The organism is Pseudomonas sp., assembly GCF_035512415.1.
Lineage (GTDB): Bacteria > Pseudomonadota > Gammaproteobacteria > Pseudomonadales > Pseudomonadaceae > Aquipseudomonas.
The window spans coordinates 1-55904 of sequence record NZ_DATKDZ010000039.1 but is presented as its reverse complement, the minus strand read 5'-3'; the positions used below and the strand labels follow the sequence as shown (position 1 = coordinate 55904).

Annotated in this window: 53 protein-coding genes and 2 pseudogenes (1 of these 55 running past the window's edge); 19 read left to right on the top strand and 36 right to left on the bottom strand. The window is 63.5% G+C overall.

The genetic code is table 11. The features are described 5' to 3' along the window. Window positions 1–558: the 5' portion of an arylesterase gene (locus VMP31_RS20380; protein WP_325509533.1), read on the bottom strand. Its footprint begins 48 nt before the window's first position; the window shows 558 of its 606 coding nt (coding positions 1–558); it begins with the start codon at window positions 556–558; its stop codon lies beyond the left edge, outside the window. Window positions 559–568: 10 nt separating this feature from the next. On the opposite strand from VMP31_RS20380, the gene VMP31_RS20375 reads away from it, so the two are divergent. The 3 genes from VMP31_RS20375 to greB all read left to right on the top strand — a co-directional run bounded on the left by VMP31_RS20375 (window position 569) and on the right by greB (window position 4426). After that, entirely contained in the window at window positions 569–1252 is a 684-nt protein-coding gene (locus VMP31_RS20375; RefSeq protein WP_325509532.1) for an ABC transporter ATP-binding protein, read from the top strand. Further along, the gene (locus tag VMP31_RS20370; RefSeq protein ID WP_325509531.1) at window positions 1252–3756 is read left to right on the top strand and encodes an ABC transporter permease; all 2505 of its coding nucleotides are present in this window, start codon (window positions 1252–1254) and stop codon (window positions 3754–3756) included. Before VMP31_RS20375 ends, VMP31_RS20370 begins: the two co-directional genes overlap by 1 nt. Window positions 3757–3928: 172 nt before the next feature. Further along, on the top strand, window positions 3929–4426 hold the full coding sequence (gene greB / locus VMP31_RS20365) for a transcription elongation factor GreB (protein ID WP_325509530.1): 498 nt from the start codon (window positions 3929–3931) through the stop codon (window positions 4424–4426). Window position 4427: 1 nt separating this feature from the next. On the opposite strand, the gene VMP31_RS20360 is transcribed toward greB, so the two are convergent. After that, the gene (locus VMP31_RS20360) at window positions 4428–4736 is read right to left on the bottom strand and encodes a class I SAM-dependent methyltransferase (protein WP_325509529.1); all 309 of its coding nucleotides are present in this window, start codon (window positions 4734–4736) and stop codon (window positions 4428–4430) included. Between the two features lie 589 nt (window positions 4737–5325). Here VMP31_RS20360 and VMP31_RS20355 point away from each other — a divergent pair. Then, window positions 5326–6270, top strand: a complete 945-nt coding sequence (locus tag VMP31_RS20355; protein WP_325509528.1) for a triacylglycerol lipase — start codon at window positions 5326–5328, stop codon at window positions 6268–6270. A 58-nt stretch (window positions 6271–6328) separates the two neighbouring features. Then, window positions 6329–7354 (top strand): lipase secretion chaperone, encoded by a 1026-nt coding sequence (locus tag VMP31_RS20350; RefSeq protein WP_325509527.1) that lies wholly within the window; start codon window positions 6329–6331, stop codon window positions 7352–7354. Between the two features lie 123 nt (window positions 7355–7477). Here the strand turns inward: VMP31_RS20350 and VMP31_RS20345 are convergent, their stop codons facing one another. Then, window positions 7478–7912 carry a DoxX family protein gene (locus VMP31_RS20345; RefSeq protein WP_325509526.1) on the bottom strand — a complete coding sequence of 145 codons (435 nt, stop codon included), beginning with the start codon at window positions 7910–7912 and terminating at the stop codon, window positions 7478–7480. Between the two features lie 126 nt (window positions 7913–8038). Further along, window positions 8039–9427, bottom strand: coding sequence for a transglycosylase SLT domain-containing protein (locus VMP31_RS20340; protein WP_325509525.1), 1389 nt, complete (start codon window positions 9425–9427; stop codon window positions 8039–8041). A gap of 229 nt (window positions 9428–9656) precedes the next feature. Here VMP31_RS20340 and VMP31_RS20335 point away from each other — a divergent pair, with 229 nt between their 5' ends. The 3 genes and pseudogenes from VMP31_RS20335 (at window position 9657) to VMP31_RS23490 (ending at window position 12081) form a co-directional block, all read left to right on the top strand. Next, window positions 9657–10481 (top strand): TatD family hydrolase, encoded by an 825-nt coding sequence (locus VMP31_RS20335; RefSeq protein ID WP_325509524.1) that lies wholly within the window; start codon window positions 9657–9659, stop codon window positions 10479–10481. A 31-nt stretch (window positions 10482–10512) separates the two neighbouring features. After that, window positions 10513–11211 (top strand): annotated as a pseudogene (locus tag VMP31_RS23495) (HAMP domain-containing protein); the annotation flags it as partial. Beyond that, window positions 11197–12081 (top strand): methyl-accepting chemotaxis protein, encoded by an 885-nt coding sequence (locus VMP31_RS23490; RefSeq protein WP_414705482.1) that lies wholly within the window; start codon window positions 11197–11199, stop codon window positions 12079–12081. The pseudogene VMP31_RS23495 and the gene VMP31_RS23490, both read left to right, overlap by 15 nt. Window positions 12082–12162: 81 nt before the next feature. Here the strand turns inward: VMP31_RS23490 and VMP31_RS20325 are convergent, their stop codons facing one another. The 5 genes from VMP31_RS20325 to VMP31_RS20305 all read right to left on the bottom strand — a co-directional run bounded on the left by VMP31_RS20325 (window position 12163) and on the right by VMP31_RS20305 (window position 17755). Further along, window positions 12163–12960: an acyl-CoA thioesterase gene (locus VMP31_RS20325; RefSeq protein WP_325509522.1), complete on the bottom strand. Its 798-nt coding sequence runs from the start codon at window positions 12958–12960 to the stop codon at window positions 12163–12165. Window positions 12961–13057: 97 nt separating this feature from the next. Beyond that, window positions 13058–13828 carry a CHAD domain-containing protein gene (locus VMP31_RS20320; RefSeq protein WP_325509521.1) on the bottom strand — a complete coding sequence of 257 codons (771 nt, stop codon included), beginning with the start codon at window positions 13826–13828 and terminating at the stop codon, window positions 13058–13060. A 68-nt stretch (window positions 13829–13896) separates the two neighbouring features. After that, window positions 13897–15891 carry a DUF3488 and transglutaminase-like domain-containing protein gene (locus VMP31_RS20315; RefSeq protein WP_325509520.1) on the bottom strand — a complete coding sequence of 665 codons (1995 nt, stop codon included), beginning with the start codon at window positions 15889–15891 and terminating at the stop codon, window positions 13897–13899. After that, window positions 15888–16841 carry a DUF58 domain-containing protein gene (locus VMP31_RS20310; RefSeq protein ID WP_325509519.1) on the bottom strand — a complete coding sequence of 318 codons (954 nt, stop codon included), beginning with the start codon at window positions 16839–16841 and terminating at the stop codon, window positions 15888–15890. Before VMP31_RS20310 ends, VMP31_RS20315 begins: the two co-directional genes overlap by 4 nt. After that, on the bottom strand, window positions 16838–17755 hold the full coding sequence (locus tag VMP31_RS20305; protein WP_325509518.1) for an AAA family ATPase: 918 nt from the start codon (window positions 17753–17755) through the stop codon (window positions 16838–16840). The genes VMP31_RS20310 and VMP31_RS20305 overlap by 4 nt, the downstream gene beginning before the upstream one ends. 165 nt (window positions 17756–17920) lie before the next feature. Here VMP31_RS20305 and VMP31_RS20300 point away from each other — a divergent pair, with 165 nt between their 5' ends. Then, window positions 17921–20611 (top strand): cation-transporting P-type ATPase, encoded by a 2691-nt coding sequence (locus VMP31_RS20300; RefSeq protein ID WP_325509517.1) that lies wholly within the window; start codon window positions 17921–17923, stop codon window positions 20609–20611. A 37-nt stretch (window positions 20612–20648) separates the two neighbouring features. Here the strand turns inward: VMP31_RS20300 and VMP31_RS23485 are convergent, their stop codons facing one another. The 6 genes and pseudogenes from VMP31_RS23485 to selD form a co-directional block, all read right to left on the bottom strand. After that, on the bottom strand, window positions 20649–21362 hold the full coding sequence (locus VMP31_RS23485; RefSeq protein WP_414705481.1) for a methyl-accepting chemotaxis protein: 714 nt from the start codon (window positions 21360–21362) through the stop codon (window positions 20649–20651). A gap of 141 nt (window positions 21363–21503) precedes the next feature. Further along, window positions 21504–21920 (bottom strand): annotated as a pseudogene (locus VMP31_RS23480) (HAMP domain-containing protein); the annotation flags it as partial. Window positions 21921–22795: 875 nt separating this feature from the next. Further along, on the bottom strand, window positions 22796–23404 hold the full coding sequence (locus VMP31_RS20290; protein WP_325509515.1) for a flavin reductase family protein: 609 nt from the start codon (window positions 23402–23404) through the stop codon (window positions 22796–22798). Continuing rightward, window positions 23404–23682, bottom strand: a complete 279-nt coding sequence (locus VMP31_RS20285) for a hypothetical protein (RefSeq protein WP_325509514.1) — start codon at window positions 23680–23682, stop codon at window positions 23404–23406. Before VMP31_RS20285 ends, VMP31_RS20290 begins: the two co-directional genes overlap by 1 nt. Before the next feature lie 76 nt (window positions 23683–23758). Then, window positions 23759–24859, bottom strand: coding sequence for a tRNA 2-selenouridine(34) synthase MnmH (gene mnmH / locus VMP31_RS20280; RefSeq protein WP_325509513.1), 1101 nt, complete (start codon window positions 24857–24859; stop codon window positions 23759–23761). Then, window positions 24859–25893 (bottom strand): selenide, water dikinase SelD, encoded by a 1035-nt coding sequence (gene selD, locus VMP31_RS20275; RefSeq protein WP_325509512.1) that lies wholly within the window; start codon window positions 25891–25893, stop codon window positions 24859–24861. The genes mnmH and selD overlap by 1 nt, the downstream gene beginning before the upstream one ends. A 108-nt stretch (window positions 25894–26001) precedes the next feature. Between selD and VMP31_RS20270 the strand changes: the two genes are divergently transcribed. Next, a complete protein-coding gene (locus VMP31_RS20270) occupies window positions 26002–27024 on the top strand; it encodes a patatin-like phospholipase family protein (RefSeq protein ID WP_325509511.1) in 1023 nt (340 codons plus the stop codon). A 42-nt stretch (window positions 27025–27066) separates the two neighbouring features. On the opposite strand, the gene VMP31_RS20265 is transcribed toward VMP31_RS20270, so the two are convergent. The 10 genes from VMP31_RS20265 to VMP31_RS20220 form a co-directional block, all read right to left on the bottom strand. Then, complete coding sequence (locus tag VMP31_RS20265) at window positions 27067–28128, bottom strand: AI-2E family transporter (RefSeq protein ID WP_325509510.1); 1062 nt, start codon at window positions 28126–28128, stop codon at window positions 27067–27069. 91 nt (window positions 28129–28219) lie between these two features. Next, window positions 28220–29032 carry a DUF4892 domain-containing protein gene (locus VMP31_RS20260; protein WP_325509509.1) on the bottom strand — a complete coding sequence of 271 codons (813 nt, stop codon included), beginning with the start codon at window positions 29030–29032 and terminating at the stop codon, window positions 28220–28222. After that, complete coding sequence (locus tag VMP31_RS20255; RefSeq protein ID WP_325509508.1) at window positions 29029–29691, bottom strand: glutathione S-transferase family protein; 663 nt, start codon at window positions 29689–29691, stop codon at window positions 29029–29031. The genes VMP31_RS20260 and VMP31_RS20255 overlap by 4 nt, the downstream gene beginning before the upstream one ends. 51 nt (window positions 29692–29742) lie before the next feature. After that, complete coding sequence (locus VMP31_RS20250) at window positions 29743–30606, bottom strand: alpha/beta fold hydrolase (protein ID WP_325509507.1); 864 nt, start codon at window positions 30604–30606, stop codon at window positions 29743–29745. Continuing rightward, on the bottom strand, window positions 30603–31412 hold the full coding sequence (locus VMP31_RS20245) for an alpha/beta hydrolase (RefSeq protein ID WP_325509506.1): 810 nt from the start codon (window positions 31410–31412) through the stop codon (window positions 30603–30605). The genes VMP31_RS20250 and VMP31_RS20245 overlap by 4 nt, the downstream gene beginning before the upstream one ends. Before the next feature lie 147 nt (window positions 31413–31559). After that, complete coding sequence (locus VMP31_RS20240) at window positions 31560–32006, bottom strand: hotdog fold thioesterase (RefSeq protein ID WP_325509505.1); 447 nt, start codon at window positions 32004–32006, stop codon at window positions 31560–31562. A 55-nt stretch (window positions 32007–32061) separates the two neighbouring features. After that, window positions 32062–33687, bottom strand: coding sequence for an AMP-binding protein (locus VMP31_RS20235; protein WP_325509556.1), 1626 nt, complete (start codon window positions 33685–33687; stop codon window positions 32062–32064). A 221-nt stretch (window positions 33688–33908) separates the two neighbouring features. Beyond that, on the bottom strand, window positions 33909–34373 hold the full coding sequence (gene sixA, locus VMP31_RS20230) for a phosphohistidine phosphatase SixA (RefSeq protein ID WP_325509504.1): 465 nt from the start codon (window positions 34371–34373) through the stop codon (window positions 33909–33911). A gap of 10 nt (window positions 34374–34383) precedes the next feature. Continuing rightward, a complete protein-coding gene (locus VMP31_RS20225; protein WP_325509503.1) occupies window positions 34384–34731 on the bottom strand; it encodes a DUF4389 domain-containing protein in 348 nt (115 codons plus the stop codon). A gap of 35 nt (window positions 34732–34766) precedes the next feature. Next, window positions 34767–35789 carry an NAD(P)H-dependent glycerol-3-phosphate dehydrogenase gene (locus VMP31_RS20220; RefSeq protein ID WP_325509502.1) on the bottom strand — a complete coding sequence of 341 codons (1023 nt, stop codon included), beginning with the start codon at window positions 35787–35789 and terminating at the stop codon, window positions 34767–34769. 222 nt (window positions 35790–36011) lie between these two features. On the opposite strand from VMP31_RS20220, the gene VMP31_RS20215 reads away from it, so the two are divergent. The 3 genes from VMP31_RS20215 to fabB all read left to right on the top strand — a co-directional run bounded on the left by VMP31_RS20215 (window position 36012) and on the right by fabB (window position 39912). Continuing rightward, complete coding sequence (locus tag VMP31_RS20215; RefSeq protein WP_325509501.1) at window positions 36012–37958, top strand: ATP-binding protein; 1947 nt, start codon at window positions 36012–36014, stop codon at window positions 37956–37958. 206 nt (window positions 37959–38164) lie between these two features. After that, window positions 38165–38680: a 3-hydroxyacyl-[acyl-carrier-protein] dehydratase FabA gene (gene fabA, locus VMP31_RS20210; protein WP_296126063.1), complete on the top strand. Its 516-nt coding sequence runs from the start codon at window positions 38165–38167 to the stop codon at window positions 38678–38680. 11 nt (window positions 38681–38691) lie between these two features. Further along, window positions 38692–39912 carry a beta-ketoacyl-ACP synthase I gene (gene fabB, locus VMP31_RS20205; protein ID WP_325509500.1) on the top strand — a complete coding sequence of 407 codons (1221 nt, stop codon included), beginning with the start codon at window positions 38692–38694 and terminating at the stop codon, window positions 39910–39912. 66 nt (window positions 39913–39978) lie between these two features. Here fabB and VMP31_RS20200 read toward each other — a convergent pair whose 3' ends face one another. The 3 genes from VMP31_RS20200 to VMP31_RS20190 all read right to left on the bottom strand — a co-directional run bounded on the left by VMP31_RS20200 (window position 39979) and on the right by VMP31_RS20190 (window position 43312). Beyond that, window positions 39979–41604, bottom strand: a complete 1626-nt coding sequence (locus VMP31_RS20200) for a methyl-accepting chemotaxis protein (protein WP_325509499.1) — start codon at window positions 41602–41604, stop codon at window positions 39979–39981. A gap of 184 nt (window positions 41605–41788) precedes the next feature. Beyond that, complete coding sequence (locus tag VMP31_RS20195) at window positions 41789–42253, bottom strand: DUF3859 domain-containing protein (RefSeq protein WP_325509498.1); 465 nt, start codon at window positions 42251–42253, stop codon at window positions 41789–41791. A 63-nt stretch (window positions 42254–42316) separates the two neighbouring features. Then, window positions 42317–43312 carry an amidohydrolase family protein gene (locus VMP31_RS20190; RefSeq protein ID WP_325509497.1) on the bottom strand — a complete coding sequence of 332 codons (996 nt, stop codon included), beginning with the start codon at window positions 43310–43312 and terminating at the stop codon, window positions 42317–42319. Window positions 43313–43451: 139 nt separating this feature from the next. On the opposite strand from VMP31_RS20190, the gene VMP31_RS20185 reads away from it, so the two are divergent. The 5 genes from VMP31_RS20185 to VMP31_RS20165 all read left to right on the top strand — a co-directional run bounded on the left by VMP31_RS20185 (window position 43452) and on the right by VMP31_RS20165 (window position 47006). After that, window positions 43452–43850 carry an OsmC family protein gene (locus VMP31_RS20185; protein ID WP_325509496.1) on the top strand — a complete coding sequence of 133 codons (399 nt, stop codon included), beginning with the start codon at window positions 43452–43454 and terminating at the stop codon, window positions 43848–43850. Continuing rightward, window positions 43850–44710 carry a pirin family protein gene (locus VMP31_RS20180; RefSeq protein ID WP_325509495.1) on the top strand — a complete coding sequence of 287 codons (861 nt, stop codon included), beginning with the start codon at window positions 43850–43852 and terminating at the stop codon, window positions 44708–44710. Before VMP31_RS20185 ends, VMP31_RS20180 begins: the two co-directional genes overlap by 1 nt. A 90-nt stretch (window positions 44711–44800) precedes the next feature. Further along, on the top strand, window positions 44801–45349 hold the full coding sequence (locus VMP31_RS20175) for a sigma-70 family RNA polymerase sigma factor (RefSeq protein WP_325509494.1): 549 nt from the start codon (window positions 44801–44803) through the stop codon (window positions 45347–45349). Further along, entirely contained in the window at window positions 45346–46059 is a 714-nt protein-coding gene (locus VMP31_RS20170; protein WP_325509493.1) for an anti-sigma factor, read from the top strand. The genes VMP31_RS20175 and VMP31_RS20170 overlap by 4 nt, the downstream gene beginning before the upstream one ends. A 155-nt stretch (window positions 46060–46214) precedes the next feature. Next, window positions 46215–47006: a DUF4394 domain-containing protein gene (locus VMP31_RS20165; protein WP_325509492.1), complete on the top strand. Its 792-nt coding sequence runs from the start codon at window positions 46215–46217 to the stop codon at window positions 47004–47006. A gap of 182 nt (window positions 47007–47188) precedes the next feature. On the opposite strand, the gene VMP31_RS20160 is transcribed toward VMP31_RS20165, so the two are convergent. The 5 genes from VMP31_RS20160 to VMP31_RS20140 form a co-directional block, all read right to left on the bottom strand. Beyond that, complete coding sequence (locus tag VMP31_RS20160; RefSeq protein WP_325509491.1) at window positions 47189–47971, bottom strand: dienelactone hydrolase family protein; 783 nt, start codon at window positions 47969–47971, stop codon at window positions 47189–47191. Between the two features lie 104 nt (window positions 47972–48075). Then, the gene (gene htpG / locus VMP31_RS20155) at window positions 48076–49986 is read right to left on the bottom strand and encodes a molecular chaperone HtpG (RefSeq protein WP_325509490.1); all 1911 of its coding nucleotides are present in this window, start codon (window positions 49984–49986) and stop codon (window positions 48076–48078) included. A gap of 94 nt (window positions 49987–50080) precedes the next feature. Further along, window positions 50081–51331, bottom strand: a complete 1251-nt coding sequence (locus tag VMP31_RS20150) for an MFS transporter (RefSeq protein ID WP_325509489.1) — start codon at window positions 51329–51331, stop codon at window positions 50081–50083. A 49-nt stretch (window positions 51332–51380) separates the two neighbouring features. Further along, window positions 51381–51827, bottom strand: coding sequence for a PaaI family thioesterase (locus VMP31_RS20145; RefSeq protein ID WP_325509488.1), 447 nt, complete (start codon window positions 51825–51827; stop codon window positions 51381–51383). Then, complete coding sequence (locus VMP31_RS20140) at window positions 51824–52300, bottom strand: PaaI family thioesterase (RefSeq protein WP_325509487.1); 477 nt, start codon at window positions 52298–52300, stop codon at window positions 51824–51826. Before VMP31_RS20140 ends, VMP31_RS20145 begins: the two co-directional genes overlap by 4 nt. Window positions 52301–52482: 182 nt before the next feature. On the opposite strand from VMP31_RS20140, the gene VMP31_RS20135 reads away from it, so the two are divergent. Next, window positions 52483–52683 (top strand): hypothetical protein, encoded by a 201-nt coding sequence (locus VMP31_RS20135; RefSeq protein WP_325509486.1) that lies wholly within the window; start codon window positions 52483–52485, stop codon window positions 52681–52683. A 184-nt stretch (window positions 52684–52867) separates the two neighbouring features. Here VMP31_RS20135 and VMP31_RS20130 read toward each other — a convergent pair whose 3' ends face one another. The 3 genes from VMP31_RS20130 to brnQ form a co-directional block, all read right to left on the bottom strand. Continuing rightward, complete coding sequence (locus tag VMP31_RS20130) at window positions 52868–53260, bottom strand: MAPEG family protein (protein ID WP_325509485.1); 393 nt, start codon at window positions 53258–53260, stop codon at window positions 52868–52870. Then, window positions 53257–53991, bottom strand: a complete 735-nt coding sequence (locus tag VMP31_RS20125; RefSeq protein ID WP_325509484.1) for a DUF599 domain-containing protein — start codon at window positions 53989–53991, stop codon at window positions 53257–53259. The genes VMP31_RS20130 and VMP31_RS20125 overlap by 4 nt, the downstream gene beginning before the upstream one ends. Before the next feature lie 111 nt (window positions 53992–54102). Next, window positions 54103–55416, bottom strand: a complete 1314-nt coding sequence (brnQ, locus tag VMP31_RS20120) for a branched-chain amino acid transport system II carrier protein (RefSeq protein WP_325509483.1) — start codon at window positions 55414–55416, stop codon at window positions 54103–54105. Between the last annotated feature and the right edge of the window lie 488 nt (window positions 55417–55904).

The following is a 55904-nucleotide window of genomic DNA, read 5'->3' as shown; positions in this document are numbered from 1 at the left end:
CTGAGCCTGAGCGGTGGGATGAAGACCATCGGCCTGCATCATTCCCGGCACACCGCCGACCCCCTCAAGGAAGAACGGCACGAGAGGGATCTGCTGCTCTTCTGCCAGGCTGCTGAACACCTCGGCAAAGGCCGTGGTGTAACGCGCGCCGTAATTAGGTGGCAGCAACATGCCCAGCACCACCACCTGCGCACCACTGTCGCGGGACGCTTCGACCATCGCGGCAAGATTCTGTTGCAATTGCGCAGGGGGCAGACCGCGCAGCCCATCGTTGCCGCCCAGCTCGATAATCACCAGGTTTGGCTGGTGCTCGGCCAGTAGCCGAGGCAGCCGCGCGGCCCCGCCTGCACTGGTGTCGCCACTGATTGAGGCATTCACCACGCGGTACTCGAAGCCCTGCTCGGCGAGGCGTTTTTCCAGCAGACTGACCCAGCCCTGGCGGGTATCCAGGCCAAAAGCTGCGCTGATACTATCGCCCACCACCAGCACGGTATCTGCCAGGGCGGCCTGCCCCCATACCATCAGGCCGAAGGCAGCACTGATCAACCATGCACGCATTGGATTCTCCATGAGCTCAAGTATTCTCACCGCGCGAAACCTTAGCAAAGTGGTTGCCAGCGCGGAAGGCGAGTTAACCATACTCCACGATCTCTCGCTGACCCTGAATTCAGGCGACAGCCTGGCGATTGTCGGCAGCTCCGGCTCCGGCAAATCGACCCTACTGGGCCTGCTCGCTGGCCTCGACCTGCCGAGCCAGGGCAGCGTGCAGCTGGCCGGACACGACCTGGGCCAGCTCGACGAGGATCAACGCGCCCGGGTACGGGCCGAGCACGTGGGGTTCGTCTTTCAGTCCTTCCAGCTGCTCGACAGCCTCAATGCCCTGGAAAACGTCATGCTGCCGCTGGAACTGGAAGGCAAGGCCGATGCCCGCCAGCGTGCCCGCGCCCTGCTCGACCGGGTCGGCCTGGGACAGCGCCTGACCCACTACCCTCGCCAGCTTTCCGGTGGCGAACAGCAGCGCGTGGCCATCGCCCGGGCCTTTGCTGCCGAACCGGCGGTGCTGTTTGCCGACGAGCCCACCGGCAACCTCGACAGCCATACCGGCGAGCGCATCAGCGACCTGCTTTTCGAACTGAACAAGGAACGCGGCGCGACCCTGGTTCTGGTTAGCCATGACGAACGCCTGGCACACCGCTGCCGACGTCTGATTCGCCTGGAAGGCGGCCGTCTGGTCGACCACGTGGAACCCTGATGAAGCAGCTTCCTTTTACCCGCTTACTGGCGCTGGCCAGCCGTCAGTTGCTGCGCGATGCCCGCGCCGGCGAGTTGCGCGTGCTGTTCTTCGCCCTGCTGATCGCCGTGGCGGCCAGCACCGCCATCGGCTACTTCAGCGCCCGCCTGAACGACGGCATGCTGCTGCGCGCCACCGAATTCCTCGCCGCCGACCTGCGCCTGACCGGCAGCTCGCCACCGCCTCAGCAGCAGATCGACACAGGCAAACAACTGGGGCTCGATCATGCCCGGCTGGTCGAGTTTTCCAGCGTGGTGGCCAGCGACGCCGGCATTCAGCTGGCCAGCGTCAAGGCCGCCGATAGCGCCTATCCCCTGCGCGGCGAACTGAAGAGCGCCGCAGCCCTGTACGAAGCAGAACAGTCCGGGCTTGGCCCGCAACCGGGCGAAGCCTGGGCCGAGGCACGGCTGTTTGTCGCCCTCGACCTGAAACCCGGCGACGAGATCGACGTCGGCAGCAAAACCCTGCGCCTGACCCGGGTGCTGACCTTTCTCCCCGACGAGGCCGGCGATTTCTACAGCCTTACCCCTCATCTATTGATGCACCTCGACGACCTGGCCGCCACCGCCGTGGTGCAGCCCGGCAGCCGGGTGCGCTACCAGGAACTCTGGCGCGGTTCGGCCGAGGCACTGACCGACTACCGCCAGGCCATCAACCCGACGCTGGAAGCCAACCAGCGCCTGGAGGATGCCAAAGATGGCAATCGCCAGGTGGGCAACGCCCTGGGCCGCGCCGAACGCTACCTGAACCTGGCCAGCCTGGCCGCCGTGCTCCTGGCCGGGGTGGCCGTGGCACTGTCAGCGGCACGTTTCGCCGCCCGCCGTTTTGATGCCAGCGCCCTGTTGCGTTGCCTGGGGCTGTCGCGCAACCAGGCCCTGGGCCTGTTCAGCCTGCAACTGGCACTGCTTGGCATCAGCGCCAGCCTGGTCGGAGCCCTGCTCGGCTGGCTGGCCCAGCAGGCACTGTTCAGCCTGCTGCACGACCTATTACCGGCGCAGATTCCTCCCGGTGGCCTGTGGCCGGCCATCGCTGGCATGGCCACCGGCCTGGTAGCACTGGCCGGTTTTGCCCTGCCGCCGTTGGCCGCCCTGGGCCGCGTACCGCCGTTGCGGGTGCTGCGCCGCGATCTGCTGCCGGTGCCGGCCAGTTCCTGGCTGGTCTACGGTGCCGCCCTACTGGCTCTGGGTCTGATCATGTGGCGCTTGAGCCTGGACCTGCAGCTGACCCTGGCCCTGCTTGGCGGCGGCCTGATCACCGCGCTGCTGCTCGGTGGCCTGCTGTTGCTTGGCCTGCAAAGCCTGCGTCGGCTATTGGCCAGTGCCGCCCTGCCCTGGCGGCTAGGGCTGGGCCAACTGCTACGCCACCCCCTGGCCGCGGCCGGGCAATCCCTGGCCTTTGGCCTGATCATCCTGGCCATGGCCCTGATCGCCCTGCTGCGCGGCGAACTTCTGGACACCTGGCAGAACCAGCTCCCGGCGCAAGCCCCCAACCACTTCGCCCTGAATATCCTGCCGGCCGAGCAGGAAGCCTTCGCCGCTCGCCTGGCCGAGCTTTCGCCCCATCCAGCACCGCTGTTCCCGGTGGTGCCGGGGCGGCTGATCATGATCAACGACGAACCGGTGCGGCAGATCGTCAGCAAGGAATCCCAGGGCGAGCGCGCCATTCGCCGCGATCTCAGCCTGACCTGGGCAGCCGACTTGCCAGCGGACAACCAGCTGATCGCCGGCAGTTGGTGGAACAATGACAGTGCCAGCGAACTGCCCGGGGTTTCGGTGGAGTCCGAGCTGGCCGAGAGCCTCAAACTCAAGCTTGGCGACCGCTTGCGCTTCAGCATCGGTGGCCTCGAACGCGAGGCCCAGGTCAGCAGCCTGCGCGAGGTCGACTGGAACAACTTCCAGCCCAACTTCTATATGATTTTCCAGCCAGGCACCCTGCAGGACCTGCCGGTCACCTACCTGACCAGCTTCTATCTGCCGCCGCAATTCGAACGGCAGCTGGTCGAGCTGTCCCGCGCCTTTCCGGCAGTCACCCTGCTGCAGGTCGAAGCCTTGCTGGCCCAACTGCGCAGCATCCTCGCCCAGGTCACCCTGGCCATCGAGTTCGTCCTGCTGTTCGTCCTTGCCGCCGGTCTGGCCGTGCTGTTCGCCGGCTTGCAGGCCACCCTGGATGAACGCATTCGCCAGGGAGCCCTGCTGCGTGCACTGGGGGCCGAGCGCCGGTTGCTGGTCAAGGCCAGGCGCGCCGAGTTCGGCCTGCTTGGCGCATCCAGCGGCCTGCTGGCGGCATTCGGCTGCGAACTGATTAGCTTTCTGCTCTATCGCTACGCCTTCGACCTGGTCTGGCAACCGCATCCATGGCTGCTACTGCTGCCGCTGATCGGGGCCCTGCTGGTGGGCGCAGCCGGAGTACTCGGCACCCGCCGCGCCTTGAATATCAGCCCGCTGACGGTGCTGCGCGAGGGCTGATAGACTCGCCCATCCTTCGCCAGCCGTCTGAGAGCCTGTTCAATGTCTTGCGAGCTAGAGTCCTGCAAGGCAAAAACAGGCGAGGAAGCGGAGTGTACTTTTGTACATGAGCATTCCGAGCCTGTTTTTAACGCAGCAGGGCCGACGCGCAGCAGACGTTGAATAGGTTCTTATGAGTCGCTACCGCCCACCCCGCACCGCCGGCACACCACTAATCACGCCTGAGGGTGAGGCGCGCCTGCGCGCCGAGCTGCATGAACTCTGGCACGTGCGCCGGCCGCAGGTCACCCAGTCGGTCAGCGAAGCGGCCGCCCAGGGCGACCGCTCGGAGAACGCCGAGTACACCTATGGCAAGAAGATGCTGCGCGAGATCGACAGCCGCGTGCGCTTTCTGACCAAGCGCCTGGAGAGCCTCAAGGTGGTCAGCGCCCGCCCCAGCGATCCCGACAAGGTCTATTTCAGCGCCTGGGTCACCCTGGAGGATGAGGACGGAGTGGAGTCGCGCTACCGCATCGTCGGCCCGGACGAACTGGACCTGAAGCTCAACCTGATCAGCATCGACTCGCCCCTGGCCCGCGCCTTGGTCGGCAAACCGCTGGACGCCGAAGTGCGGGTGCAGACCCCAACCGGCGAGAAGACCTGGTATATCGTGGCCATCGACTATCCCTGAGCTAACGCCGGGTAATCAGCCCCTGCCTGGCCACCCGCGTCAGTTGTCGCACGCTTTCCTCCAGATGCTCAGCGCTGGGTGCCTGCAGCACGGCCAGGTCGAAACTGTCGCTGGCAAAGCGCGCCAGCGATTCGCCGTCATGCACGAAGTGGATCAGAAAGGTCCGCGGCCCGGCCCAGCGCCTGGGCCAGCCGTCGAGGTAGCGCAGCAAGGTGGGCTGATGGCTGCCGCCAAGTAGAATTTTCGGATTGCGCTGCAGCGGCCCTGAGGTGATCGGGGCCAGGCGTATCTGCGGTTGGGGCCTGTGCATCGGTGTGTCTCCGCCTCATTAATCCCGCTGGGCAGCGGTGAGAGGCGACACCGAACCAGCGCTTTAGCGGTATTTCGAAGCCTCCGTGGAGTACTTCTCAGGGCCTCGCGTGCAGCAAGTAACCCGGCGCCCCGCAAGTAGCTGTTTAAATCGGCGCATGGGTCGGCATCCTAGAGAAGCCCGCACAGAACTGTCAAGACAGCACCTCAGCCGCCTGGCCTGCTGCCGAACTGCACCGGACAGCCCACCCGCGTCACCCCATCCTTAGATTGGCAGACCTGGAAGGTTGCTCTGCTCACATCCAAAGTCGAGGCCTCCAGCCGCCATTATCGGCCCCTGCAGCGCTGCTCTTTGTGACGAAACGACTACAGCCACGGTGTCGCCACGTAACAGGCGGCGGCCGCGTACAGCGCCACCAGTTGCTCGCCTGAGCCCGCCAAGGTGCATGGCAGAGCGCCGCGCGGGTTAGTCGCGAAAACTGGCATGGTTCCTGCGCTATCGCTTGCGCCGCAGTACTCGCCACCGGATGGGCGTGACGGCTGCAAGGAATGCTTTTATCGCCTGACCCAATCCCCTTGCGAGAGCACCCATGAACAACAATAAGACCCTGCTCGCCCTTTGCCTCGGAGCCGGCCTGCTGGCCTCCGGCCAGACTCATGCCTTCTGGTTCGGCTCCTCGGGCTACACCCAGACCAAATACCCGGTCGTGCTGGCCCACGGCATGCTCGGTTTCGACAGCATTCTCGGCGTCGATTACTGGTATGGGATTCCCTCGGCGCTGCGCCGCGACGGTGCCAGTGTCTATGTCACCGAAGTCAGCCAGCTGGATACCTCGGAAGCTCGCGGCGAACAGCTGCTGGAACAGGTCGAGGAGATTGTCGCCATCAGCGGCAAAGCCAGGGTCAACCTGATCGGCCACAGCCATGGCGGCCCGACCATTCGCTATGTCGCCGCGGTCAGCCCCGAGCTGGTGGCCTCGGCAACCAGCGTCGGTGCCCCGCATAAGGGCTCGGCGACCGCCGACTTTATCCGCCAGGTGCCCCCGGGCTCTGCCGGCGAAACCCTGCTGGCCGGCATCGTCAACGGCCTCGGCACGCTGATCAACTTCCTCTCCGGCAGTTCCAGTACCTCGCCACAGAATGCCCTGGGCTCCCTGGAGTCGCTGAACAGCGAGGGCGCGGCGGTGTTCAATGCCAAGTTCCCCCAAGGCATCCCGACCACTGCCTGCGGCGAAGGGGCCTACCAGGTAGGCGGCGTGCGCTACTACTCCTGGAGCGGCACCAGCCCGGTGACCAATATCCTCGACCCCAGCGATCTGATGCTCGGGGCCAGCGCCCTGACCTTTAACGGCGAAGACAATGACGGCCTGGTGGGCCGCTGCAGCTCGCATATGGGCAAGGTGATCCGCGACAACTACCGGATGAACCACCTCGACGAGGTCAACCAGACCTTCGGCCTCACCAGCCTGTTCGAGACCGACCCGGTCACGGTCTACCGCCAACAGGCCAATCGCCTGAAGAACGACGGTCTGTAACCTCTGCATCGGGGGCCCAGGCCCCCTTTCCAGCCCCGCCCCTGGAGCCCTGTACCCCGTGAAAAAACTTCTGCTGCTTGCGCTATCGCTATTCGCTGTCTGCCTCGCCCTGCTGCTCTACTTGCAACCCCGCGAGCAGTTCGCCGACGCGGCTGCGCCAAGCCCCGCCACAGCGGCGCAGGCAAGTGCGCAGCAACCCATGGCCATTGCCAGCACCCAACCGAGCGCTTTGCCCGAACGGGTGCCGGCACTACCGGCGTCCTTTGCCGGCACCCAGGTCGACGGGGTGTTTCGCCTCGACAGCAATGGCAACCTGGTGATCAGCGAGGATATCCGGCGGATATTCGACTACTTTCTCGCCGCCGTTGGCGAAGAGCCGCTGCGCAGCAGCGTCGAACGCCTGCAGGCCTATATCGCCAGCCAGCTGCCGGCACCCGCCCGCGACCAGGCCCTGCTACTGCTCGAGCACTACCTCGACTACAAACGCCAGCTGGTTCTGCTCGAACGCGACCTGCCGCAGATGGCCGACCTGCAGGCCCTGCGCCAGCGGGAAGCGGCGGTACAGGCCTTGCGCGCGCGGATCTTCGACAGCCAGACTCACCAGGCCTTCTTTGCCCGCGAAGAAGCCTACAACCAGTTCAGCCTGCAGCGCCTGGCGATCGTCCACGACAGCAGTCTCGATGATGCCGCCAAGGCCGCCGCGGTCGACCAGTTGCGCAATAGCCTGCCGGCCGAGATGCAGGACAGCGTATTGCCGCAGCTGCAGAACCAGCTGCGCCAGCAAACCGTCCAGTTACAGGCCGCCGGAGCCAGCCCCGGACAGATCCGCCAGTTACGCCAGCAACTGGTTGGGGCCGAGGCCACCGAGCGCCTTGAGGCCCTCGATCAGCAACGCCTTGGCTGGAGCCAGCGGATCGAGCAGTACCGCCAGGCCAAAGCCGCCCTCCAGGCCAACCAGGGCCTGAGTGCCAGCGACCGCAGCGCAGCGATTGCCCAACTGGCCGCAGACAACTTCGATGAACGCGAACGCCTGCGCCTAGATGCCGCCGAGCAACTGGCAGCCAGCCGAAGCACCCGTCCATAGCGGCCCCTGCAAGCAGCGCCACTCTTCCCCAGACACCCCATGCAACACGCATTGGATACAAAGCAAAAAAAATGCCGCTCACCCGGCTTAGGTGAGCGGCATTGGCGCAGCTGCGGAGGTTGGTTAGCCAGCGATGCGCTTGTCCAGGGACAGCTTGCCCGCACCTTCAAGCATCACGGCCAGGCTGATCGCCAGCAGGGCCAGGGCAAACTCGTAGCCGTTGTTGCTCATAAAGAAGCCATTGGCCAGGTGCACGGTAAAGATCGCCACCAGCATGGTGACCGCCAACACCGCCGCTGCAGGGCGTGCGAGCAGCCCGACGATCAGCGCCAGGCCGCCGAAGAACTCGGCACTGCCTGCCATCAAGGCCATCAGGTAACCCGGAGCCAGGCCGATGCTTTCCATCCACTGGCCCACGCCTTCCAGGCCATAACCGCCAAACCAGCCGAACAGCTTCTGCGCGCCATGGGCGGCAAAGGTCAGGCCGGCAACAATGCGCAAAACGGTCAGGCCGTAGCCTGCTTGGGTGCTTACCAGGGATTTGATCAGGGCGTTCATATGCAGCGGTCCTTGTATGGGGGAAGTGATGGAGCAGATATTAAATTAATTAACAGATAATAAAAGCCGATTAAATCGCTAAAATACATCAAATTAATAAATCAATATTCCACCTGACCTGCCCCATCAGGGCTCCAGCAGATAGCGCTCTCGCTCATAAGCAAGGTAGTACTTGTTTACGCTATTCACATAACTGACCACCCCCATGCCCAGCTGCTCCATGGCCACGCGTTCGACCTGGAAGAACCACTGGTTGGGATTCAGGCCGCGCCGCCGGGCTTCGGCGCGCAGGCTTTGCACCCGCTGCGGCCCCAGGTTGTAGCCGGCCAGGACGAACGCCATGCGCTCGCGCTCGTTAAGCTGGGGGCTGCTGAAGAAGTTGCGGCGGATCGAGGCCAGGTACTTGCTGGCGGCCTGCACATTGTTATCCAGCACGCCGATATTGCCGACCCCCACGCTACGGGCCGCCGCCGGGGTGATCTGCATCAGCCCGGTGGCACCACCGGCACCCCGCGCCGCCGGGTTGAGGGTCGACTCCTTGAACGCCAGCGCCGCCAGCGCCAGCCAGTCGAAATCATGCTGCGCGGCATAGCGTTGCAACACCGGCCGGACCTTCTCCAGACGCTGGCGCTCGAGACGCCCCAACGGGTACTGCACCCGGTACAGGCGGCGATAGACCCGCTGAAAGGCGGCGTCCTGGTCCGACGAGTCGCGGTACCCCTTGAGAAAGGCATCGAGGCTGGCCCCCAGCATGGTGGCCTCGCGGCGCAGGTACCAGCGCATAGCGCCATCGTTGGCCAGGACCAGCTGGGTGTCCAGACGCAGCTTGGGCATCACCTTGGCCCAACGCTGGGCGATGGGCAGCTCCACCGCGGTCATGCTGAAGATTCCCGCCTGCACCATTTCCAGCACATCCTCGACGGCCAGACTGGGGTCGACCCACTCCACCGCCACCGGCGAGCGCTGGCTGGCGATCAGGCGCTGGTTGAGCTTGCGTATCGCCTCACCCGCCACGCTGCCGGCGGGTAACGCCAGGCTCCGCCCGGACATCTGCTCCAGGCTCTGGTAACGCCGGTCGCCCTGGCGGGACACGATAATCAGCGGCACCTTGCTGCGCAGCGCAACGCTGGCCCTGAGGCTGCCCCCGGGGGGCTTGTTAAGCAGTTCACCCGGAGCGACCAGATCGCCCTCGCCGCGTTGCAGCGCGCCCAGCAGCTGGTCCTTGGCCCGGGGAATCAGCTTGAGCCTGAGCGTCTTGCCATCCGCGGCATTGCGATTGAGGTATTGCTCGAAGGCGCGCAGGCGCTGATATTCGACGCCGATATTCTGACCCTTGACCGCTCCGGAACTGTTGCGGCTCTGGTTGACCAGCACCCTCAGCTCGCCGCTGCTGCGAATGCTCGCCAGGTCCCGGACCGCGCTGCTGGCCGGTGTGCTCTGCAGTGGGCCGGCCACGCGCGCCACTGCGGCCCAGGGCAGCAGCAACAGACAGAGCATAAGCACGGCTCGGGACATCGAAGCTCCAGGGCAAGGTCAGCCGATCGATAAAACGATCACTAAGAGTGCGGTGGTAGTGGTAGGTTCCCCACGCGCGGGGGCGCGGAGGTTGGCACAGACGCCCTGCCGATGCCAGCCCATGCTGGTCAAATGGATTAACTAACCATCTTAACTTGCTGTAATTTAAGGCTTTATTTTCAGTTAAAAAGCTCTGCTATGCTGCTCGATCAAAACCACAGGTAGCACCATGCAACTCATCGACATCGGCGTCAATCTGACTCACCCAAGCTTTGCCGAACAACGTGAAGCCCTGCTCGCCCGTGCCTACGCCGCTGGCGTCACCCAAATGCTGGTCACCGGCACCAGTCTGGAGGAAAGCCAACAGGCCCTGGAGCTCTGCCTGCAGCTCGATAGCGAGGGCCAGCAGCTGTTCAGCACCGCTGGCGTCCACCCCCACGATGCCAGCAGCTGGAACCACGACAGCCACAGCCAGCTCAAGGCCCTGTTGAGTGAGCCGCGGGTACGCGCGGTGGGCGAATGCGGCCTGGACTTCAATCGCGACTTCTCGCCCCGGCCGCAGCAGGAATACGCCCTCGAGCAGCAGCTGGCCCTGGCCGCGGAGCTGCGTCTGCCGGTGTTTCTCCACGAGCGCGATGCCGATGAGCGCCTGCTGGCGATTCTGCGCGATTACCGCGACCACCTGCCGGCTGCCGTGGTGCACTGCTTTACCGGGGAGAAACGGGCACTGTTCAACTACCTCGACCTGGATCTGCATATCGGCATCACCGGCTGGATCTGCGATGAACGCCGCGGCACCCACCTGCATGCCCTGGTCAGGGAAATCCCCGTGGGCCGCCTGATGCTGGAAAGCGACTCGCCCTTCCTGCTGCCACGCAGCCTGCGGCCCAAGCCCAAGAGCGGGCGCAACGAACCGGCGCTGCTGCTTGAAGTATTGCGCGAGGTAGCCCTGCATCGTGGTGAGAGCGAGGCCGAGCTGGCGGCGCACACCAGTGCCTGCGCCCGAGCCTTTTTCGGCCTGCCGCTGCTGGCGAGCCCTAAAGTCTTGGACTGAAGCGTCGCTATAGCGAGTGACGGTCTCGTTGATGGAGATCAACGGGCGCGCAACGGCCCGAACCGATAATGCGGCACTTTGCCATCCCCCACTCTCGCCACCGACAGAAGAAAACACCATGGGCAACTGGGTTAGCGATCTCTCCCTCAAATACAAATTCTGGGCCGTCAACGCGGTGGCCTTTTTCACCACCTTGCTGCTGGTGCTCTATGCCGTGCACGTGGAGCAGCAGGTGCACGCCGAGCAGGCCAAGCAGACGGCGCAGCAACAGGCCCAGCTCCTCAGCCAGTGGCCTGCGGAGCAGGCGTTGCCCAAGGCTGCCAACCTGCTGAGCTTTACCCAGGACGCGCCGCCCCGGTTGGCCAACAACCAGGGCGCGCTGCTGAGCCGAGCCCGCGGCTGGGTCGAGCTCGATGCCGCTTCTGTGACCAGCAGCGACGATCTGATCGGTGCCGAGGTGATCGAGCGCGCCGACGGCCAGCGCCTCGCCGTCCTGGCCCACGCTCCGAGCCTGATCCAACTGGTGTTCGAGCGAGCCCCCGGCTACGCCCTGGTGGTCGCCCTGCTGATGCTGATTCTGCTGGGCGCATCGCAGCTGCTGATCCGCTTTCTGCTGAGCCACCTCAACACCCTCAAGGACGTGATGCTGCGGGTGGAAAGCAGTGGCGACCTGAGCGCCCGCGTGCCTCTCGAGGGCCGCGACGAAGTCGGCCAAATGGCCAGTGCCTTCAACGCCATGCAGGCCGGCTATCAGCGGATTGTCGGCATCGTCGCGCAGTCCGCCGCGCGTCTGGATGAAGGCTCCGAGCGCCTCGCCGTGAGCATGCGCGAAGTGCGCCAGGGCATGCTCGCGCAGCAGAGCGAAACCGAGCAGGCGGCCACCGCGATCAATGAAATGTCGGCCACCGTGCACCACATTGCCGAGCACACCGCCGATACCCGCGACCAGTCGAAAACCGCCGAACAGCTGGCCCGCAGCGGCCAGCAGGTGGTCAACAAGGTCGCCCTGTCGATCGCCGGTTTGTCCAGCGGCGTGCAGCAGACCGCGCAGATGATCGAGCAGCTGGCCGCCGACAGCCAGAAGATCAGCGGCGTGGTCAGCGAGATTCACGGCATTGCCGAGCAGACCAACCTGCTCGCCCTCAACGCCGCCATCGAAGCCGCCCGGGCCGGGGAAATGGGCCGTGGCTTCGCCGTAGTGGCCGACGAGGTGCGCAACCTGGCCAAGCGCGTGCAGGATTCCACCGACGAGATCACCCAGATGATCAACACCCTGCAGAGCGGCACCCGCGATGCCGTGGAGTTTATGCAGGACAGCTCGATCAAGGCCGACGAATGCGTCAAGCAGGCCGATGAAGCCGGTCAGGCCCTGAGCGCCATCACCGGTTCGGTGGCACATATGCGTGAGAGCAATACCCAGATTGCCGTGGCTGCCGAACAGCAGAGCCAGGTTGCCGAGGAAATGAACCGCGCGGTGATCCGCATCCGCGACGTGACCGAGCTGACCGTGGGCCAGACCAGCCAGTCCGCCGCCACCAGCAGCGAACTGGCCGGGCTGGCGGGAGAACTGAACAAGGCGATCCGCCAACTCAAGCTCTAAGCCCGCCGCATCTGCACGCGCACCTGCCTCTAGAAGGCGTGGTGCGCCGTGCGCCCTAGGTCAATCCTTCGTTAAGACGGCCTAACCGAATACCGCCACGGTTTGCCGGCTGATCGCCAGCAACTCGCCCTCGGCGGTCCACAGCGCCGCCGCCACATGGCCGTAGCCGTCGCGGGCATGTTCGATCTGCGCCCGGTACAGGCACCAGTCGAGGGTGGTCAGGTCGGCCACCGGCTGGACGAACTCGATGGTCCAGGTCAACGAACTGCCCGGTGCCGGCGCACTCAGGTGTGGCAATACCGCCGGCGGCCAGGCATCCACCAGCGCCAGCAGGTGAGCCTCGCTGACCGCCTGCACCTCGCTCTCGCCGCGCAGGCGCACCCAACCGCCCATTTCCCGCGAACTGTTGTTGGTGAACGGCATACCGCCAAAGGCCCAGCGCATCGCCAGAAAGCGGGTGAACTCCGGGGTGACCTTGGCGATATAGGGCAGCTCCTGGCAATCCTCCACTGCGCGGGCCTGGGGTGCTGGTTCGGCCGCCACCTGGATACGCGAATCGCGGCCGCTGCCGAAACTGCCCTGGATCAGTGTCACCACCTGGCCATTCTGCACCGCGCGGCCCAGCACCTGGCTGACCGCCTTGCCTTCGCGCAGCACCTCGACCTCGAAACTCACCGGCACATCCGGCTCGGCCGGGCCGACAAAGGTAATTGCCAGGGAGCGCGGCGGCCGTCCAGGCGTAACTCGGGCACGCATGGCCTCATAGACCAGGGCCGCCATCAGCCCGCCAAAACTGGCCCGGCCCTGGCCCCAGGAAGCGGGGATCACCACGGCTTGCGGGCACTGGCGCACCGCCTGGAGTAACTCGGAAAAAACCATAACCACCTCGGTATCGAATACCCGGGTGATCTTAGGGCAAAGGCGACTAGGGATGACACGACATTTCGGTCAAACCAGGCGAAGGGATAACGACTTTTCAGTCAGAAGAAGCAAACCCCGCGGTCAACCCCAGCAAGGCACTGTCCGCCTGCTCCTCGGCGCGCTGCAGCGCCGCACGCCAGGCGGGCACGCACGGCTGCAAATCCGCCTCGGCTTCGGCGCGCAGCAGCCACTGCCAATGGTCGTGCCAATCGCCCAGCGCCGACTGCGCCTGTTTGAGCTGCAGGCGCACGCGCTTGGGCAACTCGGCCAGTTGCGGATAGGCCTCGGCCGCATAGCGCAGGCGCTTGGCCAGCAAGCGCAGGCGATGACGGTCATGGGCGGGATCAAGCAGGGCCTGCGCCAGACGTTTGCGATCCTTGCGCAGGCGCTTTCGAATCAGCTTGTCCAGACCATGTAGTTGCCCGCTACTGGCTGCCTCACGCCACTGTTGCGGCCACTCATCCAGCGCGCGCAGCAGCTGCGTCAGCGGCGCACTGGCGAGCAGCTCGGCATAGCCCTTCTCCAGCAGGGGCTGACGCAACTGCGCGGCGCTATGCAGTTCTTGCTGCTGCAGATAACGCTGCAACACTTCGAGATCGCGCAGTGGGCCGGTCAGGCGGCCCAGCTGCGCCGCGCGCTGCTGCAGATCCGCACAGGCGGCGATAGAGGAAAGCGGGCGCAGCAGACTGCGCAGCTGGCGCAAGGCGATGCGCAGATCATGCAACGCCTCGTCATCGGTTGCTGCCACGAGCCGTTCACGGCAGGCAAACAGCCTGACCTGTATGCGCAATACGTGCTGCGGTACCTCATCGATCAAGCCTTGCATCGCAACACTCCTGTGAAATCGCCACTAGCATATGCTCCCATTGGCCGACCGCAAGTGGCCAATGGTCGCTATGGCTGCACACGCGTCAAACGCCAGGGCAAGGCGCGCCGCAAGGTTTTCAGATGGCCACGCAGCTGCGCCAGTGAAGGTGCCTGGCCGGCATAGCGTTGCGCCTCGAAGGCCGCGGCAAATGCGCGTATGGCCGAGGCCTGGGCGGGTAAGGCCTGGGCCGCCCGCTCGGCGTACGCGCGCGGACCTTCCCCCGGCAGACGGCTGAGGCCGTGGCGCGCGAGCAATCGCTCGAAACGGCGGAACATACGCCGCTGCACATCCCGTTCACGCTGCCAGGGCTTGAATAGCCACAGCGCCAGCAGGCCGAGCAGCAGCGCACCGCCACCGACCAGGCTCAGCGCCAGGCTTTGCCCATCGATACGGCCCAGCCAGCGTTGCAGAAAGGCCAGCTGCTGCGCACTCTGATAGCCCAGTACCCAACGCTGCCAGCCGTAATTGAGGTTGTCCCAGCCCATGCGCAGCTGGTTCAGCCAGCTCAACTGGCGATAGCGCAGCGGCGACAACGGCGAGCCCTCGAGAAAGCTCTGCTCCCCGGCCAGGGCCTCTTCCAGGCCCAGCTCGATACGCTCGGGAGCCACCTGAAACGTGGGGTCGACGCTGACCCAGCCGCGCCCCGCCTGCCAGTACTCGACCCAGGCATGGGCATCGAACTGGCGCACCTGCACATAGTTGCCCGCCGGGTTGTACTCGCCGCCCTGATAACCGGCCACCACCCGCGCCGGAATCCCCGCAGCGCGCAACACAAAGGTCATGGCCCCGGCGTAATGGGCGCAGAAGCCGCTGCGCGTGTCGAACAGGAAGTCGTCGATATTGTTCTGCCCCAGCGGCGGCGGCCGCAGGGTGTAGTGAAACGGTTCGCGGTTGAAATGCTCGAGCAGAGCCTGTACCAGTTGCTCGGGCTGGGCATGCTGGCGCTTGAGCTCGGCCGCCCAGGCGCGGCTGCGCGGCTCGCCCTGCGCCGGCAGCTGCAGGGTGCGATTCAGACCGCCGGCCACCTGTTCGGGCTCACGCAGCGCCTCGGGCCAGGAACTCACCTGATAGATCAGCGAGCGCTCCACCGGCAGACGCCGCTGCAGGCGAAAATCACTCATCTGCCGGGTCTGCTCTAGGCTGGTTTCGGCCACGTCCAGGGCAAACAGCCAGCGCTGCGAGCTGGGTTGCATCACCACGCTGTAGCGCAGGGCCTCGCCGCGCTTGCTCCAGCTTGGCGCGGGAGCCTGCTGGGTAAAGCTGGACTGCGACCAGCGCCGACCGTCGAAATGCTCCAGGGTCAGGGCGCGCCAATAGAGCTCACTGCGCTCCGGGGTCGGGCCGGCGAAACTGGCGCGGAAGGCCAGCTCCGGCGAACGGCTCAACTCGGCAATATCCGCCGGGGTCATGCTGTCGGCCAGGCCGCTGACGCTCTTGTCGCTGGGCACCGGCAATGCCCACAGTGGACCCAGGCGCGGAAAGAACACGAACAGCAACAGCATCAGCGGCAGCGCCTGCAACAGCAAACCGCCGGCCAGGCGCAGAGTGGGCCAGGGCTGGGTGGCCAGGCTGCTCTGCTGCAGGCCGATCATCGCGGCCAGCAAGGCGGTGACCGGCAGCAGGCTGAACAGCGCCATCAGCATGCTGTCGTCGAACAGGTAGGCGGTAACCACGGTAAAGAAGCCGAGGAAGATCAGCACCAAGGCATCGCGCCGCGTGCGCATTTCCACCAGTTTGAGAACAAAGGCGGCAATCAGCAGCACCACCCCGGCGTCCAGGCCGATCAGGCTGCCGCGGGACAACAGTACCCCCAGCACCGCCGCCAGCATCAGGCCGGCCTTGGCCCAGCCATTGGGGTAGCCGGCGCGCATGCGGAAGATCTGGATGCGCCAGCCGGCGCAGCCCAGCCACAGGGCCACGATCCAGAGCGGCAGGTGGCCAAGATGGGGAAGGATGACCAGCACCTGGGCCACCAGCAACCAGGTCAGGCTGATCCGCGGAATACCGCCGCCCCGACTCATGCCGGCTCACCGAACAGCGCCAGGGCGCGCAGGCAGGCCTCGCGGTGCTGCTCGCCGCTGTCGGCGGCCAGCATGCAGCCCGGCAGGCTCAGGGCAAAGGGCTGCTGCCGCGCGGACAACTGCAGCACCCAATGGCAGAGTAGCGACAGGCGCGCTTCGACATCGCCACCCAGGGCGGTGAAATCCAGCAGCGGATCGCGGCCACTGAGGGAGGCGAAGTCCTTGACCAGCAGGCCCTGGCCACGGGAATAGGCCTTCCAGTGCAGGCGGCGTTTGGAATCGCCGGGCTGGTAAGTCTTCAGGCCCTGGTAGTCGTCCACGCCCTGGCCATGGGCGCGGCTGCCCTCCTCCTGATCCTCACTGGCTCCGGCCGCCAGCGGCAGATCGCCCTCGATAGGGCGCGGGTAGACCAATAACGCCAGGTCCAGATCGACCCAGCTCCAGGCCACCAGAATCCCCAGTGGAAAGCGGCTTTCCACCCGCAGTCGACCGGGGCGCAACCAGCCACGACGCAGCGCCGGCAGGCTCAACTGGCATTCGCTAAGGCCCTGGGCGGCGACATCCAGGGTCTGCAGCTCGGCCGGCGGCCAGCCCAGGCTGACCGCCTGATGGGCCCGCGCACTGCTCTCCAGGCGCACGCGGAAGCTGGCATGTTCGCCGACAAACACCGCCGGCGCGCTGCCCGCCTTGAGGATCAGGCCGGCCAGGTTGCGGTAGGTATGCAGAATCGCCACCACGAACACCGCGGCGAGCATAAAGGTCAGGCCATAGGCCAGACTGTTCTGGTAATTGATCGCGGCCAGCAGCATCAACACCAGCGCCAGGATAAAAGCGCCGCCGACCAGGCTGGGAATGATAAAGATGCGCCGCTGGTTCAGGCGTACGCTGGCGGCCGCCGGAATGCGCCGGGCCAGCCAGCGCTGCCAGTAGGGTTTGAGCCGACCGCTCAAAGCGCCGGCACCTCGCGCAGCAGCCACTGCACCAGGCTGCCGCCGCCATGACCCGCAGGGTCGGCGCGTTCACGCAAACGGTGACCGACCACCGAGGGCAGCACCGCCTGGACATCCTCGGGGATCACATAGTCGCGCCCAGCGAGGAAGGCCCAGGCCCGCGCCGCCGCCAACAGCGCCAGGCTGGCCCGCGGCGACAGGCCCCAGGCGAACTGCGGCTGGCTGCGGGTGGCCTCGACCAGACGCAGCACATAATCGACCAAAGCATCGCTGGCGCGCACCTTGGGCACCTCGGCCTGGATCAGGGCCAGCTCGCGGTGATCGAGAATCGGCTCCAGGCGCGGCAGCAGCGAGCGCCGCGAATCGCCCAGCAGCAACGCCTTCTCCGCCGCTTTGCCTGGGTAACCCAGAGACAGGCGCATCAGAAAGCGGTCCAGCTGCGACTCCGGCAAGGCGAAGGTGCCGCCCTGGCTCACTGGGTTCTGCGTGGCGATCACGAAAAAGGGTTCGGGCAACGGCCGGGTCGCGCCCTCGATGGTCACCTGGCCCTCCTCCATGGCTTCGAGCAGCGCACTCTGGCTTTTCGGTGTGGCCCGGTTGATCTCGTCGGCCAGCACCAGTTCGGCGAAGATCGGCCCCGGATGAAAGACAAACTGCCCGGTGTCCTTGTCGAACACCGAAGTGCCGAGAATATCCCCGGGGAGCAGGTCGGAGGTGAACTGGATACGCTGAAAACTCAAGCCCAGCACCCGCGCCAGGGCCTGGCTGAGGGTGGTTTTGCCCATGCCGGGCAAGTCCTCGATCAGCAGGTGGCCCTCGGCCAACAGGCAGGTCAGGGCCAGCCGCACCTGCGCCTCCTTGCCCAGCAATACCTGGTTGACCGCCTGCAGCACTGCTTCCAATTGGGTGCGCATCTATTACTCCTTCCAGTCCGAGTTCGGATGCTACTGCGCCGCGTTGCCACGGCATAGCCGCTGGAAATCTTTACTGACGAACTTGTGAGCCCTGTATTGATCCAGGCCACCTTCCGCGCCTGCCTGGTTGTGTAGGCTAAGGGCTGGACAATTCTGGAGCAGCGTATGCAAGCCCCATCGGCCAATGACTGGCACGCCCAACCCGCGCAACACAGCCTGGACCAACTTGCCAGTTCCGAGCAGGGCCTGAGCAGCACTGAGGCCGAACAACGCCTGAGCAGCCATGGCCCCAACCAGTTGCCCAGGCAGCGGGCAGCAGGCCCGCTGCGACGCTTCGCCCAGCAGTTTCACAACACCCTGATCTATGTGCTGCTGGGGGCCAGCCTGGTCACCCTGGTGCTCGGCCAATGGCTGGACAGCGCGGTGATCTTCGCCGTGGTGCTGATCAACGCCATCGTCGGTTTTCTTCAGGAAGGCAAGGCGCAACAGGCCATGCAGGCGATCCAGCGCATGCTCAGCCTGGACAGCCGAGTACGGCGTGACGGCACTGTCCACAGCATTCCCGCCGAACAGCTGGTACCCGGTGACCTGGTGCTGCTGGAGGCCGGTGACCGCGTGCCCGCCGACCTGCGCCTGCTCGACACCCGCGACCTGCGCATCGACGAGGCTGCGCTTACCGGCGAATCCCTGCCGGTGGACAAGGACCGCGTCGCGGTGGATAGCGCCGCCAGCCTGGGCGACCGAATCTGCATGGCCTACTCCGGCACCCTGGTCAGCGCCGGCAGTGGCAGCGGCGTGGTGGTGGCCACCGCCGGGCACACCGAGCTGGGCAAGATCAGCCATATGCTCGGCGCGGTGGTCAGCCTGCAGACGCCCCTGCTGGCGGATATGGCGCGCTTTGCCAGGCACCTGACCTTGCTGATCCTCGGCTTGACCCTGCTCACCTTCGCCTTCGGCGTGCTGCTGCGCGGCTACAGCCCCGCCGAGATGCTGATGGCCGCCGTCGGCCTGGCCGTCGCGGCTATTCCCGAAGGCCTGCCGGCGGTACTGACGATCATTCTCGCCCTGGGCGTGCAGCGCATGGCCAAACGCCGGGCGATCATCCGTCATCTACCGGCGGTGGAAAGCCTCGGCGCGGTCACGGTGGTCTGCTCGGACAAGACCGGCACCCTGACCCGTAATGAAATGACCGTGCAGCAGGTGTTTACTGCCGCTCACCACTACAACGTCGACGGTGTCGGCTATGCGCCCCAGGGCAGCATTCACTGTGATGACGGCCAGCTCTGCCAGCTGGACGCCTCCGCCGACCTGATAGAACTGGCCCGCGCCGGCCTGCTGGCCAATAACGCCAGCCTGCGCAGCAGCGAGGATGGCTGGAGCATTACTGGCGACCCCACTGAAGCCGCCCTGCTGACCCTGGCCGGCAAGGTCGGCCTGGAGCTGCAGCATGAAGCGCGCAACCTGCCGCAAGTCGACGCCATCCCCTTCAGCTCGGAGCAGCGCTGCACCGCCAGCCTGCACCATGACCACGCCCACCACGGCCTGATCTATATGATCGGGGCCCCCGAGCGTCTGCTCGAAGCCTGCAACCGTCAATGGCGCGACGGCCGCCCCGAACCGCTGAACCCACGCCATTGGCACCAGGCCCTGGACAGCGGTGCCAGCCAAGGCCTGCGCATGCTCGGCCTGGCCATCCGCCCGCTTGGCCAGCCGCAGCAGAGCCTCGATTACCAGGACCTCGACGGCGACTACGTGCTGCTCGGCCTGGTCGGCATGCTTGACCCGCCCCGCGAGGAAGCCATTGCCGCCATCGCCGAGTGCCACAGCGCCGGCATCGCGGTAAAGATGATCACCGGCGACCATGTCGGCACCGCCTGCGCGATTGCCGCGCGTCTGGGTTTGAAGGGCACAACGGCCCTGACCGGGGCCGAGATGGATCAACTCGACGATGCCGAACTGGATCGGCGGCTGGCCAACACCAGCGTCTTTGCCCGCACCAGCCCGGCGCACAAGCTGCGCCTGGTTGAGCGCCTGCAGGCCGGCGGTGCGCGAGTGGCCATGACCGGCGACGGGGTCAACGATGCGCCGGCGCTGAAACGCGCCGACATCGGCGTGGCCATGGGCATCAAGGGCACCGAGGCGGCCAAGGAGGCGGCGCAGATGGTGCTGGCCGACGACAACTTCGCCACCATCACCCACGCCATCGAAGAAGGCCGGGTGGTCTACGACAACCTGAAAAAATCCATTCTGTTTATCCTCCCCACCAATGGTGGGCAGTCCATGACTCTGCTGGCTGCCATCGCTCTGGGCATGACCCTGCCGATCACGCCGCTGCAGATTCTCTGGGTCAATATGATTAGCGCCGTGACCCTGGCCCTGGCCCTGGCGTTCGAGCCCGCCGAAGAAGACCTGATGCGCCGCCCGGCACGGGATCCGGCGGCCCCGCTGCTCAATGCGCAACTGCTCTGGCGCGTGCTGTTTATCGCCGTGCTGATGACCCTGGCCAGCGCCGGCCTGTTTTACCTGACCCAGCAACAGGGCTGGAGCCTGGAAGCCAGCCGCACCCTGGCAGTCAATGCAATCATCGCCTGCGAGATCGGTTATCTGTTCAGCAGCCGCCGCCTGCTGGCACCCGCGCGCTTCGGTTGGCACGACAACCCCATGGTCTGGAGCATGGTGCTGTGCATCATCGTGCTGCAGGCGCTCTTCAGCCACTGGTCGCTATTGCAGGGCCTGTTCGGCACCGAGGGCATGCCACTGGCAGCCTGGGGCCTGTGCCTGCTGCTGGCCGCAGTCATCTGCGCGGTGGTGGAACTGGAGAAATACCTGGTGCGCCGCCTGCAACGACGCTCCTAGGCCAGTTGATCGGGCCCAGGCCGGGCCGCAGGTGGTTTTACAAGCGAAAGTGCCCGGCCATGTCTTGCAGCTCACGGCCCAGGTCTGCCAGTTGAATGCTGGAATTGGCGGACTCGTCCATGGCCAGCGCGGACTGGTCGGCGATATCGCGAATCGAGGTGACGCTGCGGCTGATTTCCTCCGCCACCGCCGTCTGCTGTTCGGCTGCGGCGGCAATCTGCTGGTTCATCTCGAAGATCTGACTGACCGCAATGGCGATTTCCGCCAGCGCTCCTTCGGTCTGGTTGGCATCCTGCACGGTCTGCGCCACCAGCACGCCACTCTGGCGCATATCCTCCACGGAGCGGCGGGTGCCCTCACGCAGGGTGGCGATCAGCCCTTCGATTTCCGTCGTGGACTGCTGGGTGCGCCGGGCCAGTGCGCGCACCTCATCGGCCACCACGGCAAAGCCGCGGCCCTGCTCCCCCGCCCGCGCCGCCTCGATGGCGGCATTGAGCGCCAGCAGGTTGGTCTGCTCGGCCACGCTCTTGATCACATCCAGCACCGAGTCGATGCGCTGGGTGTCCTGGCTAAGCCGTTCGATGCTCTGGGTGGTGGTATGCATGGCGTTGGCCAGCTGGTTGATCCGCTCCAGGGTCTGCTGCACCACGGCCACGCCGCTGTTGACCCGACGGTCCGCCTGCTCGGTGGAAGACGCCGCGGCCTCGGCGTTACGCGCCACCTCATGCACGGTGGCGGTCATCTCGCTCATGGCGGTGGCGACCTGATCGGTTTCCACCTTCTGCCCATTCACCCCCCGACGCGTTTGCTCGGTGCTGGCCGACAACGACTGCGCGGACGCGGAAATCTGCATCACCCCGCCCTGCAAGCGCCCAACCATCTCGCGCAGGTTGTTGGACATGCCCTGCATGGCTGCCTGCAACTGACCAATCTCATCGCCACGCTGCACCTCGATACGCGCGCTGAGGTCGCCGTCGGCGATGCGCCGCGCCTGCTCAATCACCTGTTTCAGTGGCCGCACGATCAGCAGGGTGATGGTCAGCGTCGCCAACAGGCCAATCAGCAGCGCCAGCGCCGTGGCCAGCACGATCAACCAGGTGCTGGCCTGCAGCTGCCCGTGCAGGCTGTCCTTCTGTCGCCCATAGGCCTGGTCGACCAGCGTCAGAATGCGCTCGGCCTGCTGCACCAGGTTCTGGTATTCGCGTTTTTGCTCCTGCAGCAGCCCGGTGTATTCGCTGAGCCGCTCATTGAAGGAATTGACGTTGCCGATCACCTCGGCCAGCACCGCTGCATAGCCGGGGTCGTTCATCGCATCGCGCAACTCGCCCGCCAGGGCCTGGGCGTCGGCGGCTTCCTGGATAGTGGTGGGGATCGCCTCGCCACTGCTGCGGCTCTGCACCAGCAGCACGCGGGCCTGGTCGAGGGCGCGCAGCAACAGTTGATGCACCTGGCTGATCTGCCCGGCCTGCAGCACCAACTCACCGCCCTGCTGACCCTGGCTGTTCTTGAGCAGGTCGATGCCATCTTCGGCCAGACCATCCTTGAGCAAGTCCAGGCTGTTGGACGCACTCACCACCAGCCAGGTGGCGGCCTCCAGCGACAGGTGCATCGCATCGCTCTGCTCGGCATAACGATCGAAGGCCGCGCGGTACGCCGTTATCGCCTCGGCCACCTGATCCAGCCCGGCACGCTCGTCCGCCGGCAACAGCGCCTGCAGTGCGGCGCTGGCTTCGAGAATCTGCCGGGCCTGTTCGTGCAAGCGGGTGGCGTGCTGTTTATCGCCGCTCAGGGCGAAATCCTGCTCGCTGCGGCGGATCTGCAGCACCTGGCTATTGATCGCACTCATGCGCTCCAGCAGCGTCGAGCGTGCACTGACATCCTGCAGCGCCAGAAAGCCGGTGGCCGCCACCAGCGCCGTAAGCGCCAGAACAATGCCAAAGCCCGACGCCAGTTTGATCGCCGTGCTGAAACTGGCGACTCGCCGCTGCACCACAGTCCACATAGCTCCCCCTGCCCGAATAACCACAGGGCAGCCCGCTGCTGCCTGTATTCCAGGTTGGCAACATAGGAGCACAGCCGTGCTGGCGACAAGCCAGCAGGCAGGCGCTTGGTGCTAACAGCTAAACGGAGGTCGCTTTTGCGCTGGTTCGTGCAGGTAGACGTGGCTGCGGACAGCCACACACATCAACCGGGACGGCGCATTTCGAAGGTGTCGCGGGTGCGGCTATAGGCCGTGCCGCCCAGACGCCCGACCAGATCAAGCTTGCCGGCATCGATACGGCCCTGCTCGGTGAGCACCGCATCGTCGATATGCGCCAGCAGCACCTCGGCGAAGATCAGGTGGCAGTTCGCAGCAGTTGGCGGATACGGCAGGATCTGCGCCACCCGGCATTCGAAAGCCACCGCCGCACCGGCGACCCTAGGCGGCGCAATACGCTGCGACGGCAGGCTGGCGATGCCGCAGTGTTCGAACTCGCTGATGCCATAGGGCAATACCGCGGCACTGGCATTCATCGCCTCGGCCTGGGCGAAGGACACCAGCTGAATCACCAGCTCGCCGCTGGCCTGCACATTCAGCAGGGTGTCCTTGAGGCCGCCATCGGCGCGGTGATTGACGTTGATCAGCAGGGTTGCCGGGTCATCGCTGATCACCTGAAAGAAGCTGAACGGGGCCAGGTTGCTGACCCCCTCGACCGACAGGCTGGAGACCCAGGCTATCGGCCGCGGGGTGATGGTCGAGGCCAGCCAGCGGTAACGCTCAAGCGGCTCCAGGGTGCTGAAATCCAGTTGCATCAACGACCTGCTCGCGACTCACGGATATAGAAACGCGCCCGTTCGGACTTCGCCGTGCAGCCCTTGTAACCTTCGAACTGCTGCTGGGTCTTGGCCGCCGTCAGCAGCGACAGGGCCTTGGAGTAACTCACGGTGCCGGCAAAGCCTTCGGCCTTGGCGATATCCAGTTCGCGCCAGGCGGCATCCAGCTGAGAAGCACAACTGTTGCGGTAAGCGGTCTTGCCCGCACAACCACTCAGTACCAGGACCAACACGGGTAACACTATCCACAACTTCATTACCTGACTCCTAGGAAGAAAAGAACTGGGCGTAGCCGTTTGCTATGACGCCGATTTTTGGCAAAAGTGCCCGGATCTAGCGACCGCGACGCTGTTGCAGAAACTCCACCACAGCGGCCTGTTCGCCCACAAACTCGATGCGCCCGGCCTTGCTCTCGCGCTGAAACACATACATGGGATCGTAGTACTCCACCAACAACGCTTCGATCCAGCCGCGATGGGTATCCACTCCGGTGCCGGCAGCCTGCTCCAGCAGGGCCTGGTCCATGATCGCCGCCAGGCGCTGGTAGCGTTCGCCGCCCAGGCGCTTGAGGATATTACTCAGGCTTTGCTGCAAACGCTCGGCATAAGTCTTGAAGCCCTCTTCCTCGCCCAACAGGGCGATAAATTCGCCGCTCAGGTCGACCACATAATCCTTGAGAATGCGCTCCGTGCGCCCTTGCAGGCTGTCTTCCAGCCAGACCAGGGGAAAGGCCTGCATGCCCTGGTACAGCTCCAGCGGCAGGGAGCAGCGGCCGATGATCCGCCCCTCGTCTTCCAGCACGAACTGTTCGAGGCCACTGGCGCGCTTTTTCAGGATATCGACGGCCAGGGCGTTCTCGAAGTCGATCTGAGCCGGCTGGCCGGTGGCGCGCTTGCCGAAGCTGGAGCCGCGGTGGTTGGCATGGCCTTCCAGATCCAGGCTATTGGCCAACTGGGCGATCACCTCGGTCTTGCCGGTGCCGGTCATGCCGCCGACCAGCACGAAATCGCACTGGGCCACCGCCTGCTCGGTGGTTTCCAGAAGAAAGCTGCGCATCGCCTTGTAGCCGCCGATCACCCGCGGATAGTCGATACCCGCCTCCTCCTTGAGCCACTGCTGGACGATCTGCGAGCGCAGGCCGCCGCGAAAGCAATACAGATAACCCTCGGGATTGGCCCGGGCAAAATTCGCCCAGGCCTCGATGCGCGCAGCCTTGAGCGGCCCGGACACCAGCTCATGCCCCAGCTCGATGGCCGCCTGCTGGCCTTGCTGCTTGTAGCAGGTACCGACCCGCTGCCGCTCGCCGTCATCCATCAGCGGCAGATTGATCACCCCGGGAAACGCACCCTTGGCGAACTCCACCGGCGCGCGGGCATCCATCATCGGCGTGGCATTGAGAAACAGGCTGCGGTAGTCGCTGCTGTTGTCGCGCATCAGAGCACCTCGACCGCATATTGCTGTCGTTCGAGCAACTCACCGATAGGTTCGAGGGACAAGCCCAGCTCCGCGGCCACGGCAAGGAACTCGGACTCGCCTTCCAGCGTGACCGCCACCAGCAGCCCGCCGCTGGTCTGTGGATCGCACAGCAGCTGTTTGTGCCGTTCGCCGAGCGGCGCGATCTTCTCGCCGTAGCTGTCGAAATTGCGCTGGGTGCCGCCGGGCACGCAGCCCTGCTCCAGGTAATAGTCGACACCGGGCAGGCGCGGCACCCGGGCGAATTCGATGCGCGCGGTCAGGCCGCTGCCATCGGCCATCTCCACCAGGTGGCCAAGCAGGCCAAAGCCGGTAACGTCGGTCATTGCGGTCACCCCAGCGAGCTTGCCGAAGCGGCTGCCTGGCTTGTTCAGGGTGCACATCCAGTCCCGCGCCAGGCCGACATCCGCGGGGCGCAGCTTGGCCTGTTTTTCGGCGGTGGTAAGGATGCCAATGCCCAGGGGCTTGCTCAGGTACAGCCGGCAGCCGGCGGTGGCGGTGTCGTTGCGCTTCATATGGCGCTTGTCTACCAGGCCGGTGACGGCCAGGCCGAAGATCGGCTCGGGGGCATCGATGGAGTGACCGCCAGCCAGAGGGATACCGGCCTCGTCGCAGATCGAACGGCCGCCGCGGATTACTTCACGGGCCACCTCCGGGGCCAGCAGATTGACCGGCCAGCCGAGAATGGCGATAGCCATCAGCGGGTCACCGCCCATGGCGTAGATATCGCTGATGGCGTTGGTGGCGGCGATGCGGCCGAAATCGTAGGGATCATCGACGATCGGCATAAAGAAATCGGTGGTCGACACCACCCCGCGCTCATCGTCTATGGCATACACCGCGGCATCGTCGCGCGAGGCATTGCCCACCCACAGTTTGGGGTCGAGGTTCTGCGCGCCACTGCCGGCCAGGATCACCTCCAGCACCTTGGGGGAAATCTTGCAGCCACAGCCAGCACCGTGGCTGTACTGGGTCAAACGGATGGGCTCGCTCACGGGATCGTTCCTAATACCTCGACAAGCGGCGGATTCTAGCAAATAGCGCCTTGGCGGCGGGCATTGCGACGCGTATGTTCGAACGCTTGAGGTATTTGGGGAGGTTTTATGAGTAAGCGCATTGCGCTGGTATTGGGTTCCGGGGGCGCGCGCGGTTATGCGCATATCGGTGTGATCGAAGAACTTGAGGCCCGTGGCTACGAGATTGCCTGTATCGCCGGCTGCTCCATGGGCGCGGTGGTGGGTGGCATCTATGCCGCCGGCAAGCTCAACGAATACCGCGACTGGACCCAGAGCCTGGACTATCTGGATGTGCTGCGCCTGCTCGATGTGAGCTTCCGCCTGGGGGCGATTCGCGGCGAGAAGGTGTTCGGCAAGATCCGCGAGATCGTTGGCGAAATCAATATCGAAGACCTGTCGATCCCCTTTACCGCGGTGGCCACCGACCTGACCAACCAGCAGGAAATCTGGTTTCAGGAAGGCTGCCTGCACCAGGCCATGCGCGCCTCGGCGGCAATTCCCAGCCTGTTCACCCCGGTGGTCCAGGGCAAGCGCATGCTGGTCGATGGCGGCCTGCTCAACCCCCTGCCAATCGTGCCGGTGGTCTCCAGCCACTGCGACCTGATCGTGGCGGTCAACCTCAACTCGGCCAACCCCCAGTCCTACCAGTTGCCGATCATTGAGCGGCCACCGGCGCTGAAAGGCCGCATCGACCTGATGATGAGTTCGCTGGGCTCGCGCCTGCCCAACTTCAAATGGAAATCCGCCACCGACGACGAACTGCTGCTTCTGGAAGACCCCTCGCAGCCCCAGGTTGCCGAGGCCATGAACCCCTGGCAGCAGCATGCGCGCAGCAGCGGCGACAAGGCCGCACCGAAATCCGCCAGCGGCTCACGGGTGGCCGACCTCAGCGGCCCGGCCTCCCTGCTGGAGCTGATCAACCAGAGTTTCGAGGTGATGCAGACCTCGCTGGCGCAGTACAAGATCGCCGGCTACCCGCCGGATATCCTGATCAACGTGCCCAAGCGCGTCTGCCGCTTCTTCGAGTTCTACAAGGCCCCCGAGCTGATCATGCTCGGCCGGCAGATCGCCAGCGACACCCTGGACAGGTACGAGCGCGGCGATCGCTGAGCAGACGGCTCAGGGCACGCGGCTGGCCAGGCCAGCCGCACCTCAGCCGGTGGAAGACTGCACGATAGCCGGTGGAGCCTTGTCCGCCACCCAGTCGCTGAGCAGGCTATAGGCCACGGCGAGCAGGGTCGGTCCGAGAAACAGGCCCATAAAGCCGAACGCCAGAAGGCCGCCGAACACCCCGAGCAGCACCACGATCAACGGCAGGTTGCCGCCGCGGCTGATCAGGTAAGGTTTGAGGATATTGTCCACTCCGCTGATCACGAAGAAGCCCCAGATCAACAGGAAGATCGCCATGCCCAGTTCGCCCTGGGAGAACAGCCAGATCACTGCGGGCCCCCAGATCAGCGGCGGCACCATAAACAGGCTGAAGGCGAAGGTGAGAATACCGAGGATCAGCGCACCCGGCACGCCGGCAATCATAAAACCTACCCAGGCCAGCAGCGCCTGCGCCGCAGCCGTCCCGATAACACCGTTGACCACCCGTTGCACGGTGCCTGCCACCAGCTCCAGATAGTGCTCGGCGCGGTCCTCGATCAGGCGCTCCAGCAGGCTGCGGGCAAAAGCGGCCAGGCGTGGACCGTCGCGATAGAAAAAGAACACCAGCACCAGGCTCAGGGCCAGCTCCAGCATGCCGCCACCGATCTGTGCGCTGCGGGCCAGCAACCAGTTGCCGACCTGACCAAGATAGGGCCGCACGGTGGCAAAGAAGGCCGCCCCCTGCTGATCGATGGTCAGCCAGAAGTTCGCCAGACTCTCGCCCACCAGCGGTACGCCCGCCAGCCAGGTGGGTGCCGGCGGCAGCCCTTCGACCTGGAAATCCTTGAGCAGGAGGGTGACATCCTTGATGTGATCGGCCAGGTTGAAGCCCAGCATCACCAGCGGCACGGCGACCACCACGGTCCAGGTCAGGGTCAGCAACCCCGCAGCCAGAGCCTGGCGACCGCCGAGCAGGCGGGTCAGCACGCGCATCACCGGCCAGCTGGCGAAGGACAGCACCGCGGCCCAGAACAGCGCCGACCAGAACGGTGCCAACACCCACAGACTGGCACCCAGCAAGCCCAGCAGCAGAATCTGCACCAGCAAACGATCGTTATTGGCCATTCAACCAGCTCCCTGCACAACGCAAAAAGGCTCTGCCACAAGGGGCAGAGCCAGATTAATTAATAACGACAAGAGTACCGACAGTAGCGTCTTAGCGCAGCACGTTGAGTTGTACGCCGCTCACATCCGCCTCACCCAGTTCCAGCCGACTGGCGCGCACGCGTTGCTCAACCAACGCTTCACGCCAGGCCTCGGCTTGTGCGCCGCTGATGCTGACGCGCAAGGTGCTATCCAGTCTGAGGCTCCGCGCCAGCAGTTCAACCCAGGCAGCGCTGGGTTCGACCTGCTTGGCCAGACGCAGTTCACCGGTGCCTTTCAGCTGCCGCTGCAGGGTGGCCGGGGTGGGCAACAGCTCACCGAGCGGCGCATTGGCGGTCAGCAACTCGGCATGCAGATAGGCGCGCCGGTTGCCTCGGGTGATGCTGTAGAGCGCCAGCAGGCTGTCCTGGCGCGGCTCCGCCAGACGCAGCAGCGCATAGGTCTGCTGATCATCGGAGCCCGTCAGGGTGGCATTATCGAATACCGCGTTGGCCCACAGGCTGCTGGAACCACATTCACGCCCCACACACCAGTAAAGCAATTCTGCATCCTGCTCTTGCAAGGTGCCGCGGAGGTTGGCGAACACTTCATTGGCCGTGTGGGTACGCGGCAACTCATAGGTCAGGGCCGTCAGCTGACCCTGGGCCGCCACTTCACGCTCGTAGCGCAAGGTGCCGCTGATACGCCGTATCGCCCCTTGAGGGTAGATGCGCTCCTGCTCGGCAACATCCTTGAAGCTGACAATCTTGCTGCCGGCAAAACGCGGCAGCACTTCGAGGTCCTGGCTGCCCGCCACATCAGCCCAGACACCGGCACTGGCCAGCAGCAGGCTCAGAGCGAGGCAGTAACGATTAACCCGGCTCATTTGATCAACATCGTTTGGGCGGATTGGACGAGTTTCTCGCCGTCTTCTTCGCGCCGCGGCACCAGCAGGCCGCGCTGCACCGCCGGTCGCCCGTCGAGTGCCGCCATCCAGCGCTGCAGGTGTTCCAGGCCCTCGACCGAGACGCCGGCCCAGTCGTGGACCCGCACCCAGGGATAGGTAGCGATATCGGCGATGCTGTAGTCATCGGCCAGGTACTCGGCTTCGCCCAGACGGCTGTCGAGCACTTCATAGAGGCGACGGGTTTCGTGTTGGTAACGGTCGATGGGGCCCTGCAATTTTTCCGGGTAGTAGCGGAAGAACACATTGGCCTGGCCCTGCATGGGGCCGACCCCGCCCATCTGGAACATCAGCCACTGGATCACCCGCGAGCGGCCCTTGGCATCGCTGGGGATCAACTGGCCGGTCTTTTCCGCGAGATAGAGCAGGATGGCACCGGACTCGAACACGGCGAAATCGTCGTTGTCGCGGTCGACTATGGCCGGGATGCGGCCATTGGGATTGATCTTGAGAAAGGCCGGGCTTTTCTGCTCCTTCCTGTCGAAACTCAGCGCATGCACGCTATAGGGCAGTTGCAACTCTTCCAGCGCAATAGACGCCTTATGGCCGTTGGGAGTGGCTGCGGTATACAGGTCGATCATGCGAATCTCCATGGCTATCGACCACACCTTTCCCCAGTTGCCTTGGCTAAGTCAAGGCACGCCCAGGAAAGCTTTGAAACAGTCTGCGACCAGCTCGGCCCCGGCTTCGTCGTCCAGATGCAGGTGATGGCCGCCGGGCAGCGTCGCGACCTCCATCGGCAAACCCTCGAGCAGCGCGGCGATACTCGGCTGAGCATGCAGCATGCCCTGCTCGGCCATCACCAGTTTGACCGGACACTGCAGGGCCTGGACGAAGGCCTCAGCGTGGGCGCGGGTCAGGCGCAACGGCGATGGCAGGGTCAGCCGGCTGTCGGTGCGCCAGGTGTAGCCACCGGGCACCGGCATCAGGCCGCGCTGGGCCAACAGCTCGGCGGCCTCACGACTCACGGCACCGACCCCGCGCATGCGCGCCTGCACGGCGCGGTCGAACTCGGCATACACCGGCTTGCTCTTGCCGGCCAGCGCCAGGTGCGCGCGCAGCGCCTCGCCGAGCTTCTGCGGAGCGGTGTCGGGCTCTCCGGTGTAGGGCATCAGGCCGTCGATCAGGGCCAGACGTTCGACCCGTTCAGGCATGGCCCCGGCCAGCAGCACCGAGACAATCGCGCCCATGGAATGGCCGAGCAGGGAAAAACGCTGCCAACCGAACTGTTCGGCCACTTGCAGCACGTCATGGGTGTAATCCCAGATGGCGTAACTGCCCCCTGGCGGACGGTGATCGGAATGGCCATGGCCGGCAAAATCCAGGGCGACGATGCGCAGCCCCGGCAGTTTCGGGGCCAGACGGGCGAAGCTGGCGGCGTTATCCAGCCAGCCATGCAGGGCAATCACCGGCACCCCATTCTCGGGACCGTAGAGATGGGCCGCCAGCTCGGTATGCGGCAGGCTTAGCCGCACTTCTTCAAAGTTCAGGCTCATGCGCGGTGCTCGCTGGTGTGGTGCCCGGCCCAGCGCCGGAACAGCTGTTTGAGCAGTTCTGCAGTGTCCTGGGGACGCTCCAGAGGAAACATATGGCCGCCCGGCAGGGTCAGGTATTCGCCTTGCGGCACCCGCCGCACCAGATGAGCATGGTGCGGCAACACCACCCGGCTATGCCGGCCACGGACCACGGCCAGCGGCACCGCCAATTGCTGCGGCCGCCCGGGGGTGGTGTGCGGCACGCTGCGGTAGATGCTGATCTCGGTGGCCGGATCGAAGCGCAGGCGCAGGTTATTGCCCGACGCCTGCAAGCCATGCTGCACATAGGCTTCCAGGCACTCGGGGTCGAAACGACGGAACAGGCCCTTGGCGGCGAAATAAACGCGCGCCTCGGCCAGGTCGAGAAACTCCTCGCGCCGCCCCAGGGTGCGCCCGGCCGGGGTGATGCGGTCGATAAAGCCGAAGCGCTTGGCGGCGCGAATCACCAGGCGGTCGGCCAGGGTCAGCACCGGCGAATCGAGCATCACCACGCCGCGGTACAGCTCCGGGCGTTTGAGCGCGGCGTGGTAATGCAACACCCCACCCAGGGAATGGCCCACGCCCCAGACCGGCTGCGGGCTCTGCTCAAGGTGATGGATCAATTCATCGACCAGGTTGCCCCAGTTGTCGTTCACCGGAAAACGCGGGTCATGGCCATGCTGCGCCAGGTGCTGCACCTGGTAATCAGGAGCCAAGGCGTTGAACAGCTTGCCGTAGGTAGCCGAAGGGAAGCCGTTGGCATGGGCGAAGAACACGGACTGGGTCATGGCGCTGGCTTAGTAAGAGAAGGTCTTGAGGATTGTCCGGCAGGCACCGCCACACAGCAATGACAAAACGGCCAGTGAATGGCGGCACTATGGCCAAAACTGATGGGAGGCCCGCCAGCCTGGGTAGCGCTGGCGGCTTTGCTTCATTTAGCGTTGCGCTGGGCCCTTCTCGCCTAGCGGCACTATGGCCATGGTCAGGCGCGAGATACAGCTGGGTTTGCCGTCCTCGCCGCTCAGGCGGATATCCCAGACATGGGTGGTGCGGCCCAGGTGCACTGCCCGCGCCACCGCCGTCACCCGGCCGCTGCGCAAGCCGCGCAGGTGATTGGCGTTCACCTCCAGGCCGACGCAGTAGAACCTGCTGCTGTCGATGCACAGGTAGCTGGCGGTGGAGCCAAGGGTTTCTGCCAGTACCACCGATGCGCCGCCATGCAGCAGACCATATGGTTGATGGGTGCGCGGATCGACCACCATGCTGGCGCTGATGGATTCGTCATCGAAGGACTCGAAACGGATATCCAGCTGTTCGCCAATGGTGTTTTTCAGGGTTTCGTTGAGCTGCTTGAGATCGGGGGGTTGCTGCCACAGGGCCATGGTTATCCAGCTCCTTGGTGGGGATAGGGCCGGCCAGGCAGGCCGGCAGGTTTATTCAGTCGTGCCAGAGTACCGCCTCGCTGCGCTCGGTCCACTCGGCGAAACACTCGCCATAGGTACCCTCGACAACGGCGCGCTTGATCTTCAGGGTTGGCGTGAGAAAACCGTTGTCCACCGCCCACACCTCCTTGACCAGAACCAGACTTTGCAGGCGTTCGTGTTTGTCCAGGCGTTGGTTGACCTCGGCAAGCAGGGTTTTCAGGCTGTTCTCCAGCTCGCCCCGGGCCTCGCCGCGGGCCACCTCGGAGAGCACGCAGAGCGCCATGGGCTGCGCCATACCATCGCCCACCACGCAGACCTGTTCGATCCGCGAATGCTCGGCCAGGCGGTTCTCGATGGGGGCCGGAGCGACATACTTGCCCTTGCTAGTCTTGAAGATTTCCTTGATTCGCCCGGTCAGGCGCAGGTTGCCTTCGGCGTCCTGCTCGCCCTTGTCGCCCGTGCGCAGAAAGCCATCGGTGGTGATGGTTTCCGCGGTTTTCTCCGGGTCCTTGTAATAACCCTGCATGGTCGCGCCGCTGCGCACCTGGACCTCGCCATCCTCGGCGATGCGCACCTCCACGCCAGGGCTGTTCTGGCCGATCCAGCCCTGCTTGAACTTGCCCGGCCGGCACACATGGGAGTAACCGCAGTTCTCGGTCATACCGTAGACCTCAAGCACATCCAGCCCCAGGCGCTTGTACCAGTTGAGCAGCGCCTCGGGCACCGGCGCCGCGCCGGACAGGGCATAGCGCACCGCATCCAGGCCCAGGCCGACCAGCACCTTCTTGCCAACGATACGGCCGATGATCGGCAGCTTGAGCAGGAAATCCAGCTTCTCGGCCGGCATCTTGCTGTAGACGCCCATCTGGAACTTGGTCCAGATCCGCGGCACGCCGAAGATCACCGTTGGCCGGGCGCGCTTGAGGTCCTCAAGGAAGGTCTCCAGGCTTTCGGCGAAGAAGATGGTTTGCCCCGAATAGATCGATGCCAGCTCGACAAACATGCGCTCGGCCACATGACACAGCGGCAGGTAGGACAGCACCCGGTCATTCTCACCAACACCAAACAGCTCGGTGGCGTGGCTGGCGGCAAAACCGAAGTTGCTGAAATGATGCATCACGCCCTTGGGCGTGCCGGTGGTGCCTGAGGTGTAGATGATGGTGGCCAGCTGCTCGGCGGCTGGCCTGGGGTCGTCCTGAATCGGCGTGCAGGCCTGTAGGTCATCCCAGGTAAAGCTGAACTCGCCCTGTGGCCGCAACGGCAGACCAATGGTGGGTACATCCTGCGGCACGCCGGGAGCCATGGCTGGCCAGTCGTCCAGCTTGCCGACGAACACCAGTGCCGCCTCGGAATGACGCAGCACCTGATTGACGGAGTCGGCGGTGAGGTTTGGGTAGAGCGGCACCGAGACATGCCCGGCCATCCAGATCGCCAGATCGCTGATGATCCAGTGTGCGCAGTTCTTGGAAATGATCGCCACGCGGCTGCCCTGGGGCAGTTCCCGGCTACGCAGCCAGTTGGCGGCACGGCGGGCCTGCTCGCCGACCTCGGCCCAGCTCAGTTCCTGCAGCTGACCACCCGGCAGCGGCTGGACCATATAGCGTTTACGCGGATGTCGTGCCTCACGCTGGTAAAACATCTCCAGCGGCAAACGTATTGTTTCAGCCACAGGGTGCCCTCCTTTGTTATTTTTGTGGAGCCAACCAAGCAATTGCTTGGTCGGACTATTCCACGCACAAAGGCGAGCCGCAAGAGGAGAAATGTTTCGGTGTGTAGTGGCGCGTCTGGGTGAAAGTGCGGCGAGTCTGCCGGGGAAAATGATGTTGCCGCAAAGGCGTGCACGCCGTTCGCGGCATGCCTTTAGCCGTGCTGCGGGTGCAACAAGGCCAGCAGGTCCATCAAGCCGGCAGCCAGCTCTTCGCCTTCCAGTTCGGCCAGGCTGGCGGTTTGCATGGGCAAGGGTTGCTGGCGATGGCCGTGGATCAATAGCCCGCCCAGCGCCCCCACCAGGGGCTGGTGGGTGACCAGCAACAGCTCTTCCACCGGGTAGCCATCGAGCTGCAGCAGGACCTGGCGCAGATCGCTTTCCGGCACCAGCCAGGGCACGGTCTGCAGCTGGCCGCTAAAGCCCAGGGTCTCGACGACCAGGGCCGCAGTCTGCTGCGCCCGCACATAGGGGCTGACCAGGATGGTCCGCAGTGGCCGCCCCTGCAGCTGCACGGCGGCCTGGCGCACTTGCTGGCAGCCGCGCTCGGTCAGCCGCCGTTCGGCATCGCTACGCGCCGTCGGCTCGGCCTCACCATGACGCAATAACCAGAGCCTCACCAGCTTGCCCTCACAGCTTGGGTTCTTCGTCGCGCACCGGGTGCGCAGCCGCGGGAATGCTGTGCGGGGCTTCGCCCTGGGGTGCTTGCGGGGTTGGCCAATCGGCGAACGGCCAGGGCTTTTCATCGCTATTGAAGGTGCCGAAACGACCGATCTGCGCCAGATACTGGCTCAGGCTGTCACCAAAGCCGAGCAGGCCGCCATTCGGCGCGCCGTAGAACAGGCGGTAACCCAGTTGCAGCAGCACCACGGCACCCAGCAGCAGCTCCGCCAGTTGCCAGACGATGGTGAACAGCACCATCCAGAGAATGCGCAACAGGATGGATTCACGCTGCTGCTCTTGGTTGTTGTCACTCATGGCTATCTCCTTGAACGCGTCGGACAGGCAAATCGTTAAAAGCCAGTGGCAGGAATAAAGTCGACATCGGTTTTCGGGTCGCCACTCATCAGTGCGCCGATCACCTGATCCAGGGTGCGGCCCTCGAACAAAATGGCATGCAAACCGGCAACCAGCGGCATATACACCTCCAGCTCCTCAGCCTTGGCCTTGAGCACGCGCAGGGTATTGACCCCTTCCGCCACTTCGCCCAGGCGCTCCACCGCCTCCTCCAGACCGAGCCCTTCGCCCAGGGCGAAACCCACCTGATAGTTACGACTTTTCGCTGACGAACAGGTGACAATCAGGTCGCCGACCCCGGCCAGGCCGAGAAAGGTCATGGGGTTGGCCCCCAGCTTGACTGCAAAGCGGGTCATTTCCGCCAGGGCGCGGGTAATCAGCATGCTCTTGGTGTTCTCACCCATGCCCATGGCCGCAGCCATGCCAGCGATGATCGCGTAAACGTTCTTCAAGGCCCCACCCAACTCGACCCCGAAGCGGTCGCCGCTGGCGTAGACGCGGAAGGTGCGGCCATGCAGTGCAGCCTGGACTTGCTGGCAGAGGTCTTCGTCCTCGCTGGCGACTACCGAAGCAGTCAGCGCGTGCTCGGCCACTTCCCGCGCCAGATTGGGTCCGGAGAGCACGCCAATGCGCGCTTGCGGGGCGATATCCTCGAGGATCTGGCTCATCAGCAGAAAACTCTGCGCCTCGATGCCCTTGGTGGTGCTGACTAGCAGCTTGCCGCCGAGGTGCTCGGCCACCGGCTGCAGGGCCTGGCGCAGGGCGCTGGAGGGCAGCGCCACAAAGATCAGCTGACAGGCCTGCAGGGTGGCGGCCAGATCGGTTACCGGCTGCACACCTGGGTGGACCTTTATGCCCTTGAGGTAACGAGGGTTTTCACCGGTCAGGCGAATCGCCTGGGCCTGCTGTGGATCGCGCATCCAGTGCAGTACACGCTGGCCATTTTCGCCCAGCAGGTTTGCAATCGCAGTGCCGAAGCTACCGCCGCCGAGTACGGCGATGGGGTGCTGATCAGTCATAAGGCATCCGTGTTAGGCCATTCAAAGTGGCGAGTCGTTCGCATTATACGGAGGTGCGAGGCAGCGACCAGTGTTTCGCAGCCGCGCAGACGCTGGCAAAGGCCTCTGGCTCGGTTAACATGCTGCATTTAAACGCTGACAAGGTTGTTGCGTGATCTACAGTACCCAAGCGCCTGATCATAGTTTTAGCTCGCACGGTCAGAGGTTACACGGAGGTACCCCATGAAGCTGCGCCGTGGCTGGGATATTCATACCCGCACGCAACTGATCAGCGTCGGCCCTGCCCTGCTGCTGACCCTGCTGTTGACCGGGTTTTTCACCTTTGCCCGTCTGCAGGATCTGCGCCATGAGCTCAATCACAACGGCCAGCTAATCGCCAGCCAACTGGCCCCGGCGAGCAAGTACGGGGTGATTTCCGGCAATCTGCAGGTGCTCGAATCACTGCTGCAAGCCACCTTGAAAACCCCTCACGTGCGTTTTCTCGAAGTGCGCGATCACACCGGCAATATCCTGGTGTATGTCGAGCAGGCACCGGGCAGTGGCCAGGCCAGTTCCCAAGTGGAAATTTTCCAGGCCCCGATCCGCCTGCAACGCGCCGAACTCAATAGCGCCGCATTCTATGAACAGCGCAACGACTTGGATGCACCCCGCGCCGACTACCTCGGTCACGTGGTGGTCGGCATGTCCAATGACGCCTTCAATACCCGCCAACAGGAAATCCTGTTCAAGGCCACCTTGTTGGCCTTTCTCGCCCTGATCCTCACCTTTCTCCTCGCCCGCCGCCTGGCCCGCCACCTGTCGCAACCACTGAGCGCCATGGGCGAAGCCGTCAGCGCCATTCAGGCGGGCAACTACCAGACCACTCTGCCGGAAGTGGGCGACGGCGAGTTGAGTGCCCTGGCCCGCCATATCAACAACCTGGCCAACGGCCTGGCCCGCGCCAGCACCGAGCAGCAGCGGGCCATGGCCCTGCTGATTCAGGCCCGCGAACAATCCGAGTTGGCCAACCGCGCCAAGTCGGACTTTCTGGCCATGATGAGCCATGAGCTGCGCACCCCGATGAACGGGGTATTGGGCATGTTGCAGCTGCTGGAAACCACCGAGCTGAGCAAGGAGCAGGAGGAGTATGCGGCCCTGGCCACTGAGTCCACCGAGCATCTGCTGAAGGTCATCAACGACATTCTCGACTTCTCCCGTATCGAACGCGGAGCCCTGGAACTGGAGCGCATCCCGTTCAACTTGCCGGAGCTGCTGCAGAGTTCGATCCAGGTGTTCCAGCACAGCGCCCATCAGCGCGGCCTGCAGCTGCATCTGGAGACCCAGAGCGGCCTGGAGCAGCTGGAGGTGCAAGGCGACCCGACGCGGATCCGGCAGATCCTGGTCAACCTGATCGGCAACGCGCTGAAGTTCACCGAATCCGGCAGCATCCGCGTGGAAACCCACTGGCAGGCCCTGGACAACCAGGTGCTGTGGTTCAGCTGCGCGGTGCACGACAGCGGCATCGGTATTTCCCCGGAACGCCTGGAACAGATGTTCGACGCCTTCCAGCAGGCCGACACATCTATTTCAAGACGTTACGGCGGTACCGGCCTCGGTCTGCCCATCGCCCGCACCCTCGCCGAGCGCATGGGCGGCACCCTGCGGGCCCACAGCCAGGAGGGCCAGGGCTCGGTATTCACCCTGGAAGTGCCACTGCCCTTCTCCCAGCAACCGCGCCAGGTGCCGCGCGATCCACCCCCGAATGCAGCCCAGGGCCAGGGGCAGGAGGTGCTGCTGGTCGAAGACAACCCGGTCAACCAGACCGTGATCGAGGCCATGCTGCGCAGCCTCGGCTATCAGGTTCAGCTGGTCGCCGACGGAGCCCAGGCCGTACACCGCGCCAGCCAGCAGGACTTTGCCGGCATTCTGATGGATTGCCGCCTGCCGATCATGGACGGCTACGAAGCCACCCGGCAGATCCGCCGGCTGCCGGGCGGCGCGGCAGTCCCGATTATCGCCCTGACCGCCAACGCCCTGCAGGGCGACCGCGAAATCTGCCTGGAAGCGGGGATGAACGACTACTTGGCCAAACCCTTTAAACGCACTGACCTGCAGCGGGTGTTGCAGCGTTGGCTGGGCAGCCAAAAGGCCGTGCCACCACGACCTTCGGCGAGTGGCCTGGCGGAATAAAATGCGCCAGGCTTGATCTGCGCCGGGCTTTTGCGCAAGGTCTATGTGGCAAGATGCAATACTCAGAGCACAACTGTACTTAGCGCGCTGTGACTTTCACCACAACGCAACAGTCTATGACTAGGCTGCTGGAAGGCGCACTGCCTGCGCCACCAGCCAGGACGATTCGCCCAGCCCTGGCGCATGGGACATATTGAGGAGCTCGCATGACCAAACAAAACGCCTTCACCCGGGAAGACCTGTTGCGCTGCAGCCGCGGCGAACTGTTCGGCCCAGGTAATGCGCAACTGCCCGCGCCGAACATGCTGATGATCGACCGCATCACCCATATAAGTGACACCGGCGGCAAGTACGGCAAGGGCGAAATTGTCGCCGAGCTCGATATCACCCCGGACCTGTGGTTTTTCGCCTGCCATTTCGAAGGCGACCCGGTTATGCCCGGTTGCCTGGGCCTCGACGCCATGTGGCAGCTGGTAGGTTTCCACCTCGGCTGGCAGGGCAACCCCGGTCGCGGTCGCGCCCTCGGTTCCGGCGAAGTGAAGTTCTTTGGTCAGGTGCTGCCGACCGCCAAGAAAGTGACCTATAACATCCATATCAAACGCACCATCGCCCGTTCGCTGGTTCTGGCTATCGCCGACGGCAGCGTGAGTGTCGATGGCCGCGAAATCTACAGTGCCGAAGGCCTGCGTGTCGGCCTGTTCACTTCTACCGACAGCTTCTAAAGGACTCTCGCATGCGTCGCGTCGTAATTACCGGTCTGGGCATCGTTTCCTGCCTGGGCAATGACAAAGAAACCGTTTCCGCCAACCTGCGCGCTGGCCGTCCCGGTATCCGTTTCAATCCGGAATACGCCGAGATGGGCCTGCGTAGCCAGGTGTCCGGCTCCGTCGACCTCAACCTGGAAGAGCTGATCGACCGCAAGGTCTATCGCTTTATGGGCGATGCCGCGGCCTTCGCCTACCTGTCCATGGAACAGGCGATCAAGGATGCCAATCTGAGCGCGGAAGACATCTCCAACCCTCGTGTGGGTTTGATCGCAGGCTCCGGCGGCGCATCAACCTTCAACCAGATGGAGGCTATGGACATCTTGCGCGAGAAAGGCGTCAAGCGCGTCGGTCCGTACCGTGTACCGCGCACCATGGGCAGCACCGTATCCGCTTGCCTGGCCACGCCGTTCAAGATCAAGGGCGTCAACTACTCGATCTCCTCGGCCTGCGCCACCAGCGCTCACTGCATCGGCAGTGCCATGGAGCAGATCCAGCTGGGCAAGCAGGACATGGTCTTCGCCGGCGGCGGCGAAGAAGAGCACTGGAGCCAGAGCTTCCTGTTCGACGCCATGGGTGCCCTCTCCACCCAGTACAACGACACTCCGGAAAAGGCCTCTCGCGCCTACGACGCCAAGCGTGACGGTTTCGTTATCGCCGGCGGCGGCGGCATGGTGGTGGTCGAAGAGCTGGAACACGCCCTCAAGCGTGGCGCGAAGATCTATGCGGAAATCGTCGGCTACGGTGCAACCTCCGACGGCTACGACATGGTCGCGCCAAGCGGCGAAGGTGCGGTGCGCTGCATGCAGCTAGCCCTGGCCGGCGTCGACACGCCGATCGACTACCTGAACACCCACGGCACCTCGACCCCGGTCGGCGATGTCGCGGAAAGCCGTGCGGTACGTGAAGTGTTCGGTGCCAAGGCCCCGGCCATCAGCTCGACCAAGAGCCTCTCGGGCCACTCCCTGGGTGCCGCCGGCGTACAGGAAGCCATCTACTGCATGCTGATGATGGAAGGCAACTTTATCGCCGGCTCGGTCAACATCGACGAAGTCGACCCGGAAATGGCCGACCTGCCAATCCAGCGCAGCACCGTGGAGAACGCCAAGCTCGACACCGTGATGAGCAACAGCTTCGGCTTCGGCGGCACCAACGCCACCCTGGTCCTCAAGCGCTGGGCTGGCAAATAAGCCCAAGCCCTTTGTTTGCAGGATAAAAAAGGCCATCCCTCGGGATGGCCTTTTTGTTGTAGCTGATCAGACCGAGAAGCGCGCCACCAGCGCATTCAGATCCACCGCCAGGCGCGACAACTCCTGACTGGCTGCACTGGTCTGGTTCGCCCCGGCCGAAGACTGCATCGACAGATCACGGATATTCATCAGGTTACGGTCGACTTCGCGGGCCACCTGGGCCTGTTCCTCCGAAGCACTGGCAATCACCAGATTACGTTCGTTGATCTGCGAAATAGCGGCGGTAATCTCATCCAGCGCCAGCCCGGCAGCCTTGGCTACATCCAGAGTCGAACGCGCCCGGCTATTGCTGCTCTGCATGGCGTTGACGGCTTTGTCAGTGCCCTGCTGAATGCCGCTGATCATCTGTTCGATCTCACGGGTCGATTGCTGCGTGCGATGCGCCAGGGCGCGTACCTCATCGGCTACAACAGCAAAACCGCGGCCGGCATCACCGGCCCGCGCCGCTTCAATCGCCGCGTTCAGCGCCAGTAGATTAGTCTGCTCGGCAATCGAACGGATCACGTCCAGCACCTTGCTGATATCGCGCACCTGACCCGCCAGTTGCTCGACTTCGGAGGCGGTGTTGGTCACGTCATCAGCCAGATGGCTGATCGACTCCACGGTCTGGCGTACCTGTTCACGGCCATGTTGCGCCGTACGATTGGACTCGCTGGACGCCTCGGAGGTGCTGACGGCGTTACGCGCCACCTCTTCCACCGCGCTGGTCATCTGATTGACCGCCGTAGCGGCCTGCTCGATCTCGTTATTCTGCTGGTGCAAGCCGCGGGTCGAATCCTCGGTTACCGCGCTGAGCTCTTCCGAAGCGGAGGCCAACTGGCTGGAGGAGTCGGAAATATTCTGAATGGTACTGCGCAGGCTCTGCTGCATGCTTTTCAAGGCAGCCAACAACCGCGCCGGCTCATCGCTGCCCTGCACCTCGATTGACTGAGTCAGATTACCGCTCGCCACCACTTCGGCGACCCGCACCGCCTCGGTCAGCGGCGCGACGATACTGCGCGTCAGCAGCAGCGCCAGAATCACTGTCAGGACAAGCGCCACCGCTATCATCACGATCACCCACAAGCGTGCGCGGGCAAATACCTTATCCGCATGCTCAGCCGCTGCAGTGGCACCGTCCCGGTTAATGCTCAAGAGGCCGGCCAATGCCTTGGCCATGCTATCGGCGTGGCTGTTAAGCGGGCCATTAGCCACTGCCAGAGCCGCATCCAGGTCGTTCTGCCGCACCGCCTCGACGACCTTGCTTTGCTCCTGCAAATAACTGCCTTCCGCCTGTTTGAAACTGTCGTAAAGCGCCTTTTCTTCCGCGCTACTAATCAGCTTTTCATACTCGCCGTCCGCCTTGCTCAACACACGCTTGAGCTCTTCGACGCGGGCCAGGTTCTGCCGGGTTATGGCTTCATCGGTATTGAGCATCAAGCGCAAGGTCAGCTCGGACAACTGCAGAATGTCCTGATTTATCTCGCCCAGACTCAGAACGCCGGGCAGCCAGTGGTCATTCACCTGACCCGAGTCCTTGTTCATCTCCGCCATTTGCAGCAGCGAGAAACCGCCAAGTAGTAGCAGCAGCAGTGCAACCAGACCAAAGCCAAGGGACGCTCTGGGTGCAATGTTGAGGGTTCTTAAGGTCATCATGGTACTCCTTGACGATCTTCAGCGTTGTATCAACGCATATCGCCACCAAGCCCATTAGCACATTAAGAATTCAGCTAGTGCTAACTGAGCTAATAAAACTATAGACCCAAACCCACCCCTTGAACTTTTAAATAAAAAACCCGAGCTGAGCTCGGGTTTGCAGTCACGCCGGCAGGTAAGTTCAGCGCACGGTAAACCGCTGCTCAAGCAACTTGCGATCATCCTGAAACACCATAAAGTGCCACTCACCCGGCACCACTTCATGACGCTCGGTGAACTCGAAGGCCATAACGTCCTGGGCCGCTCCAGGCACCAGCTTCTGCACCACGACGAACTTGTCGTGGCGCGTGCCGGCGGGGCTGATCACACCTGGGGTCAGGTAGAGCAATGTCAGCGGTGCATCGCCTTCGGTCTTGCCGGCCAGGCTGTAACGCATGCCGAACTTGGTGCCGAGCTTGGCCGGAATTACCGCGCCGGGTTCGATCGGCTGATTGCTGCGGGTCAGCACCCGCTCGCCAGCCTGAAAGTCCTGATAGTCGCTGGCGAAAACGCCATATTCAATCGGTCCTTCGACCCGCACCTCGGCCTGGGACAGACCGCTTGCCAGCAGGCAGGCCGCCAGTGCAGTGAAAACGCTGTAGTGCATGGTTCGCTCCTCGTTATAGATGGCGCGAGCCTATGACACCGCTGTGACAGGAACATGACAGGCCTACTCGGCCAGTTGCTCCTGTATCCGGCGAGGCAATACCGCGAGGAAGTTATCCCGCGCAACCAGCTGCGCAACCGCGGCCGGCAAGGCATCGAGGAAGGGCCGATAGCCATCCATATAATCCTTCAGACCGTCAAAGCGCCCCACCACATCGGAGCCGAGCATAAAGCGCCCGGGATAGCGCTTGACCAGCTTCAGCCAGTCGTCATCGGGCTTGCCCTGCTTGTCCAGCAGATAGGGTCTGAGCATGCTCCAGGACAGGTCGATATAGAGGTTGGGGTATTGCTCGAGCAGGCGCTCCAGGGTCGGCAGAAGAAAGTCCAGGCGCTGCTGATGGCGATGGATCTCCAGGCTGGTCCCGGCGTGGGCCCAGATAAACCGCACATGCGGATGGTTGCGCAACGGGGCCTCGATTTCCTGCAGATAGAGCGGATTGCGTTCGCGTTTGGAGGTGATATTGGAGTGCAGCATCACCGGCAGATCGTATTCGGCGGCCAGGTGAAAGACCCTGGCCAGGGCTTCGTTATCAGCCCGTGGGGCGTCGCCGTGGATCAGCGCCGTAAGGTCATCGTGGCGAATGAAAATCTCGCCGATACCCTGCCAGAGCCCCGGGTCGAGTTCGAGCATGCGCCGGATATGCTCATCGGCATTCTTGTCGTTGGGGTTGAAGCCCGAAAGAAACGGATGGAAGCGCTTGCGCTGCGCCGCGGACAGCTGCTTGTAGGCATGGGCGATCAGCACATCGGTGGCGCTGTACCAGTAGGCCTTGGCATCATCACCGGCGTAGTAACGCGGGCGTTTTGGCTCGTTCTCGTCCCACTTCTTCGCCACCGGAATACCCGAAAGCATGACATGGTCGATATTGGCCTCGGTCATGTGTTTGAGCAGCTTCTCCATGCCGGCGCTTTCCTGGAAAAAATCGACATAGTGCAGATGCGCATCGCTGTAACGGTAATCCCGCGCCTGCACCAGACCGCTGCACAATGCGGCCAACAAACAAAAACTCAATCCTTTCAAAGCCAAGACCCGCTCAATACGTGAAGCCAATAGACTCACTACACTGGGCTCTAGTTCATCCATCAGGATGCTGACACTGGCCGCTGCGCCGTGCCCACATCCGACCCAAGGAGCTCAAATGATCAGCATCAGCAACGAAAAAGGCCTGCTGCAGCGCATCAGCATCGGCCCGCACACCCTGCACAGCGACGTTTCAGTGGAGCTGGGCGGAGAAGGTTCAGCGCCAGAACCCCATGACCTGTTTGACGCGGCGTTGGGCGCGTGCAAGGCGCTGACCCTGGCGCTGTATGCCAAGCAGCGTGGGATGCCGCTGGAAGGCCTCGACGTGAAGCTCAGCCGCGATGACAGCCAGGAGCGTCAAGGTATCTACCGTCTGGATGTTGAACTGACCCTGCACGGCGCGCTGGATGACGCGCAACGCCAGCAGCTGCTGCGCATCGCCGATAAATGCCCGATCCACAAGCTGATGACCAGCAGCGAGGTTCAGGTCAGTACCCAGCTAAGCGAGGGCGCGTAATGAGCGACTTTCTACTGATCCAGCCGCGCCCGGAAAACCTCGGCGGACAACCAATCCTGCGCCCCCTGCCCTCGGCCAAATGCCGCAGCGTCGGCCCGTTCGTGTTCTTCGACCATATTCTGGAAAACACCTACCCAGCCGGCAGCGGCATGAATATCAACCAGCACCCGCATATCGGCCTGTCCACCCTCACCTACCTGTTCAAGGGGCAATTACAGCACAGGGACAGCCTCGGCTCGAATCAACTGGTCAGCCCCGGCGAAGTCAGCTGGATGACCGCAGGCCGTGCCGTCGCGCATGTCGAGCGCACACCGCAGACTCTGTGGGAAAGTGGTTCGCACATGCATGGCCTGCAGGTCTGGCTGGCCATGCCCACCGCTGAGGAACAAGGCGAACCCAGCTACAGCCATCACCCGGCCAGCAGCCTGCCGCGCAGCACCAGCATGGGCGTGGACATCTGCCTGATTGCCGGCACCGGCTTCTGCCTGCAATCACCGGTACCGGTGCTGTCGCCCACTATCTATGCCGAGATCAAGCTGGCCGCAGGCAGCGCACTGCAGATTCCCGCCGAGCATGCCGAACGTGCGCTGTACCTGATCGACGGCGAAGCCACACTGGACGACCAGCAACTGCCGCTGCGGGGCCTGCTGGTGCTACCCGAAGGCGAAACCTACACCCTCAGCGCTTGCAGCGAGAGCCACCTGGTGTTGATCGGCGGTGCACCGATTGGCCCGCGGCGGATCAACTGGAACTTCGTTGCCAGCGACCCGGCGCTGATCGACCAGGCGCGCCAGCGCTGGGCCGCGCAGGACTGGCCAACCGTGCCGGGCGAGACCGAGCGAATCGAGCTGCCACGCTGACGGAGAAAATTTGTTGCACTCCCGAGACATCCAAAGCGCAGGTGCTCGGGTATAACCCTTGGCACGCTCACACTCTCAGGAACCCTGTGCATGGCGCAGCCGCTGTTTGATTACGAAAGCCACCTGGAAGCCTGCGCCCGGCAGGATGAACGGGCATTCCAGGCGCTCTACCAACAGGAGGCCGCACAAATGCTCGGGTTGGCCATCACCCTGCTCGGCCGCCGTGATCAGGCTGAGGACTGCGTGCACGATGCCTTTGTGCAGATATGGCGCAATGCTCAGCGCTTTCAGCGGGCGCTTGGCAGCGGCCGTGCGTGGATCTACAGCATCCTGCGCTACCGCGCGCTGAATCAGCTGCGCAGCCGTGGCCGTACGGTGGAGATGGATGACGACTTTATCGAACGCGCCGCCGACGACAGCCCGCAGGCCGCCGAACTGCTGGAGCAACAGGGCGAACAGCAGCAACTACGCCGTTGCCTGCAGAGTATCGAACGCAACCGCCGCCATCCGATCCTTCTAGCCTTCTACCGCGGTCTGACCCATGAACAAATCGCCAACCGCCTAACCACCCCGTTGGGCACCATCAAGGGCCGTATCCGCGCGGGTTTGCGCGCACTGCAGGAGTGTTTGCAAGCATGATTTCGCAGCAACCTGCCGAACGCCGCGCATTGATCGGCGAATACGTCCTGGGCCTGCTCGATGACGCCGAGGCCGCTGAGGTGCGCGAGCTGATCGAGCACGACAGCGAAGCCGCGCAAATGGCCCTGCAATGGCAGCAGCACTTGCTCGAACTGAGCGATCAGCTGCCGCCGCAAACACCCTCCGCGCAGTTATGGCAACGCCTGCAGGACAGCCTCGGCCTGACGCCAGCCGTCAGCCGGGTAAACAGCTGGCTGACCTGGTGGCAAAGCCTGACCACCTGGCGACTCACCAGCGCCGCGCTGGCGCTTGCCTTGATCGTCGCGCTAATGCCTAACCTCTGGCGCACTGACATAGCAGGGAGTAGCTACACCGTGGTGCTGCAAGCCCCGGGTGAAGCGGCCAAGCCCGGCTGGGTGGTGCATGTCGATGGCGAAGGCAGTTTGCGCCTGCAACCACTGCTGGAAGATCAGATCCCGGCCGACCGTTCGGTGCAGTTCTGGACATTGATCGATCCGGCCACCGGCCCGCGCTCACTGGGCCTGGTCGAACCGGGCAAGCCCCTGCAACTGTCTGCCGAACAAATTGGCACCGTGCAACCTGGCCAGCTGTTCGAACTGACCCTGGAACCGGCCGGCGGCTCGCCCAAGGATCGGCCAACCGGCAAGGTGTTGTATATCGGCCGCGCGGTTATGGCCTCGGCCAACTGACAGGGTTTAAGCACGCCGCCGAATTTATTTTCAGGCGGCGACATCCAAGCGCGCTCTCGTGGGTATAGCTATCAGGTGTTTCATCGAGGCACCTGCAAGGCGGGCCTTAGCCGGCCTTGCATCGATGCTGGATAACCACAGATGAGAGAACGCATATGAACAGCTTCAATACCCTGCTGACCGCTGCCGTTACCACTGCCACCCTTAGCCTTGCCGCCGGCACTGCCAGCGCAGCGACCCTACTGGCCCTGGGTGCCGACGGTCAGCTGTTCAAGATCGACAGCACCAGCCAGAAAGTCACTGCCACCATGTCTACCAACAGCCCAAGCCCGCTGCGCGGCATCGATGTGCGCCCAGCCAACGGCATACTCTACGCGCTGGGCAGCGACAATCAGCTCTACACCCTGGATCTCGCCACTGGTGCAGCCAGCAAGGTCGCCAGCCTGAACAAGCAGCTGCCGGGTAGCGGGCAGGCGGTCATCGACTTCAATCCGGTCGCCGACAAGCTGCGCATGCTCGCAGCCGACGGCACCAGCTTTCGTGTCAATGTCGAAACCGGTGAAGTCGTCGTCGATGGCAGCGTGGCCTACGCAGCAGAAGGTCCCTACGCCGGTAAAAGCGCCCAGGTAGTAGCGGGTGCCTACAACAACGCCTATGCAGGCACCCAGGCTACCGCGCTGTATAACGTCGACCTGGCCAGCAGCAGCCTGATGCTGCAAAACCCGCCGAACGATGGCATTCAGCAAGCCGTGGGCAAGATCGTTGATGGTCTGCAGAACGCGGCCCTGGATATCGCCAGCGACGGCAAAGGCGGCAACACCGCCTACCTCCTGACGGGCACCACGCTGCATACCCTGGATCTGGCCACCGGCAAGCCGACCACCCTGGGTGAGGTTGCAGGTCTGCCGGGCAATATCATTGATATAGCCGTGCTGCCAGGCATGTAGAACCTATATCGAGTCTGCTGTGCGTCGGCGATACGGCGTTAAAAATGGCCTCGGAATGCTCATTTACAGCTCGTAAACTCCGCTTCCTCGGCCATTTTTGCCTTGTCTCGCTCTAGCTCGCGAGACTCGAAACAGGTTCTAAGCAAGGATGCGGGAAGGCCCCTGGCCCTCCCGCTCACGGCTTATTTGGCGAAGGTTTCCGCAAACAGATCATCCATGGCCTTGAAAGCACGCGCTGCCACCACCGGGTGGTACTCATTGCGTCCCGGCACATTGGCCACCGGGCTGGTGAAGGAATGCACCGCACCGCCGTAGCTGACTAACTGCCAATCGGCTTTGGCGGCTTTCATTTCCGCAATAAAGCCATCGACCTGCTCCTGTGGCACTGCCGGGTCGTCCGCGCCATGCAGCACCAAAACCGGAGCCTTGATGTTCTGCGCGTCATTCGGATTAGGCGTATCCAGGTTGCCGTGGAATGACACAAAGCCTTTCAGATCGGCACCGGAGCGAGCCAGTTCCAGCACCGCACCACCACCGAAGCAGAAACCAATCGCCCCCAGCTTGCTGACATCCAGTGCCACCTGCGCAGTTTGCGCTTTGAGCACCTTCACGGCAGCTTGCGCACGTTTGCGCATCAGCGGTCGGTCACTGCGCACCAGGGTCGCAGCGGCCTTGGCTTCATCGGCATTGCTCGGGCGCACGGCCTTGCCGTACATATCGGCCATAAACACCACGTATTTATCGCCAGCAGCGCGGGCGGCTTTCTTCGCTGAATCCTCGGTAACGCCCAGCCAGTTGGGCACCATCAGCAGGCCTGGACGCGGCGTAGTCACCGCATCGTCGTAGATCAACAGGCCTTCGAAGGCTTCACCGTCGATGTCATAAGGCACCGGTTTAACCACCACGGCAGCTTCGGCGACACCAACCAGACCGGCCAGCGCCAAGGGTAAAAGTGATTTTTTCATCGCCCCGAATCCCTCTTGAATAAGTAGTGCTCAACAGTAGCCTCTGTACGCGCCGCGCCAAGAAAAAAGCCCGCTTTCGCGGGCTTAATTCTTTACGGCAGGTGTCAGGCAGACAGCTCGACCAGCAGCTTGTTCAGACGCTGCACGTAAGCAGCCGGATCTTTCAGATTATCCCCGGCGGCCAGGGCAGCCTGGTCGAAGAGGATATGGCTGAGGTCGGCGAAACGATCTTCGTCAGCCTCGCCATCGAGCTTCTCGATCAGCGGGTGGCTTGGGTTGAATTCGAAGATCGGCTTGGAGTCCGGCACCTTCTGCCCGCTGGCTTCGAGGATCTGGCGCATCTGCAAGCCCAGGTCCTGCTCACCAATGGCCAGGATCGCCGGCGAGTCGGTCAGACGGTGCGAAACGCGCACTTCGGCAACCTGCTCACCCAGCGCGGTTTTCAGACGCTCGACCAGGCCTTCTTTGGCCTTAGCGACTTCTTCCTGGGCCTTCTTGTCTTCTTCCGAATCCAGCTTGCCGAGATCAAGATCACCACGGGCCACGTCGACGAAATGCTTGCCGTCGAACTCGGTCAGGTAGCTCATCAGCCACTCGTCGATACGGTCGGTGAGCAGCAGCACTTCGATGCCTTTCTTGCGGAACACTTCCAGGTGCGGGCTGTTCTTCACCTGGGCGTAGGATTCGCCGGTGAGGTAGTAAACCTTGTCCTGGCCTTCGGTCATGCGCGCGATGTACTCGCCCAGGCCGACGCTCTGCTCGCCATCTTCGCTGCGGGTGGAGGCAAAGCGCAGCAGGCCGGCGATCTTCTCCTTGTTGGCGAAGTCTTCCGCCGGGCCTTCCTTGAGTACCTGGCCAAAGTTCTTCCAGAAGCTCTTGTAGTGCTCAGGCTCGTTCTTCGCCAGCTTCTCCAGCATATCCAGCACGCGCTTGGTCAGCGCCGACTTCATCGAATCGATGATCGGATCTTTCTGCAGAATTTCGCGGGAGACGTTCAGCGACAGGTCGTTGGAATCGACCACGCCCTTGATAAAGCGCAGGTACAGCGGCAGGAACGACTCGGCTTGATCCATGACGAACACACGCTGCACATAGAGCTTCAGGCCGCGCGGCGCTTCACGCTGATACAGGTCAAACGGTGCACGCGCCGGGGTGTAGAGCAGCGAGGTGTATTCCAGCTTGCCTTCAACCTTGTTGTGGCTCCAGCTCAGCGGGTTCTCGAAATCGTGACCGATGTGCTTGTAGAACTCCTGGTATTCCTCGTCCTTGATCTCGGTACGCGGACGGGTCCACAGGGCGCTGGCGCGGTTAACGGTTTCCCACTCGCTCTCCACCTTGACGTCGGCCGGCTTGTCTTCACCCTGCTGCTCTTTCGGCAATTCGATCGGCAAGGCGATATGGTCGGAGTACTTCTTGATGATATTGCGCAGACGCCAGCCATCGGCGAACTCGTCTTCGGCCGCTTTCAGGTGCAGCACGATACGCGTGCCGCGCTCGGCCTTCTCAACGGTGGCAACTTCAAACTCGCCCTCGCCCTTGCTCGACCAGTGCACGCCTTCGCTAGCCGGGCTACCGGCACGGCGGCTGAACACGTCAACCTTGTCGGCGACGATAAAGGCTGAGTAGAAGCCCACGCCGAACTGGCCGATCAGGTGCGAATCCTTCTTCTGGTCACCGGTCAGGTGCTGCATAAAGTCGGCGGTGCCGGACTTGGCGATGGTGCCCAGGTGGGTGATCGCGTCTTCACGGCTCATGCCGATGCCGTTGTCTTCGAGGGTAACGGTCTTGGCGTCCTTGTCGAAGCTGACGCGGATCTTCAGCTCAGCGCCGCCTTCGAGCAGCTCAGGCTTGGCCAGCGCTTCGAAACGCAGTTTGTCGGTGGCATCCGAGGCGTTGGAAATCAGCTCGCGAAGGAAGATTTCCTTGTTCGAATACAGCGAATGGATCATCAGGTGCAGCAGCTGCTTCACCTCGGTCTGGAAGCCCAGGGTTTCTTTTTGAGTTTCCACACTCATGCTCTCTTACTCCACTTGGTTGACATAAGCCGCAGTGCGACGGATGTCCTACAGGTGGGGGCGTGCGCTGAAATTTCAAGGGCCGGGCTGGCGATCAGGGCTCGAGCAACTCGATACGCACCACTTCTTCGGGCCGCAGGCTGTAACTGACCTCGCCCTGCCCGCTCAGGCGCTGACGCAGCATGATCCGCCCGTCCTGGTCGACGCCCTGGAAGCGACCTTCGGCATTATTGCCGCGCTCGGTGGCCACCCGCATGCTCAGGTTGTGGTAACGGCTGGGGCTGCGCAGCAGTGCGTCCAGGCTAAAGCGAATGCGTCGGTCCAGCGGCCGGCTGACACGCTCGGGCGGCGCTTCGACAACTTCGCTGCGCACAGGTGTAGACGGGGCCGCGGTGGGCTCCGGCAAACTGGCGAAGCTATCACTTTCCACCGCCCAGCCACGGCTGAGGGACTTTTTCAGCACCATATCGACCCGCTGTTGCTGCCCCGCGATCAGGGCCTGCACCTGCAGTTCGAGGCGCTCGGCCGGGAAGCTCACCGCAGCCAGGGGTTGTAGCTGCACCTGGCGCGTAACGAAACGCCGCTGCAGGTAATCCTCGATCACATACTTCAGGGTATCGAGCGAATCGATCTGCCGGTTCACCCGGCCATCTTTGTAGCGCAACCCGTCGCTGAACAGCTCGACCTTGCCGCTCAGGCTGGTCTTGAACTGCGGCGGCAGGACCAGATGAAAATTGCCGGCCAGACGGTTGGGGGCCTGCGGCTGCAGATCGAGGTGCAGGGTGTAACCACGGCTCAAGCGCCGCGCCTCGGGGAGTTCCTGTTCCGGCAGCAGCCAGCTGATCTCGATCTCGGGCAGCACGCCTTCGTCGCCAGGCAGCACATCCAGGCGCAGCGGCCCCTTGACCGCTTGCGGCAAACGGATAAGCAGCTCGCTCTGGGCAAAGAAATCCTGACCTTCACGCAAGCTCAGGACGCCATCGATCAGCTCACCCTGCTGCGGGGCGAAAGGCCGGCCATAAAGCTCGCCATTCAGGGTGATGGCCAGTTCTGCAGGAGGCTGCTCCGCGGGCTTGAGCCATTGCAGGCTGAGGATGGCTTCCAGACGTTGCGAGTCCTGGCTGGCGAGCAGGGTCATGCCGACGATCAGGGGAATAAAGCCCAGGCCGGCCAGGGTCAGCGGCGCGCGAGCAAAGCGCCAGTGGCGCAGCACATAGAACAGCGTCAGGGGTGGCAGCAGACTGCCCCAGCCCCACAACAGGCTGGTGGCAAACGCACGCATCACCAGCCAGACCAGGCCGACGAGAATCAGCAGCAAGCCACCCAGAATCAGCAGCGCATCCATCTAGTATTCCTTGTCTACGAGCCGCACTGTATCCAGCGTCTGCCGCTGCTCAAGGCTCATCGACCTTGAAGTGGGCGCGGGCAGTCGCGATGGGCTCGGTTTGATTGGTTTGCCAGGCCGTGATCGCCACGTTGGCGACACGCCGGCCCTGACGCCACACCTGGCATTGGGCGAAGGTGTCACGATAATGACCGACGCGCAGGTAATCTATCGAGAAGTCGATGATTTTCGGCAAATGTGGGATGCCCATAAACATCAGCAGGTGGAGCATCGCCGAATGCTCCATAAAACCGGCGATCACCCCGCCATGCAGCGCCGGCAAGGTCGGGTTGCCGATATTGTCCTGGCTGGCGGGCAGGCGGAAGACCATATCGTCGCCCAGGCGCAGGCACTCGATACCCAGCAGCTTGGCATAGGGAATCAGGCTGATCAGCGAGTCGTAGTTGTTCTGCTCGTGGGCTTCGCGCACCAGCTGGTTGAGCTTGGGGCTGCTCATACACCACCGCCTTGAATCGCATGCTTGACCTGACCACCGCTCTGCACGGCCTTGCCCATACGCATAAAGGTCCCCACCACATGGGCAATGGGTTGCTCCGGGTCATCCTGATAGGCATAGCCGCGGGTAAAGATGATATTGGGCGTAACCCGGTAGCATTCGGCGAAACCAAATACATCCTTGTTCGGCTCGGCCGGGTGCATATAGTCGATGCGCAGATCCAGGGTCGGGCAGATCTCGAACTCGGGCAGCACGCAGACCGTGGAGATACCGCAGGTGGTGTCCATCAAGGTGGTGATGGCCCCGCCATGGATCACCCCGGTTTCCGGGTTGCCGATAATCTGCGTGCTATAGGGCAGACGCAGGATCAGGCCCTGCGCGTCGGCGCTGTGCACACTCAGGCCAAGCACCTGGCAGTGGCGCAGAGCCGAGAGAAAGCGCTGCGCGCGCTCAAACATGGGGGAATCATTCATAACGTCAAACCTGGGACCCGCGTACAGAGGGCACGCATGATAGCGCCTCGTCGTAACCGGGGCACGGCCCACTTATGCCGATTAGCGAACATTGGCGGGGAACTTCGTCGAATTGCCGTGGCTCAAACGGCCATGACCGGTGCAACCCGGAAATGACGAACATTCACAAGGAGTACTAAACCGTGCAAAAACCATTTACCTATGCCCTGCTGCTCGCCGCCACCCTGGCCCTCGCTGCCTGCGAAAAGACCCCGGAAGAAAAAATGGAATCGGCCAAGGAGTCCGCAGCTGACGCCGTCGAATCCATGGGCGAGGCCACTGAGGACAAAACCAACCAAATTCTGGGTAACGAACCGACCACCGGCGACAACGCAGCCGATTGATACAGCTGATGCCATCGGCGAAGACGCCAAAAACGCGGTAGACGGCCAGTAAGCACCCGAGCCATACAGCACGGCACCATTCGGGAGCTGACTGGGTGTCGACGCGCAAGCCATAAAAAATGCCGTTCACTTCTCTGCAGTGAACGGCATTTTTGCGACGCATACGCTGTTGCTGATCGTGCCCTTACAGAACCGGCACCAACATCAACAACAGGCTGCACAGCAGCCCCACCACCCAGACCAGGCTGCGCTGCCAGTGCATATCGGCCCAGTAGAACCCCAGGTACAGCACCCGGGCAACGACGAAGGTCACGGCCAGCACATCCACCAGCACACCATGATTGTTGGTGACATGGGTCATCAGCACACCCACGGCAAACAGCGGGAAGGCCTCGAAGCTGTTCAGGTGGGCCGCCAACGCGCGCGCGCCGAAGCCGGTGAGACGCCCCTGCTGAGCCCGCGGATGATGATTGTCGTAATGCCCTCCGCCTTCCTTGGCCATGGCCTTGGCCACCGGTGCTTTGGCAACAAAGATCAGGATGGCACTGATAAAGATGCACCAGAACGGCAGACTCATTCGCTTTTCTCCTTGGGCGATTCAAACGCCGGGGTCTGGGTGTAGACCATCACTTCCAGTACATCGGAGTGAAACTCGCGGCGGTACAACACTATCACTACGCCGGTGCTGACCAACATGAAAAACCAGGGATTGATAAACCAGGCAAGGGTCGCCATACCGAAGTAATAGGCACGCAAGCCCTGGTTGAACTGGTTGGCCGCCATGGAGATCACCCGCGCGGTGCGTTCGGCAAAGGCCTTGCGCTCCTGCTCGGTGACATGCCGCTCGCCGATCATAGGCGCAGAGCCCACCAGCACGGCGGCGAAGTTGTACTGGCGCATGCACCAGCTGAAGGTAAAGAAGGCATAGACGAATACCACGCCCAGACACAGCAGCTTGACCTCGGACATCTCGCGGCTGGCGGCCTGGACAAAAGGCAAGTCGGCCAGCAAGGACACGGCGCGATCCGAGGCCCCCAGCACGGTGAGGATACCGGCGAGGATGATCAGGGTGCTGGAGGCGAAGAACGAGGCGTTGCGCTCCAGATTGCCGATCACGTTGGCATCGGCGATACGGTTGTCGCGCAGCAGCATGCGGCGCATCCAGTCCTCGCGGTACAGGTGCAGCACGCTGGCCAGACACGGCGTGGTGCGTCCCTTGGCCTGGGCATAACGGGTGTAGCCCGCCCAGCAGATCACAAACCAGAGAACAGCAAGCAGATGCGGCAGGTAATAGTCACTGATCGGCATGGGAGCTCCTTGATTGCCAGCGCCGATTATAGCCAGGCCAGTCTTTCAACTGGCCAACAAAAAAGGCCGCTGGAGCAAACCAGCGGCCTTTAGTGGTTACAGGCTGAGCAATCAGGCGGTGACAGCGACCGTTCGGCCCAGCAAGCGGTCGCAGGCCGCAGCCAGAACCAGGGTGACCAGCACCGGCAGCAGCCAACCCAGGCTCTGGTCGGCCAGCGGCAACTGACTAAAGAACCCAGGCACCCACTGCGCCCAGCCCGCCGCAGCCACGCCGTCGGCCAGGCCAAAGACCAGGGCCACCACCATCACCGGGCGGAATACCCGCGCCGACGAGAGCCAGAAGCCATCGAGCAGGCTCAGGGCGACCAGGACAATGGCCAGGGGATAGAGCCCCACCAGCACGGGAATCGAGAAACTGATCAGTTGCGTCAGGCCCTGGTTGGCGACCAGCAGGCTGAACAGCCCCAGCGCAATCACCACGGTGCGGTAGGACAGCGGCAGCAGCTTGCTGAAAAACTCGCCGCAGGCCGTCAGCAAGCCCACCGCGGTGGTCAGGCAGGCCAGGGTGATCACCACCGCCAGCAGCAGGCTGCCGGCCGTGCCGAAGGTGTGCTGCACATAGGCGGTAAGGATCTGCACGCCATTCTGCGCTTCGCCAGCAATGCCCTGGCTGGTCGCGCCAAGGTAGAACAGCGCCAGATACACCAGCGACAAACCAACGGCGGCGATCAGGCCGGCAATCACCGAGTAGCGGGTGATCAACTTGCCATCGGTCACGCCATGGTCGCGGATCGCGGTAGCAATCACGATGCCGAACACCAGGGCACCAAGGGTATCCATGGTCAGGTAGCCCTGCAGAAAGCCCTGCACGAAAGGCGCGGCCTGATAGTCCGCGGCAACCGGGCCAATCTCCCCGGCCGGCAGCAACAGGGCTGCAGCCCCCAGTACCAGCAGCGCGGCGAGCAAAACCGGGGTGATGTACTTGCCGATGCGGTCCACCAGTTGCCCTGGGTTGAGGGCCAGAAACAGTACGGCGGCGAAATAGGCCAGGGTGTAGATCAACAGCGGCGTCGCCTGATTACCGGTAAAGGGGGCAATGCCCATCTCGAACGAAACCACGGCAGTACGCGGGGTGGCGAACAGCGGGCCGATGGCCAGGTACACCGCCACCGCGAACAGCGTTCCGGCGCGCCTGCCCAGTGGCGCGGTAAGCAGCGCCATGCCGCCACCAACCCGGGCCAGCGCCACGATGGTGAGCAAGGGCAAACCGACACCGGTGAGCAGAAAGCCCAGGGCTGCCAGGCCAATATTTTCGCCAGCAGCCATACCGGCGCTGGGCGGGAAGATGATGTTGCCTGCACCGAGGAACAGGGCAAAGGTCATAAAGCCAAGGGCCAGGAGATCCGAGCCTTTCAAACGATTCATAGAGGGGAATACCACAGGCAGAAAGTTATGAGTTCCGAGGGTTTCCCGAAGGATCGGGGGAAACGTCACCCAGCCGGTTGGGCTGAGCCACTGTTGCGCCGCAAGCCACTTGTGACGGCCCAGACGCGAATAGTTGCAAGCCTAACTAATTTGCCGTTTTAACGGCACTGACGCCGGTCAAGCTGTCGAACTGGCGTAAACCGCTGTCGCATCGGCAACACTTCTTGCGCCTAAGGGCTCAGCGCTAGCAAACGCCAAACACCCGGTGCGGGTGGTGCGCACGGCGCACCCTACAGGCGATCTCGCACTCAAGAGCGGTGCCTGGCCGCACAGGTTTTATAACGCTTATCGGCATAGGGGACGGCCTTCACAGGCCGCTCCCCTGCCACACCACCCGGCATGCGGGTCCGCACCGGGCGGTTCGAGAGATTGAGGTTATGAGAGACGCACTAATCCCAGCCTGTCGAACCACGCAATATTAAGCACGC

Coding starts and splice junctions, on each gene's coding strand:
- brnQ (WP_325509483.1), bottom strand. CDS start 55,416: ATGAATCGTTTGAAAGGCTCGGATCTCCTGGCCCTTGGCTTTATGACC.
- VMP31_RS20150 (WP_325509489.1), bottom strand. CDS start 51,331: ATGGATGCGCTGCTGATTCTGGGTGGCTTGCTGCTGATTCTCGTCGGC.
- VMP31_RS20145 (WP_325509488.1), bottom strand. CDS start 51,827: ATGAGCAGCCCCAAGCTCAACCAGCTGGTGCGCGAAGCCCACGAGCAG.
- VMP31_RS20195 (WP_325509498.1), bottom strand. CDS start 42,253: ATGCACTACAGCGTTTTCACTGCACTGGCGGCCTGCCTGCTGGCAAGC.
- VMP31_RS20220 (WP_325509502.1), bottom strand. CDS start 35,789: ATGACTGATCAGCACCCCATCGCCGTACTCGGCGGCGGTAGCTTCGGC.
- VMP31_RS23485 (WP_414705481.1), bottom strand. CDS start 21,362: ATGAGCGAGATGACCGCCACCGTGCATGAGGTGGCGCGTAACGCCGAG.
- VMP31_RS20325 (WP_325509522.1), bottom strand. CDS start 12,960: ATGGTTTTTTCCGAGTTACTCCAGGCGGTGCGCCAGTGCCCGCAAGCC.
- VMP31_RS20180 (WP_325509495.1), top strand. CDS start 43,850: ATGAGCGACTTTCTACTGATCCAGCCGCGCCCGGAAAACCTCGGCGGA.
- fabA (WP_296126063.1), top strand. CDS start 38,165: ATGACCAAACAAAACGCCTTCACCCGGGAAGACCTGTTGCGCTGCAGC.
- htpG (WP_325509490.1), bottom strand. CDS start 49,986: ATGAGTGTGGAAACTCAAAAAGAAACCCTGGGCTTCCAGACCGAGGTG.
- VMP31_RS20300 (WP_325509517.1), top strand. CDS start 17,921: ATGCAAGCCCCATCGGCCAATGACTGGCACGCCCAACCCGCGCAACAC.
- VMP31_RS20250 (WP_325509507.1), bottom strand. CDS start 30,606: ATGAGCCTGAACTTTGAAGAAGTGCGGCTAAGCCTGCCGCATACCGAG.
- VMP31_RS20245 (WP_325509506.1), bottom strand. CDS start 31,412: ATGACCCAGTCCGTGTTCTTCGCCCATGCCAACGGCTTCCCTTCGGCT.
- VMP31_RS20215 (WP_325509501.1), top strand. CDS start 36,012: ATGAAGCTGCGCCGTGGCTGGGATATTCATACCCGCACGCAACTGATC.
- VMP31_RS20265 (WP_325509510.1), bottom strand. CDS start 28,128: ATGGCCAATAACGATCGTTTGCTGGTGCAGATTCTGCTGCTGGGCTTG.
- VMP31_RS20170 (WP_325509493.1), top strand. CDS start 45,346: ATGATTTCGCAGCAACCTGCCGAACGCCGCGCATTGATCGGCGAATAC.
- VMP31_RS20370 (WP_325509531.1), top strand. CDS start 1,252: ATGAAGCAGCTTCCTTTTACCCGCTTACTGGCGCTGGCCAGCCGTCAG.
- greB (WP_325509530.1), top strand. CDS start 3,929: ATGAGTCGCTACCGCCCACCCCGCACCGCCGGCACACCACTAATCACG.
- fabB (WP_325509500.1), top strand. CDS start 38,692: ATGCGTCGCGTCGTAATTACCGGTCTGGGCATCGTTTCCTGCCTGGGC.
- VMP31_RS20125 (WP_325509484.1), bottom strand. CDS start 53,991: ATGCCGATCAGTGACTATTACCTGCCGCATCTGCTTGCTGTTCTCTGG.
- VMP31_RS20270 (WP_325509511.1), top strand. CDS start 26,002: ATGAGTAAGCGCATTGCGCTGGTATTGGGTTCCGGGGGCGCGCGCGGT.
- VMP31_RS20285 (WP_325509514.1), bottom strand. CDS start 23,682: ATGAAGTTGTGGATAGTGTTACCCGTGTTGGTCCTGGTACTGAGTGGT.
- VMP31_RS20345 (WP_325509526.1), bottom strand. CDS start 7,912: ATGAACGCCCTGATCAAATCCCTGGTAAGCACCCAAGCAGGCTACGGC.
- VMP31_RS20130 (WP_325509485.1), bottom strand. CDS start 53,260: ATGAGTCTGCCGTTCTGGTGCATCTTTATCAGTGCCATCCTGATCTTT.
- VMP31_RS20165 (WP_325509492.1), top strand. CDS start 46,215: ATGAACAGCTTCAATACCCTGCTGACCGCTGCCGTTACCACTGCCACC.
- VMP31_RS20255 (WP_325509508.1), bottom strand. CDS start 29,691: ATGATCGACCTGTATACCGCAGCCACTCCCAACGGCCATAAGGCGTCT.
- VMP31_RS20320 (WP_325509521.1), bottom strand. CDS start 13,828: ATGCAAGGCTTGATCGATGAGGTACCGCAGCACGTATTGCGCATACAG.
- VMP31_RS20360 (WP_325509529.1), bottom strand. CDS start 4,736: ATGCACAGGCCCCAACCGCAGATACGCCTGGCCCCGATCACCTCAGGG.
- VMP31_RS20235 (WP_325509556.1), bottom strand. CDS start 33,687: ATGTTTTACCAGCGTGAGGCACGACATCCGCGTAAACGCTATATGGTC.
- VMP31_RS20200 (WP_325509499.1), bottom strand. CDS start 41,604: ATGACCTTAAGAACCCTCAACATTGCACCCAGAGCGTCCCTTGGCTTT.
- VMP31_RS20175 (WP_325509494.1), top strand. CDS start 44,801: ATGGCGCAGCCGCTGTTTGATTACGAAAGCCACCTGGAAGCCTGCGCC.
- VMP31_RS20140 (WP_325509487.1), bottom strand. CDS start 52,300: ATGAATGATTCCCCCATGTTTGAGCGCGCGCAGCGCTTTCTCTCGGCT.
- VMP31_RS20375 (WP_325509532.1), top strand. CDS start 569: ATGAGCTCAAGTATTCTCACCGCGCGAAACCTTAGCAAAGTGGTTGCC.
- mnmH (WP_325509513.1), bottom strand. CDS start 24,859: ATGCGCGACAACAGCAGCGACTACCGCAGCCTGTTTCTCAATGCCACG.
- VMP31_RS23490 (WP_414705482.1), top strand. CDS start 11,197: ATGGCCAGTGCCTTCAACGCCATGCAGGCCGGCTATCAGCGGATTGTC.
- VMP31_RS20290 (WP_325509515.1), bottom strand. CDS start 23,404: ATGCAACTGGATTTCAGCACCCTGGAGCCGCTTGAGCGTTACCGCTGG.
- VMP31_RS20305 (WP_325509518.1), bottom strand. CDS start 17,755: ATGCGCACCCAATTGGAAGCAGTGCTGCAGGCGGTCAACCAGGTATTG.
- VMP31_RS20225 (WP_325509503.1), bottom strand. CDS start 34,731: ATGAGTGACAACAACCAAGAGCAGCAGCGTGAATCCATCCTGTTGCGC.
- VMP31_RS20355 (WP_325509528.1), top strand. CDS start 5,326: ATGAACAACAATAAGACCCTGCTCGCCCTTTGCCTCGGAGCCGGCCTG.
- VMP31_RS20185 (WP_325509496.1), top strand. CDS start 43,452: ATGATCAGCATCAGCAACGAAAAAGGCCTGCTGCAGCGCATCAGCATC.
- VMP31_RS20260 (WP_325509509.1), bottom strand. CDS start 29,032: ATGAGCCGGGTTAATCGTTACTGCCTCGCTCTGAGCCTGCTGCTGGCC.
- VMP31_RS20315 (WP_325509520.1), bottom strand. CDS start 15,891: ATGAGTCGGGGCGGCGGTATTCCGCGGATCAGCCTGACCTGGTTGCTG.
- VMP31_RS20240 (WP_325509505.1), bottom strand. CDS start 32,006: ATGGCCCTGTGGCAGCAACCCCCCGATCTCAAGCAGCTCAACGAAACC.
- VMP31_RS20340 (WP_325509525.1), bottom strand. CDS start 9,427: ATGTCCCGAGCCGTGCTTATGCTCTGTCTGTTGCTGCTGCCCTGGGCC.
- VMP31_RS20335 (WP_325509524.1), top strand. CDS start 9,657: ATGCAACTCATCGACATCGGCGTCAATCTGACTCACCCAAGCTTTGCC.
- VMP31_RS20160 (WP_325509491.1), bottom strand. CDS start 47,971: ATGAAAAAATCACTTTTACCCTTGGCGCTGGCCGGTCTGGTTGGTGTC.